Here is a 42,824-nt window from a genome sequence, read left to right as displayed (position 1 = left end):
TCACACCGATCGAAACAGCCACAACTTCGTCTGCTTTGCCGGCTTCCTTGAGACGGATGGCCTCTTCGACGGCAATCTCGTCAAATGGGTTCATCGACATTTTGACATTGGCGAGATCAACTCCGCTGCCGTCCGCTTTCACACGCACTTTCACGTTATAGTCAATCACGCGCTTGACAGGTACCAAGACCTTCATGGGCGTTCACTCCTCATAGTTTGTCAAAGCCACCTAGGCAGCTCATCCGAATGCTCTCTCCGGTTTGATATATATTTGAGAGCGCCGGAAACAGAGCAAAATCGTCACGTTGTCGCGCTGCGACGTCGCGTATCAGCAATTTCACGTGACGTTGCGGGCAGGATTCTTGCTGCGTCGCAGAAAACTTACGTAAGGTGAGTTTGCGTCAACCGCAGCTCTGGCAGCATCAGGTGCTGCCGCTGCGGGTTTGATTCGCGCACCACAGTCAGCGGTTTGCACCAGGCACCCAAAGCACGTCGTCTTTGCCGTTGTTGTTTGCAACACGAGACGCCACAAAGAACCAATCGCTGAGCCGGTTCAGATATGTCACCGCATCAGCATTCACGTCTTCATGTTGGGCCAGTTCCACGGTCAGCCGTTCTGCACGGCGGGCAACCGTGCGACAGACGTGAAGATGTGCAGCCAGTGCGGAGCCACCGGGCAACACAAAGCTGCGCAGAGGTTCAAGAGCCGCGTTCATCGCGTCGATTTCTTGTTCCAGGCGCTCTACCTGACTGGCGGCCATGCGCAGAGGCGGGTACTCGGCTTGGGCGTCTTTTGCCATGTCAGGGCGGCAGAGATCGGCGCCGAGATCAAAGAGATCATTCTGGATTCGCATCAAGGCGGCATCCATGTCGCCGCTGGCGTGCAACCGTGCCACGCCCAACGCTGCATTGAGTTCGTCAGATGTGCCATAGGCAGACACGCGGCCGTCATATTTGGCGACACGGTCGCCATTGCCAAGCGCTGTTGTGCCTTTGTCGCCTGTGCGGGTGTAGATTTTGTTGAGTACTACCATGTCGTCATCCCCCTTGACGCAGCCAAACAAATGCGAGGATCAGCAGCACCGCAACAAATTGGGCTCCGATGCGCAGGCGCATGATCTTGTTGGCGTATTTTTTGTTGAATTCACCGCCTTTTGCGAAGCCACCAACGCCCACCATCAAGACGATAAGAACGCCAAAACAAGCGATTGCTGCAACCCAGAATAGGGGATCATTGGCCATGACACTGCTCCTCGTTTGTCAGGTGGTTCTGTGTAGACGCTTTGCCTGCGAAAAAGAACCATAATTGCAAATACGCGGGATCAGCCTTTTGCGATCACCCAATCGAGCGCTTTTGTGGGGAGAAGACGGCGCAAGGCGTACATGAAATGGGCGGGTTTGGTCACACGGTAGCGCGCCTTTGGGCGCGGGGCCTCTAGTGCATGGATCAATTTGTCACAGACCGCCGAGGCAGGCAGCTCGAACCGATCCAGGCTCTGTTCCTTTTCAGTGAACCGTCGCACGAGGCCTTTGCGGTAGGCGGCGCTGTGAGGGGAATTCTCCCAGTCGATCCATTCAAAGAATTGCTTGGCACTGTTTGTTCGAATGCTGGAGGTGATGGGGCCTGGTTCTATTAAGATGACGTCGATCGGGGTGTCGCGCAATTCTATGCGGAGGCAGTCGCTCCAGCCTTCGAGAGCGAATTTTGACGCCACATAAGAGGCGCGATAGCGCAGGCCGACATATCCAAGCACGGACGAATTGTTGACGATGCGCCCGTACCCCTGCGCGCGCATGATGGGAAGAACCTGTCTGGTGAGTTCGTGCCAGCCAATCAGGTTGCTTTCCATGATTTTGCGGAAGCCAGCGGCTGGTAGATCTTCGACCGCGCCGGGCAGGCCGCGGGCGCCATTGTTAAACAGCGCATCCAAGGTGCCGCCGGTGGCGGCCAAAACTTCAGAAAGGCCTTTGGTGATGGATGCCTCATCACAATAGTCGATGCGTGGGCTTTCAAAGCCTTCTGCTGTGAGGCGATCGCAGTCCTCTTGTGTGCGGCAACTTGCAAAAACACGCCAGCCTTGGGCGCGCATGCGGTGTGCTGCGTCCAGGCCAATGCCGCTTGAACAGCCTGTGATCAAAAGGGATTTTTGGCTCATGGATCTGCCCCGCATGATGCGTTTACTCTGCGGGGCAAGGTAGGGTGTTTGACTGCACGCGCAAGGGCTGAGTGTGGCGCACAGGCGTTTAGTTGGCAGCGGTCACCATGCGGGCCGCCATCCAGCCAATTTGGCCTGTTTCGGTATCGCGCAGCTTCAACCAACCGCCAGTGTTCTGATCGAGCACTTCGACAGGGCGACCGCGATCCAGAACGGTGATCACACCAAAGGATGTGCCCGGACCTGCGCGCATGTTCACGCGCGTGGCACGCACCTCTCTCAGGTCGCGCGCCACAGTTGGCTGACCTTCAGCGGAAACCGGGGTTGCGGTGTCTTCAATGGGCGTCAGCGCCACGGCGGGGGTCAGATCAAACACAGGTGTTCCCGGGGTCGCAAATGATGTCAGCCCAGTGGCAAGCGAGGAGACGCTAACTTCAGGTTGTTCTGAAGCGGAGGAGCTCGCGCTCGATTCGAGCGCAGGTTTGGGGTCGAGATTCGCAGCTGACACCACCTGAGTCTCGGTCGAAAGTGATGCGGGTTGCGTGACCTTCACGATGGGCAGCTGTTCTGTAACTGTGGGGTGCGCGTCTTTCACGGCAAGCACCTCATCAACCTTAGAAACAGGGGTTTGCGCGACGCGTTTGGACTTGGGCACAAAATCTGCACCGCCGCTCAGCTCCCAAAAAGACCATGCCATGAGACCAAGGCTCACAACGACAAACTTATTCATAACGTTAACCTTCGAAAGAAAATGGCTGCGCTTTCTGCGCGGCTCAAATTGTTTTTTCAGAAATAAATCTGGGGATATCATAGCACGTCCTGCAAAAAACGGCGAGGGGCCCTGCGCATGTGCTTTACCGTGCGCACGCCAAAAGCTATCACCCATGCATGACTGATCTGATTGATGACGACGAGCTCCCCATCCAGAACGTGACCGAGCCGCTGCGGCGCGCGATTGGCGACCGCTATCTGACCTATGCGCTGAGCACGATTATGCACCGCGCCCTGCCAGATGCGCGCGATGGGTTGAAGCCGGTACACCGCCGAATCCTTTATGCGATGCGTGAGCTGAAGCTGTCTGCGACGGGTGGTTTCCGTAAGTCTGCGAAAATTTCCGGCGACGTGATGGGCAACTATCACCCGCATGGCGATGCGGCGATTTATGATGCGATGGCGCGTCTGGCGCAGGATTTCAACGTGCGCTATCCGCTGGTGGACGGGCAGGGCAACTTTGGCAACATCGACGGGGATAACCCGGCGGCGAGCCGTTACACAGAGGCGCGGATGACCTCTGTGGCGGAAGCGCTGCTGGAGGGCCTGAACGAGGACGCCGTTGATTTCAGGGAAAATTATGACGGGACCCTGCGCGAGCCCGTTGTGTTGCCTGCGACCTTCCCGAACCTTTTGGCCAATGGGGCCAGCGGCATTGCAGTGGGGATGGCGACCAACATTCCGCCCCATAACATCAGCGAGCTGTGTGACGCCTGCCTGCATATGATCAAAACGCCGGATGTGCGTGATGACACCTTGCTGAATTACGTGCCGGGGCCGGATTTCCCGACTGGTGGCGTGATTGTGGAGCCAGCGGAAAACATTGCGCAGGCCTATCGCACCGGGCGTGGTTCATTCCGGTTGCGCTGTAAATGGGAGAAGGAAGATCTGGGTCGTGGGCAGTGGCAGATCGTGGTCACCGAGATCCCCTATCAGGTGCAAAAATCCAAGCTGATCGAAAAGCTCGCAGAGCTGATCCAGACCAAGAAAGTGCCTATTCTTGCGGATGTCCGCGATGAATCGGCTGATGACATTCGGTTGGTTCTGGAGCCGCGCAGCAAGAATGTAGAGCCCGATGTTCTGATGAACATGCTCTATCGCAGCAGCGATCTGGAGATCAAATTCTCTTTGAATATGAACGTCTTGATTGATGGTGTGACCCCGAAGGTTTGCTCCATGAAAGAGGTTCTGCGCGCGTTTCTGGATTTCCGCCGTGAGGTGTTGATCCGCCGTTCGACGCACCGGATGGAGAAAATCGACCATCGTCTGGAAGTGTTGGAAGGCTTCATCATTGCGTTCCTCAATCTGGACCGGGTGATTGACATCATTCGCTATGACGATGCGCCCAAACAGGCGTTGATGGCGGAGAACTGGGATCTGGAGCATGCCCGCGCTACCAGCGAGAAGGACTATAAATCACCGCTGCCTGGCAGTGGCGTGAGCCAGCTGACAGAGGTGCAGGCAGAGGCGATTCTGAACATGCGCCTGCGCAGTTTGCGCCGTTTGGAAGAGCTGGAGCTGATCCGCGAACGTGATGCGCTGCAAGAAGAACGTGCTGGCATCGTTGCGCTTTTGGGCAGTGAAGACTTGCAGTGGGATCGCATTTCAGAGCAACTCAAAGAGGCCAAGAAAACCTTTGGCAAAGGCTATGAGGGTGGCGCGCGGCGCACCGTTTTCGCCGAAGCCGCTGAGGTCGAGGAAGTGCCAATCGAGGCGATGATTGATCGTGAGCCGGTCACCATTGTGTGCTCTCAGATGGGCTGGATCCGGGCGATGTCGGGCCATATTGATCTGACCCGTGAGCTGAAATTCAAAGATGGCGACGGGCCGCGGTTTATCTTCCATGCGGAAACCACAGATCGGCTTTTGATGTTTGGCAGCAACGGGCGGTTTTACACCCTGAGTGCGGCCAATTTGCCCGGCGGGCGCGGTATGGGCGAACCTGTGCGCCTGATGGTGGACCTGCCCAATGAGGCTGAAATCGTTGACATTTTTGTCCATGCACCGGAGCGCAAACTGTTGGTGGCATCCACCGCAGGTGACGGCTTTGTGGTGCCGGAGAAGGATGTGATTGCTCAGACTCGGACTGGCAAACAGGTGTTGAATGTCAAAGACGACGTGAAGGCGATGATTTGCAAACCTGTGGATGGGGATCACGTGGCTGTTGTGTCAAAGAACTCACGCTTCCTTGTGTTCCCGGTGGATGAGCTGCCCGAGCTTGGCCGGGGCAAAGGTGTGCGTCTGCAGAAATACAACATGGCGCGTGGGCGTCAGGGCACATTGGAGCTGGATGGCGGCTTGTCCGACATCACCACATTTAAGTGGGAAGACGGTCTGACATGGTCGATGGGCAACAGTGGCAAAACGCGTCATGAGCCGGATTTGACCGAATGGCTGGCCAAGCGCGCTGGGGTTGGCAAAAAGCCGCCTTATGGGTTCCCGAAAGACAACAAGTTCAAATAGATGCGGGGGCCTTTGGCCCCCGTTTTCGATTTCTTCAGTGCGCTTAGGCCAGACGTGCGTGGTCCATTTGATCCAGGTGGTCTGACACAGCCTGTGCCGGGGTTCTCTCGGCGAGCGCCCGGAGCAGGAACGCCGCTTGCGTTTCCGGGGCCATACCGCCGACCGGTGGATCGCGGTCCAGATTGGTTGGGAATGCGTAGCCTTCGGCAGTTGCAGCTATTGTGGCGGCAAGTTCTGCGTCGGTCAGGGTGTTTGTGGCCTGGGCTTGGAGCAGGTGAGGGTATAGCAATTTGCACATTTTCAGCCTGTCCACGCTTTCCATTGCGCGCCCAAAAGCCGAGGAGACTTGCAATAGGTTTGCGAAACGATGGATGGACTCGGTGGTGTTCTCTCCTGCGGCGTGAAACAGCGCGGGGTTGAAGAACATGGCATCTCCTTTTGACAGGGGCAATTGCACATAGCGCTCTTCAAACAGGGCTCGGAAGTCGGGTCGACGCCAGGCGGTGTATCCAGGTTTGTAGGCTTGCGAGAACGGCAGCAGTTTTGTTGGGCCGCTTTCCAAAGGCATGTCGCAATGGGCGATCGCGCCCTGCAACGTCAAGATTGGGGAAACCTCGTGAACATGCGCTGGATAAGCGGCGCAGACCTCTGCGGATTGAAATCCGAGGTGATAGTCGCGGTGCGCTTGTTGAGCGGCGCCACCGGGGTGCACCAGATTGACCTGCGCCGTCATCTGATAGTTCGGCCCCAGCCATGCCTCACACACCGCCGCAATCGCCGTGTTGCAGAAGTAATTCAGATAAACGGAGGGGGCGGCCTCACATAGTTTTTGCAATGCGTTCCAAACGCGGTCATTGGCCCCGGAGGCGGCAAAGTGATCACCCCGTCCGCCAGCGCTTTGTTTTTCGTTGGCTATGATTTCCTCGTAGACAGTTGTTGCCTGATCGAGCGCTGACGTGTCTGCGTACGCGTGTTGTAGCGCCACGACACCGGCGCCGTTGCGTATGACGTGCGCCCATTCGGATTTCAGAGCGCGACATGCCTCTGGATTTGCGAGGTGTGTTCGCAAGACGCGCATGTCGTAGATTGGAATATTCTTTTCTACCGATGAGGCATGCGGCACGTCGTCTGGATGTGTCGTCTGTGCAATCAAGGCTGTAAATTCAGATAATTTGCAGGCGTCAGTGTCGTAGTAGGCGTCTGTTTGGGTGCTGCTTGGCATTTTTGTTTCCTCCCGTGTTGCAGCCAAGGTAGGCGGCGCTGCACTTGTGTTGTGGGCGAAAACACATCAAAAACGCATCAATGACACATCGTTTTCCCATAAAAGAAATCGCCCGGCAGGCGGGTCTTGGTCCGGCCACCATTGATCGGGTTTTGAACAATCGTGCGCATGTGAGCCCACAGACCCGTCTGCGTGTGAAAGCCGCGATTGAAGAGCTAGAAGCGCAGGAGGCGCAGCTTACGGCGCGCGGGCGACGCTTGTTTTTTGATTTTGTTGTTGAGGCCCCCGCCCGTTTCAGTCGGGAAGTCAAAGCTGCCACAGAGTCTGTGCTGCCAGAGATAGGGGGGGCCGTGTGTCGGCCTCGTTTTACGTTGCAGGAGATGATGGAGCCGCAGGATGTTGTTGCCATTTTGCGGCGTATTGCCAAGCGGGGCAGTGACGGGGTGGTTCTGAAGGTGCGCGACACGCCAAATATCAGAGAGGCTCTGGCTTTGTTGCGCACTGCTGAAATCCCCGTTGTCACACTGGTAACAGACATCACTGGAGGGGATCGGCAGGCCTATGTTGGGGTAGATAATGCCGGGGCTGGGCGCACCGCAGCTTTTCTGATGGCACATGTGATTCAGAGCGGCACAGGCACAATTCTGGCAACGCGTAGTCATGAAGGTTTTTCAGGAGAAGAAGCGCGAGAAGAGGCGTTTCAGGCGGCCCTCGCGGCGCGGCGCCCTGAACTGAAGATCGTGTCGCTTCAGGGGGGCAGCGGCGTGGATGTTGGCACAAGCAGGCTGTTGGCTGATCGGCTGAGCGAGCTTGGCGCGTTGCGTGGCGTTTACTCCATGGGTGGGGGCAATCGCGCCATTCTGAGCGTGTTGGGGGCGCAGGGGCTGCATCCGGAAATTTATGTTGCGCATGATCTGGATCGTGAAAATCGCGACTTACTGTGCGAACGCAGGCTCAGCTTTGTGTTGCACCATGATCTGAGGTCAGACATCAGAAATGCGTTCAAAGTATTTCTGTCGCATCATCGGCTGAGCGTAAATTTTGTGGCCCCTGCTGTTTCGACGGTTCAGGTGCTCACACCGGAAAATGTTCCGGAACTCCCCACGCTGTGACGCGATGCGTCAGATCCAGCGCGCATGGCGCTGTGACAGATGGCGCACGCGCGCCCGGACAGTTTCAGAGAGCGCGCCGCGACTGGGCGGATCTTGCAACGTTTGCAGCCAAGATACGGGGGGATTTTTCCCACGTGAATTGCCTCGAAATTCCAGAGATCTGAGGATCTGTTCGGCGTCTGGAGGGAGCCGCGCTGGAATGTCCTGACCTGTGAGGATCCCCCAAAGCCCTGTCCACAGGCGGCCAACAGTCCAGGGATTGTAGCCGCCCCCTCCGAGAACCAAAAGCCTTGGTGCGATGCCGATTAGCGTTGTCAGGATTTGCCAATGCGCATTGTTTGAAAGGCAGAGGTGTGAGAGCGGATCATCACGGACACCGTCGGCGCCGCATTGCAACACGATTGCCTCAGGGCGAAATGCCGTGACTTGCGGCAACAGAAGGGAGTCTCGCACCAAAGCCATGTCATCATCGTGAAACCCGCGTGGCACAGGTAGATTGATGGCATTTCCGCCGGCGTCATCATCAAGCGTGCCGGTCTTGGGCCATAAGTTTTCTTCATGCACTGAGATCATGAGACAGTCCGGATCGTGGGAAAACCCAACCGCGACCCCGTCGGGATGGTGCGCGTCGATGTCTATGTAGGCGATCCTCTGCACACCATTGGCGCGCAGGCTTTTCATGGCGAGCACAGGGTCATTCAAATAGCAAAACCCGTTTGCCTGTCCTGGCATGCCGTGATGCGTTCCGCCGCCGGGATTAAAGACCACGCCAGATTGCGCCAGCAAGTGGCCTGCCAGAATAGATCCACCTGCAGAGGTGGCTGGCCGACGAAACATCTCTGAGAAAACGGGATTGGAAACGGTGCCCAGATTAAATCGGGCGCGTGCCTCTGCTGAGACATGCTGTTGGTTTTCGGCGGCTTGCAATGCGGCGATATACTCAGGCGTGTGCCATGCTGTAAGAGCTTGCTGCTTGGCGCGGGGGGACGTGATGTATTGCTCGCGCGGGAGCCAGCCAAGGGCTCTTGAAAGATCCATGACTGTTGAAACACGTGGAATTCTCAGCGGGTGCCATTTTCCGTAAGACGACCCCCGGTATATTTCAGAGCCAATGAAACGGGGGGAGCGTGGCGAATTGTGTATGTGATCCATTCCTTGATGCTGCGTCCGGTTGGGCCTGCTGGGCAGGATATACGGGATTGTGTGGCGCTGAAACCGGTGAAGATCGTGGGCGAGCGTTTGGTGCGCCCTGACCGATGGTAGGCGACACGCGCTTAATAGAGCGCAGTATATACTTTCGATTTTTCCGAACAGAACTGCATCTCGTTACACAGAAGGCGAGAGGAGTGTCTGATGGATCGTTCTGTACGTGTATGCCTTCGCGCAGTCACAGCAATTTTCGCAGCAAGTGCAGCGCTTGCTGCCGACAATGAGCTTTATGACGCGCCGCCGCCAGATGACGCTGCATTCATTCGATGGATTGAGCCGGATCATGCGCCAGAGGTCTTAGGTGTGCGGTCGCTTGGGGCGGCGGGGGATGTGTTCCATCCTGTCTCGGCAGCAAAGACAGACGGTGCACAGGCGGGTGTGTATTACACGGTGGCGCGTGATGCGCTGGGACAGGTCGTGGTCATTGAAGAGCCAAAGCGTGTGGACCGATCAAAGGTGCTGTTGACGCTTGTAAATTTGTCAGAGTCTCCCGTGCGCCTGATCGTGCCGGATCAACATGTTGAGGTGGTTGGAAGCACGCCGCCCAACACGGCTGGGGGCCGTGCCGTCAATCCCGTCACTGCGTCGGTTGCCGTGTGGTCTGAGCGGAGCGGGGTGCTGGGCCGCTTTGAGCTGCAATTGCGGCGTGGGCAGAACGTGACGCTGGTGGCGCGACCTGAGAGCGCGGAGTTGATCGAAAACCAGTTTGGCGCAAATCTCGGCGGCTGATTGTATGGTTTTTTCCGCCCCTATTTTTGTCTTTGGTTTTCTGCCGCTCTTTCTTGCTGTCTACTATGTGGTGCCGAGATCCGCCAGAAACTGGCTGATCCTTTTGGCGTCCACGGTCTTTTACGCCTGGTGGCGTGCGGATGCGTTGCTCGTCCTCTATGCGATTGCAGGCGGCAGCTATTTCGCAGGTCGTGTGGCAGCGAAAGCCCAAAACGCGCGTCAAAAGATCTGGGCTGTCCGTCTTGGGGTGGCGTTTAATCTCGCGATTTTGGGCTGGTTTAAATACACGACATTTTTGTTGGGCAATCTGAACACCGCCTTGGGGGGCGATGCGCTGATTGTGCCAGAGATCCTTTTGCCCATCGGGTTGTCGTTTCTGACCTTTCAATCAATCAGCTATATCGTTGACGTGTCGCGAGGTGATACGCCGCCAGCCAGAAAGCTATCCGATTTTCTGGCGTTTTCTTCTTTGTTCCCGCAGCTGATTGCGGGGCCGGTGCTGCGTTACAAGGACCTTGCACACCAGTTTGAGCAGCGGCGCCATTCGCGGGCGCTGTTTTTGCGTGGAGTGAGGCGTTTTGTGCATGGACTGGCCATGAAAGTGCTGGTGGCAGACAGTGTGGCGCCTTTGGCGGACAGGCTGTTCGCATTGCCCGACCCGACGCTGGCAGAGGCCTGGCTGGGAGCGGTGGCCTATTCCGTGCAGCTCTTGTTTGATTTTGCGGGTTACTCTGCGATGGCGATTGGGCTTGGCCTGATGATTGGCTTTCATTTTCCAGAGAATTTCAATGCGCCTTATGTCAGCCGTTCGGTGACGGAGTTTTGGCGGCGCTGGCATATCAGCCTGTCGACTTGGTTGCGTGACTATCTTTATGTGCCGCTGGGCGGTAATCGCTGTGGCCCGCTGAAAACCTATCGAAATCTGCTTTTGACAATGCTGCTGGGCGGCATCTGGCATGGGGCGAACTGGACGTTTTTGATTTGGGGGGCGTGGCATGGTGGCTTGATGGCGATCGAGCGTGCCCTTGGCGCCAAGCAGCGTGAGAGCGTCTGGCCCAAGGCCATCGCATGGCCATTGACCATGGTGTTTGTGATTGTTGGTTGGGTGATCTTTCGCGCGGAAACACTGGCGCAGGCGCTTCAGATGTATGCTGGTATGCTGGGGGTGAACGGCGTTGCGATGCGGCCCGAACTGGTGACGCTCACAGCCCCGAGTGAAATGCTGTTTCTTGCTGTCGGGCTCTGCATTTCCATTGCGCCAGCGCTTTGCCTGCCACAATGGAAACCTATGCCAGCCCTGAAATCTGCGGTGCTGTCTATGCTGTGTTTTGTCGTTCTGCAGGCGCGTACGGACAGCCCCTTTCTTTACTTTCAGTTTTGAGGATCTTGGGCATGCAAGTGAAAGCAGACACAATTTGCACCATAGGCATTGCGACACTGATGCTGGTGCTCTCGGTGACGGCATTTTCCCGCACTGATATTGATGATCCAACTCAAGGGTGGGCAAATGGCAGCTATCAGCGCGGGTTTGAGACCCGGTTTGAGCGATCCATTCCTGCCCATGAAAACGCGATCGCACTTTGGGCTGCGGCCAAGTGGCTGATCTTTCGGGAACCTGCGGGTGGCGCCGTTGCCGGTGCGGAGGATTGGCTCTTTACCGCGGAGGAGTTTCAGGAGCCTGTTGAGACGCGCGACCTCGCGGCGGAGTTGGCGCGGGTCTCTGATGTTTTGGCCCGCGAAGGAATGGCGCTTGTTCCTGTTGTTGTGCCTGACAAAGCCCGAATGCAGACCTTTCGCTTGCGGCGAGGGCGGTCAGAAGGGTTTGATCAACGTTACGCGCGTGCGCTGACAACCATTTCGGCGTTGGGATTGCCTGTTGTGGATTTGCGCCCTGCGCTGAGTCCTGAAGACAGCTTTATGCGCACCGACACGCATTGGTCGCCCGCAGGTGCGCAACGCGCTGCTGAGGCGATTGCGGAGGCGCTGGGTGAACTGGACCTCCCTCAGGTGGATGTGCAGACCGTCGCATTGGGGGAGAGCCGTTTTGAGGGGGACTTGCTGTCGTTTGTGGCGACAGGCCGGTTGCGCGAGGTGGTTGGGCCGTCGCCAGAAATGATCGCGCGCTACGAGACCACTGTTGCCGTCTCGGGCGGCTTGTTTGGGGAGGCAAACATCCCGGTTGCGCTGGTGGGAACAAGTTTTTCAGCGAAATCAGACTTTCACTTTGAGGGGTTTCTCAAGCAAGCGCTGCAGTTGGACATTCTGAATGTGAGCCGTGTCGGGCAGGGACCCTTCGTTCCGATGGATGCGTTCCTTGAGAACCGCGCGACGTATTCCTCGCTCCCGTCCATCGTCGTTTGGGAGATCCCTGAGAGATTTTTGACAACCAGGAGAGATTTTCCATGAAACAGTTATGCTATTTGATGGCGTCATTCTTGGCAGCCGGTGCGGCGCAGGCGGCGCCCTACTGCGAAGCCTTGTTGGACAAAGATATGCTGCCAAAGAAAATCGCCAAAGTGGCTCCGGTTTATAGCGACGCAGACAGCGGGTGGATTTTCACACAGGATCAATTGAAGGACCGCTACGATATGAAATCGACGTCGCGCCAATTGGTGCAAGCGATTGTTGCGGAGTTTGGCAAGCGAGATGTACATTTGGCAATCTTGATGGCACCGCCGCGCCCTGTGATTGCAGGGCAGCAGGTGCTTGATGCTGCGATGGGTGGCCGTCAGTATGATGTGGCTGCGGCACAGGTTTCTTTTGATGCCTTGATCAGCGAGTTGGCCAATGCGGGTGCGATCGTGCCGAACTTATCGGAAGAAGCGCTTGCGCATACAAATCGGCAGAATCCGTTTTATTTTCGCAGGGATACGCATTGGACCACCACAGGGGCTGCAATCAGTGCGTTGGCTTTGGCTCAGGCGACCAACGCCGCCGTTCCAGATTTGTTCCCGAATGACGGGAAACTGGCGGAGCAAGATTTGGTGATCGCAGGCCAGATTGAGGAAGAGGGATCCCTTGCTGACGTCGTCCGCACAACATGCGGCACGTCGGTGCAAGTAGAGACCGCTGCCGCCTTTGACTTGTCGCGCGCAGGCGGTTTGTTGGATACATCTCTGCAAGCGCCCTCCATTGCCTTGGTTGGGAGCAGTTTTTCCAATCGGTACAAACGGGACCACTATCGCGTCGCCGACGCGCTTGCGTTTGCGTTTGATCGTGATGTGGAGAATTTTTCCGTTTCCGGTGGCGGGCCGATCGGTGCGATCGAGGCCTATGTGTTGTCCGGCGCGTTAGACCAGAAGCAGCATGCGCTGGTGGTTTGGGAAATACCATATACTGAAAGTTTCAATTCCCCCTCGTTTCTCAGGCAACTGTTGGGCGCGTTGCGGCGGGACGAGGTGGATGAGAAGCCCGCTCAAGTCATGATTGGGGCCTCAAGCACGACTGTACGCCCGGCTGAGGGGGTGTCCATTTCAGGGATAGAAGTGGTCGCCGAAGATATTGGCAAGCAGAGCTTCTATATGGAGGTGCGGTTTGACAATGGATCAAAATCCAAGGTCTATCTGGGGCGCAGGAGCGCTGTGCCCGTTGATATGCGGGCGTCCAATTTGTTGAGCAATTTTTCGTTTTTTGGAGACCGTCAACCTGTGGAGATTGTGGTCACACCTGCAAAGGGCGCGCGCATTGCGCAGATCTCGGTGTATTGACTGGTGGTGGAACAGTATGGCCAGAAAAACGTTCCCGGCCATACGATATACCGTTGTGCGATTAGAGAGAAATCGCTTTGCCTGTGCGCACGGATTCAAGTGCAGCATCCGCCAGGCGCAGTGCGTCGAGCCCGTCTTGCCCGTTTGGCGAGATTGCCGCGCCATCATTGAGTGCCGCCATGAAGGCATTCAACTCTGCCGCGTAGGCATCAATGTAGCGGGTCATGAAGAAGTCATGCAGGGTGGGCCGGGTGTAGCCGTCAGCGGTGGCAACCTCGATGCTGACAGGGCGTTGGTTTTCGGCCTGAACCATTCCGTTTGAACCGTGCACTTCGATACGTTGATCATAGCCATAGGTGGCACGGCGCGAGTTTAGGATGGTCGCCTGCTTGCCGGATGCGGTTGTGAGCACGACGGTTGCGGTGTCGTAATCGTCCAGCTCCCGAATGCTGGGATCCACGAGTGCCGCTGCGGTGGCATAGACTTGAACGACCTCTTCACCCAGCAAAAAACGCGCCATGTCAAAATCATGGATTGTCATATCGCGGAAGATGCCGCCTGAGACGCCGATGTATTCATGCGGTGGCAGACCCGGATCGCGAGATGTGATGGTTATCTGTTCGACCGTGCCAATGTCACCAGCGTCGATCGTTGCTTTCAGAGCACCGAAATGTGGATCAAAGCGACGGTTGAAGCCAATCATCAGTTTTGCGTCTTGTTCGGTCACCGTTTGGAGGCATGCCCGCACACGTTCAGCGCTCAGATCCACCGGTTTTTCGCAGAAAATGGCTTTCCCAGCTTTGGCAAACCGCTCAATAAGATCGGCGTGTGTGTCTGTGGGGGTGCAGATGATCACCGCATCGATATCGGTCGCAGTCTCAATCGTTTCGATGTCGCGAATGTCTGCGCCGTAGGTGTCTGCCAGTTTTTTTGCAGCTTCTTCAAAGACATCCATCACGGCGATAAGTTGTGCCTTTGGATTTGCGCCAACCGCACGTGCGTGGACTTGGCCAATCCGCCCGGCTCCCAAAATTGCAATACGTAGTGTCATGGTCACTTATCCTCCGATGGTGACGCGCGTGCCTGTGCGCGCGCTTTGTGCGATGGCGTGGATCACCTTTTCAAATTCCAGTGCTGCGGTGAAATCTGGATAGGCGGCGCGGTTTTCGGAAATCGCGCTCAGAAGTTCCGCAGCTTCGATCACTTTCAAATCATTGAAGCCAAGTTGGTGACCGGCGGCTGGGCAAAAGCTGCCGTAGGGGGCGTGCTCTGGCCCGGCGAGTATGGTTTTGAAGCCTTGCTGCGCTTTGGGGCCGCTGTTTTCATAAAGCTGAAGCTCATTCATGCGCTCCTGATCGAAACAGATCATACCCTTTGTGCCGTGCACTTCAAAAGCAAGCCTGTTTTTGCGTCCCCAGGCGGATCGCGAGGTGGAAATGGACCCCTGCACCCCACTGGCAAAACGCACCAGAGCGCTTGCGGTGTCTTCGTTTTCCACGTCCCCATGCCCGGAGCCATCGGGCATCGGACGTGTCGCGTGCACGGTTTGCATATCACCGATGAGGCTTTCAATGGGGCCCATAAGACCATAGGCCATTGAGACAAGATGACAGCCCAGATCGCCCAAGGTGCCAAGGCCAGCATCTTTGAGACGCGCGCGCCATGTCCAGGGCAAGTTGGGGTCGGCTTGATAATCTTCGTCGACCCAGCCACGGAAATGCACCGGTGCGCCAATGGCGCCATCGGCTATAAGATCCTGCGCCAGTTTGAAAATGGGGTTCTTTACATAATTGTAGCCGGTCAGGGTGCGCACGCCAGCCGCGCGTGCTGCGGCTTCCATTTCGGTGGCATCTTCGAGTGTGAGCGCCATAGGTTTTTCGCACCAGACATGTTTGCCCGCTGCAATCAGCTCCAGTGCCATTTCTTTGTGCAGCTGATTTGGTGTGGTGACGGACACAATGTGGATGTCTGGATCGGTGAGCAGGCTCCGCCAGTCGTCGCTGCCTTGCTCAAACCCGAATTGGCTGGCCATCTCTTCGGCCTTTGTGCGCGGGGTGTCGCATAGTGTCTTCAGGCGGATGCTGGGGAGGCCCCCCATCACGGCCTGAACGTTGCGGTACGCCAGAGCATGTGTTTTGCCCATGTACCCTGTGCCAATCAGGCCGATGCCAAGTTGCTCGCTCATGCGTGATTCCTCCCAATTGTATGGAATAAAAATTCTATATGCGCTATCGTCGGATGGAGCCATTCTGTCAAGATCTACTGGAGCCAATATGCAAAACCCCGCTGCGCCGCAAAATGTCGACATGTTTCATCAACGTTTGCGTGATGTGTCGGAGAACTTGCCGAAGCGGATGCGACAGTGTGCGGAATATCTGGCGGAGCATTCTGACCGCATTGCTTTTTGCACCGTTGCGGAGTTGGCGACAGCTGCACAGGTGCAACCGTCGGCGATGATGCGGTTTTGCCAAATCATGGGGTTTCGCGGCTATTCAGAGATGCAAAAGCTTTTCAAGGAGTCTGTTTCAACCGGGTTTCCTGACTATGAAAGCCGATTGACTGCTTTGCGTGAAAGTGGTGCGGGAAGCCCATCGGCGCTGCTCGCGGAATTTGTGGATGCTGGGCGGATGTCCCTTGAAAACCTTACAAACTCTGTTGATCCTCGCAGCCTGGACACTGCAGTGGCCCAACTGAGCAAGGCCAATATGATACATGTTGTTGGGCTGCGCCGCGCCTATCCTGTTGCGTCCTATCTGGTATATGCGTTTGAGAAAATGCAGATCCCGGCCATGCTGCATGACGGCACCGGGAATCTGAGTCAGCGGCATTCTGTGCGAAAAGGTGATGCGTTGATTGCCATTACATTTGCGCCTTACTCCGAAGATACGGTTGCGCTGGCGTCGCATTGTGCCGGGCAGGGCATCCCCGTTGTTGCGATCACAGATACACTGATCAGCCCGATCCAGCTCAAGGGGGTTTTGCCGTTGTGTGTTTCAGAGGTGGACTTTGGCGCCTTCAGATCGTTGTCGGCGACGCTGAGCCTTGCCATCACGCTGGCGGTTTCGATTGGTGCGGAGAAAAACGCCTGATCTAGAATTAAATATTGAAATCCCAATCAAATGGAATGTATGTTCCATTTTGTGGCGCCAGAGACCTTGAGTCGCGCTGCGTTTACTACATGGGCCCAACGGCCCGTGAATGTCATTGGGAGGACATCATGAAAAAACTTTTGACCACCGTTGCGGCTGCAGCTGTTTGCACGCTTGGCGCACTTGCGCCTGCAGCAGCGGAAGGCGAGAAATACGTTCTTGTCAGCCACGCACCTGACAGCGACAGCTGGTGGAACACCATCAAAAACGGTCTGGCGCTTGCGGGCGAGCAGATGGACGTTGAGGTGGAATACCGCAACCCGCCAACCGGTGATCTCGCAGATATGGCACGTATCATCGAGCAAGCTGCGGCGTCTGCACCGAATGGCATCATCACAACACTTGCTGACTATGATGTCCTGTCTGGCCCGATTCAGGCGGCGATTGATTCCGGTGTGGATGTGATCATCATGAACTCCGGCTCCCCTGATCAGGCGCGCGAGCTGGGTGCGTTGATGTATGTTGGTCAGCCAGAATATGATGCCGGTTATGCGGCTGGTCTGCGTGCCAAGGGCGACGGCATTGGGTCTTTCCTTTGCGTGAACCACTACATCTCCAACCCTGCGTCCACTGAGCGTTGCCAAGGCTTTGCTGATGGTCTGGGTGTTGAGCTTGGCAACCAGATGATCGACTCTGGGCAAGACCCATCTGAAATCAAAAACAAAGTTCAGGCCTACCTGTCTGCAAACCCAGAAACAGATGCCATTCTGACGCTGGGCCCAACGTCTGCTGATCCAACATTGCTGGCGCTGGAAGAAGACGGTCTGAGCGGTGAGATCTACTTTGGCACGTTTGACCTTGGCGAAGATATCGTCAAAGGCATCAAGTCTGGCGCCATCAAGTGGGGCATTGACCAGCAGCCATTCCTGCAGGCGTACCTGCCGGTTGTTGTCATGACCAACTACCACCGCTTTGGCGTTCTGCCCGGCAACAACATCAACTCTGGCCCCGGCTTCGTAACTGCGGATGGCCTGGAAATGGTTGAAAAATTCGCTGGCGAATATCGCTAACAGTTTCCTCCCACGGGGTGGCCGGAGCAATTTGGCCACCCTTTTTCTGTCTAAAATCCTGACGAACCTCGAAAAGGACCCGTGAGGCACCCCATGTCCAATGCACCAACACAACCCGCGACGGATGAACGGATCAAATCCCGTTCTAAGTTTCGCGAAGCGCTGATCCGCCCAGAGCTGGGTGGGATCGTCGGAACAGTCGCTGTTTTTGTCTTCTTTGCGCTGTTTGCTTTTGACAGCGGAATGTTCACCTCGAAAGGGGTGCTGAACTGGAGTCAGGTTTCCGCCCAGTTCATGATCATTGCTGTCGGCGCCTGCCTGCTGATGATCGCGGGCGAATTTGACCTTTCGGTTGGCTCAATGATCGGCTTTGCCGGAATGATGATTGCAATTCTTGCAGTGACATTGGGGTGGCCGGTCTGGATGGCCATCATCACGACATTCATTGTCTGTGTGGCCCTCGGGGCGCTCAACGGGTTCATCGTGATCAGAACCGGGTTGCCCAGTTTTATTGTGACGCTGGCATTTCTGTTCATCCTGCGCGGTTTCACAATCTATTTCCCTCAAACGATCGAGCGCAAGACCATCATCGGTGGCATCAAAGATGCTGCGGAAGGTGACTGGCTTGCAGCCTTGTTTGGCGGCAAAATTCTGACTGGCTTCTTCTCCTGGCTCGGAGACATGGGGCTGATTGAGACCTTCTCTCGTGGGTCACGCGAAGGCCAGCCTGTTGTGGACGGTGTGCCAATGCTGATCGTCTGGGCGCTGGTGCTTGTGGTGTTTGGCCATGTGCTGCTGACCAAAACAAAGTTTGGCAACTGGATCTTTGCCGCTGGTGGCGATGCGGAAGCTGCGCGCAACTCAGGTGTGCCGGTGAACCGGGTCAAAATTTCGATGTTCATGTTCACAGCTTTCTGCGCGACGGTTTTTGCCACCTGTCAGGTGATGGAATTCGGCTCTGCGGGGTCTGACCGCGGATTGTTGAAAGAATTTGAAGCGATCATTGCAGTTGTTATCGGTGGCGCCTTGCTGACCGGTGGCTATGGCTCCGTTCTGGGAGCGGCGCTGGGTGCTTTGATTTTTGGTGTGGTGCAGCAGGGCCTGTTTTTTGCAGGTGTAGAAAGCTCACTGTTCCGGGTGTTCCTTGGAGTGATCCTGCTGGCTGCAGTGATTTTGAACACCTACATCCGTCGTATGATCACTGGCGAACGCTAAGGGGGAATTGAGATGACTGAAGATACCACATTCCACCACGGTGATCCGGCACCAAGCAAGCCGCTCATCGAGATGAAAGGCATCCAGAAACACTTTGGGTCAGTGATTGCGCTGGCGGGTGTGTCTGTGAATGTTTACCCGGGCGAATGCCATTGCCTGTTGGGGGACAACGGCGCCGGCAAATCGACCTTCATCAAAACGATGTCTGGGGTGCACAAGCCCACCTCTGGGGAGATCCTGTTTGAAGGGCGCCCGATGAGTTTTGAAGATCCGCGTGATGCGATTGCAGCAGGCATTGCTACGGTGCACCAGCATCTGGCCATGATCCCGCTTATGTCAGTCAGTCGGAACTTTTTCATGGGCAATGAGCCGGTGAAGAAAGTTGCGGGCATTCCGTTCTTTGATCACGACTATGCCAATAAAATTACGATGGAAGAGATGCGCAAGATGGGCATCAACCTGCGTGGCCCCGATCAGGCGGTTGGGACATTGTCAGGTGGTGAACGTCAGACCGTGGCGATTGCGCGCGCTGTGCATTTTGGTGCGAAGGTGCTGATCCTGGACGAACCTACTTCGGCCCTTGGTGTGCGCCAGACTGCCAATGTTCTGGCCACCATTGATAAGGTGCGCAAGCAAGGGATCGGCGTTGTGTTCATCACCCACAATGTGCGTCACGCCATGGCAGTTGGCGACCGGTTCACAGTATTGAACCGTGGCCAGACACTTGGCACCGCCAAGCGTGGCGAGATCACCCAAGAAGAGCTGCAAGATTTGATGGCCGGTGGCCAGGAACTTGCAACACTTGAAGGCAGCCTCGGCGGTACCGTCTAAGGACATGAAAATGCAGAAATCTCTCGATATCATCACCATTGGTCGCGCGGGTGTGGATCTTTACGGCAGCCAGATCGGTGGCCGTTTGGAAGACATGGGATCCTTTGAAAAATACATTGGCGGATCCCCGACCAACATTGCCGCAGGCACTGCGCGTCTTGGCTTGAAATCCGGTTTGATCAGCCGGGTTGGGGATGAGCACATGGGGCGCTTCATTCGTGAAGAGCTGATCCGTGAAGGTGTGGATGTGCGCGGTGTTGCCACGGATCCAGAGCGGCTTACGGCGCTTGTGATCCTTGGCATCCGCGACGAAGAACAGTTCCCGCTTATCTTCTATCGAGAGAACTGTGCCGATATGGCGCTGTCTGAAAGTGACATTGACGAAGCGCTGATCGCGGACAGTCGTGCTGTGGTGGCGACGGGCACGCACCTGTCGCACACCAATACAGAGGCGGCGGTGCTCAAGGCATTGACGCTGGCCAAAAAACATGGCGGCCGCACGGCGCTGGACATTGACTACCGTCCTAACCTTTGGGGCGTCGCCGGGCATGGCGATGGCGAAAGCCGCTTTGTCGAAAGCGCAGCTGTCACGGCCAAGTTGCAAGCCACGCTGCATCATTTTGACCTGATTGTCGGCACTGAGGAAGAATTCCACATCGCTGGCGGGTCCACAGACACGATTGAGGCCCTGCGGGCTGTGCGTTCTGTTTCGGACGCGACATTGGTGTGCAAGCGCGGGCCAATGGGGGCTGTCGCCTTTGAAGGCGATATTCCTGACAGCCTTGATCATGGTCAGACCGGCCCAGGCTTTCCTATCGAAGTCTACAACGTTCTGGGCGCAGGCGATGGGTTTATGTCCGGCCTGTTGAAAGGTTGGATGGAAGAGGCCGATTGGCCGACTGCACTGACCTATGCCAATGCCTGTGGCGCGCTGGCGGTCAGTCGCCATGGTTGCACACCTGCATATCCTTCCGAAGAAGAACTGGCGTTCTTCCTGAAACGTGGTGTCGTTCAGCCCGATCTGCGCAACGACAAAGCCCTTGAGCAGATCCATTGGTCGACCAATCGCAAGGGTGACTGGTCAACCATGCGGGTGTTTGCCTTTGATCATCGCATCCAACTTGAAGAGATGCCTGGGTACACGCTGGAGAAGGGGGGCAAGTTCAAAGAACTGTGCCTTGAGGCGGCGCAGAACGTGCAAAACGGGCAATCTGGTTACGGCATTTTGTGTGACAATCGGATTGGTAAAGCCGCGCTTCACAAAGCGAGCGGGTCTGGATTGTGGATTGGTCGCCCAACAGAATGGCCTGGGTCTCGCCCGCTAACGTTGGAGCCTGAGCTGGGCAGCGACTATGGCGGACTGAAAGCCTGGGCACGTGAGAATGTGGTGAAAGTTCTGTGTTTCTGCCACCCGGATGACGACGCGGACACTTGGGCCAAGCAGGACGCAACCGTTGTGCGCCTGTATGAAGCGGCGCGTCGCAACAACCTGGAGTTTCTACTGGAAGTTATCCCCTCCAAAGTGGGCTCGGTTGACGAGGACACAACTGCCACTGTGATCCAGCATTTCTATGACCTTGGTGTGTTCCCGGATTGGTGGAAGCTGGAGCCGCTGACATCTGATGCCGCCTGGGGCAAAGCTGTTGCTGCAATCACCCGAAATGATGCCCACACGCGTGGCATCGTGGTTCTGGGGCTAGACGCCCCTGAGACAGAGTTGGCGGCCAGTTTCCGGCTTGCAGCCAGCTATGATCTGGTCAAAGGCTTTGCTGTGGGCAGAACCATTTTTGGGGACGCTGCGCGTGCATGGATGCGTGGAGACATGACTGACGCAGATGCGGTTTCTGATATGACGACCAAGTTCCGCCGTTTGGCTGGCGTATGGGATCAGGCACGCGCAGAGGCGATTGGAGAGGCAGAATGACACAGACAGTTCGACTAACAGCCGCGCAAGCCATGGTGAAATGGCTCTCGGTGCAGATGACGCCTGAGGGCGAGCGTTTTGTTGAAGGCGCCTGGGGTATTTTTGGACATGGAAACGTTGCTGGGCTGGGGGAAGCGCTGCATGCTGCTGGCGAGGACTTCCCAACCTGGCGCGGCCAAAACGAGCAAACCATGGCGCATACGGCCATCGCCTACGCCAAGGCGCACAAACGCCGCCGTGTGCAGGCCGTTACCAGTTCGATCGGCCCGGGCGCAACCAACATGGTCACAGCTGCCGCTTTGGCGCATGTCAACCGGTTGCCCGTGCTGTTTATTCCCGGAGATGTGTTTGCCAATCGGCGCCCGGATCCTGTGTTGCAGCAGATTGAGGATTTTGATGACGGAACGGTGTCTGCCAACGACTGTTTCCGCCCTGTCAGCCGATACTTTGATCGGATTACGCGCCCAGAACAGCTGTTGACGGCCCTGCCACGTGCGTTGCGCACGATGACGGATCCGGCAAATTGTGGGCCTGTTACCCTGTCGTTCTGTCAGGATGTGCAGGCGGAAGCCTATGACTATCCTGTCGCGTTCTTTGAGCCGCGCACCTGGCACATTCGCCGTCCGGAACCGGATGCACGTGAGTTGCAAGAGGTGACCGATCTGATCAAAGCCGCCAAAAACCCAGTTCTTCTGTGTGGCGGCGGTGTGATTTATTCTGGGGCCGAGGAAACGCTCGCGGCGTTTGCCACCAAGCATGGCATCCCAGTGATTGAAACACAGGCCGGCAAATCTGCGCTGGCGCAGTCACATGAAATGAATTTCGGCGCCTCCGGTGTTGATGGATCGGCCGCAGCAAACGCGCTGTCGGTTGACGCAGATCTGGTGATTGGCGTTGGCACGCGTTTTCAGGATTTCACCACCGGGAGCTGGGCCTTGTTCCAGAATCCCGCGCGCAAATTGGTCTCTGTGAACGTGCATGGCTATGACGCCGACAAACATGGTGCCGTTGCGGTTGTTGGCGATGCCAAAGTCGTGCTTACGGCTCTTTCTGAGAAGCTTGCGGATCATCGGGCGGATGCTTTTGATGCGCAGTCTCGCTTGGACTGGTTGGCCGCTGTTGATCGCCACTGTGCCGATCGCAATGGTGGGGCAGGGTATCGCCCGCTGGATGCGGAAGTCATTGGAGCGGTGCAGCGTACCTCTGATACCAGCACAGTTGCCATGTGTGCCGCAGGCACAATGCCGGGTGCGTTGAAACTGCTTTGGCAACCCTCTCAGGGTGGCTATCACATGGAATATGGTTTCAGCTGCATGGGCTATGAAATTGCCGGTGCGATGGGCCTGAAGCTGGCGCAGCCTGAGCGGGATGTGGTGTGCTTTGTGGGGGATGGCTCCTACATGATGGCGAACTCTGAATTGGCCACCGCCGTGATGCGGCGTGTCCCATTCACCGTTGTACTGACAGACAACCGTGGCTACGGCTGTATCAATCGCCTGCAGATGCATACTGGCAATGAGCGTTTCAACAACCTTTATGCGGACTGCAATATCGAAGTGCAGCCTGAAATTGACTATGTCGCACACGCGGCGTCCATGGGGGCGCATGCTGTCAAAGCGGAGAGCATCGCCGATCTGGAAGCCAAGATTGTTGAGGCAAAATCTCGTGACATCCCAACGGTGATCGTGATTGACACCGACCCGATGCAAGGCCCCGGCGAAGCTGGAGGTGGTTTCTGGTGGGATGTGGCTGTGCCCGAGGTGGCGCAAAGCGAGAAATTGCAACAGGCGCGCGCCGCGTATGAAGCGGCGATGGCAGACCAAAACCTTGTGAATTGAGGCAAGACATATGATCCTTTTTGGCACCAACCCTATCGCTTGGGCAAATGACGACGACCAGACCCTAGGCGCGCATATCCCCACCGAACAAATCCTGCGTGAAGCGGGTGAAATTGGATTTGACGGGATTGAAAACGGCCATCGTTGGCCACAGGATGATCCGGAAGCGCTCAAACAGCTGCTTGGCGGCCACGGCTTGAAGTTTGTGTCCGGCTGGCACTCTCTCAACCTCCTGGTGCAGTCGGTTGAGGATGAAAAGGCGGCGATCCAGCCACATCTCGACAAGCTGAAGCACAACGGCTGCAAGGTTGCGATTGTTTGCGAAACCTCCAACTCTGTTCAAGGGCTGGATGTCCCGGTCAACACCGCGCCGGTGTTGAGTGCCGAGGAGATGAAAGCCTTTGGCGCCAAGGTGGAAGAGATTGCCCAATACTGCGCCGACCAAGGCATTGATCTGGTGTATCACCACCATATGGGGACCGTGGTTGAAACGCCTGATGAGATTGACGCGTTCATGGACGCGACCGGTCCAGCGACCAAGCTGCTGTTTGATGCCGGGCATGCCTATTTTGGCAGCAACGGACAGGACCCAGCGCCAATTCTGGCAAAACATGCCAGTCGGATGCGCCACTTCCACGCCAAAAACGTGCGCCCCGATGTGATGAAAGAGGTGCGGGAAAAAGACCTGTCTTTCATGGATGGTGTGCGCGCAGGCGTCTTTACGGTGCCGGGCGACAGCGAGGGCGGCATTGACTTTGCTCAGCTGCTGAGCACCTTGAAAAGAGAAGCATACGAAGGCTGGATTGTGATCGAAGCAGAACAAGATCCAGAAGTACGTGTGCCGTTTGAATATCAGTCACTGGGTCTTAAGACTCTGAAAGACATTTCTGCGCAGGTGGGCCTGACATGACAAATCTTCAACGTAAGCCGTTTGGCGAGCACGGCAAAGTTCACGACATCACGCCCGCCAGCGCAGGGTGGCGGTATGTTGGGTTTGGGCTCTATAAATTGCGCTCTGGCGAAACGGCTGAAGAACTCACCGGTGATCGTGAGGTCATTCTGGTGATGGTGGAAGGCAAAGCGGCGATTCATGCGGCGGGGCAGGACTGGGGTGTTCTGGGCGACCGGATGAGTGTTTTCGAAAAGACACCGCCGCATTGTCTTTATGTTCCAAATGATTCCGACTGGAAGGCTGTCGCGGAAACCGACTGTACCATTGCCGTTTGCACCGCACCGGGGAAATCCGGCCATGAGGCACGCCGCATTGGTCCTGACGGCATTCAGCTGACCGAGCGAGGCAAGGGGACCAATACGCGGTATATCAATAATATCGCGATGGAGGCGGAAGACTACGCCGACAGTCTGTTGGTGACGGAGGTTTTCACGCCCGCAGGTCATTGGTCGTCGTTCCCAAGTCATCGTCATGATGAAGACGACTATCCGCGGATCACTTACCTGGAAGAAACATACTATCATCGCTTGAACCCAGCGGATGGGTTTGGGATCCAGCGTGTGTATACCGATGACGGGCAGCTGGATGAAACAATGGCAGTCAGTGATGGGGATGTGGTTTTGGTGCCGCGTGGCCATCATCCTTGCGGCGCACCGTATGGGTTTGAAATGTACTACCTTAACGTGATGGCAGGCCCGTTGCGCAAGTGGCGCTTTGTTGCGGCACCTGAGGTTGAGTGGATCATGGAACGCGACGCGTGAGGTTTGAGAGCGGGCTCAGAATTGCGTCTGCTCGACCCTTTGGGGCTTGATACCCGGCAAAGCCATGCGGCTGACACATCCTAAGATGTCGTGGCCAGCATGGCTTTGCTTTTTTTTGGTGGGGGCATGCCGCATACGTGCGGCGCATGTCAAAGCCTTCATTTGCGGGCACGGAAAGGGGTTTAACTTACCGTGAATTGCCCCATCATTCCGCAATCCTCGTGTTCGAGAATGTGACAATGATACATATAAGGCGCATCTTCAGGCGCCGCATGGTCAAAACTCACCAAAACCTCTGACCAACCTTCTTCGACATGCACCATGTCTTTCCAACCCTCTGCATATGCAGGCGGAGGGGTGCCGTTTTGGCGGAGAATGCGGAATGAGCAGCCGTGAATATGGAAAGGATGCAGTTGATCATCAACAGAAATGCGCCAGATTTCGGGGACACCTTTGGCGACTTTTTCATCGATCCGATCCATTTTCATGGGCTGTCCATTGATGCCCATTGCCCCTGCATCGCCACAAAAATTGTCCCACGCGATCGCCAGTGCGGCCAAGTCTTCGCCCATGTCCATGTTCAGCTGGAAGTCGCGCGTCCGCTTCACATCTGAGGCGCGAGGGGGTTCCAGATTGGCGAGATGGGTTGGCATCGCGCCAGAAAACCCCTCTGTGGCTGTGGTTGAAAACTCAATCAATGATGTGGTTTTGTCGCGCCCTAAGAGATCGGCGAAAAATCCCTCTGCCTCAGATGTCACGTTAAGTGTGTTTGTCGCAGCGACCCTGGTATCCAGAAGTACTTCGTACCGCTCCCCTGGCGACATGAGAATGCTGCTGACCTCAACGGGAGAAGCCAGGAAACCACCATCTGAGGCGATGACTGTCATAGCGCCCGTTTGCATGGACAGCTCGAGGAAGCGGGCGTTACATGCGTTGAGAATACGCAACCGCACGAGCCCTCTTGGCAGGCCTTGTGTGAGCGGAGCAATTGCCCCGTTTACGACAAATGTGTCTCCGAGGAATCCGTCTTCAAACACCTCTTCGGAGAGATTGTAGGCCATCTGTCCTTTTGAGTTGAAACTTTTGTCTTGAAGCACAAGCGTGAAATCATCAACGCCATATGTTTTGGGCAAGTCTGCATCTAGGCTGGCTTCATCTTCGACGAGTAAGACACCTGCGAGACCCTTGTGGGTTTGCTGCGCGGTCTTGCCGTGGGTGTGTGAATGGAACCAATTCATCGACGCGCGTTGCCGGATGGGTACGTCCGGAGACCAGACTTCACCATGGGCAATTTCTTGGTGTGGGCCGCCGTCCACGGCTCCGGGGATATGTAGCCCATGCCAATGGAGGGTGGTGATATCCCCAATATTGTTGCTGATATCGAATGGCAGAGTTTGGCCCTGTTTGACGCGCAAAACAGGGCCAAGGTAGCTGTTGTTGATGCCGTAGGTTTGGCTTGAAACACCTGTGCCAAAGTCATGTGCAGCGTTTTGCAGATTGAGAGACAGTCGCCGACTGATGCCATTTGTGAGGTCCGTGAGTGGGATGATCGGCAGAGCGCGTTTGGGGCTTTGAGCCATTGCAAGGTTTGTTAGCCCGAGACTTGCTGCGGAACCGGCCAAGAATGTGCGTCTATTGATGAGCATGCAAGTCTTCCTTATGCGCTGTCGCGGGATGTGGAAAACGAAAACCGGTTTTCTTGTGTACGCAGGTGATCATAAGCCAATCGCAAAAGACCGGTGTTGACACATACGAGGGCTGCAACCGCGAAAATACCTAGAATGGTAAATCCGATTGTTGCAAACAAGCCAATGGCCGCACAGGTCAGAAGGATCCCAAATGCCGAACATAGGATTGATTTGATGCGTGTCATGAGGTGTTCTCCTGCGGTGGCTATCGTTTGTATTGAGATGGGGCGCGCGTTTGGCAGGTGCCTGTCGGAAACTTTACAAAACTGTATGTTTGACGCGCCCGCAGATCCGGTTAGCTCATTGCTCTGATCCGCTTTTGCTTGTTGAGTGAAAACAGGGCGGCAAGCCAGGTCAGACAGCGCTTCGCAAGTTGGCGGAAGCGCGAGGTGCGTTTTACAGCGAGTTCCGCCACAAGGATGCCCGTTGCCGCGCCAGCAAAGGTGGCGGAGATAGTGTGCGCATCGAGCATCACGCGGGCGTACATTGTGGATAGCAATACAGGGATGACGATCATACCCAGCCAGAAGGAGTAACGTCGCATTGTGAACCATGCACCCGCTGCTGCCGTTGAAGAATGGCCGGAGGGCATGTTGTGGTCTCGCCCGTTGGCCAAGGGCCTCTGGCCTAGCCGTGTGCCTCCGATAACGACGTCATTTAGCAGCCGTTTTTGACCATGCGTTGCGATAGCCGTACCAACAGCGGTAACGCCAATCTGGCCTAAGCCGCGCCAGTCGCGGGTCACGATTGCCACGGCCAGAGGTAGTGCGACGTTGATATGCCGGCCAACATCTTCGGTATGCTGAACAAACGGTATTTTATGCCCGTTGCGTGACGTGCTGTAGTGTTCCTGCAAATTGCTTGGGTACAGTGTTGCGCACACCAGCGTCGCCGCAGCGACATATGCTACAGCCTTTCCTTGTAATTTTGACGACATCAAATCTCACGCATCCTTCATCCTTGTGAACAAGGAACAGTCTGCAGCGATGAGTTAGATTCAGACTGTGCGTGGGATTACAAATTTGTCAGCTTTGGGAATTTGATGGAAATGCTAAGCCCGACGCCGTTGGGACCATCAGACATTGACAGTTGGGCGTCGTGTAATTCGACGATCGCTTGTACCAATGGCAACCCAAGACCGAAGCCTTCGTTCTGGCGATGCGCTTCGAGCTGATACAATGGATCGAAGACCTTTTGCCGCTTGTCTGCAGGAATGCCGGGGCCTTGATCGGCGATAGTGATGCGGGTGCCATCCACAGTAAGCGCAATGGTTTGTCCTGTTTTCCCGTAGCGAAGCGCGTTTTGTAGCAGGTTGGCGATCAGCTGAAGCAGCAGTTCCTCGTCCCCAAAAATCTCCGTGGGGTGCGTGATGCTGACATTTAGACTTTGCCCGCTTTCAGACACCACAGGTTCGAAGATTTCTTCAAAGGAGCGAACCAGGCTTTGCAAATTGACGGGGGCGAATGAGGCGCGGCGGGCCCCGCTTTCGATACGTGCGATGCGCAGCAAAGCGTCAAATGTGGCAACGATGCGGTCCACCTGTGCCAGCGCGTCTTCGAGTGCTTCTGGTGTGACAGGTGTGGCGCCGTTTAAGAGGGCTTCGTGGTGATGTTCTATAACAGCGCGCAGCCGTGCCAGAGGCGTGCGCAAATCATGGGCGATATTGGCGGATTGAACGCGGATCTGTTCCATCGATCTTTGTAGGCGCGCTGTTGTGGTGTCTGTCCAGTTGGCCATGAGGCTGAGATCATCGTGGCGATCCGGCAGATTAATTCTCGTGGTCAAATCACCCTGCGCGACCTTGGTCAGCCCGTCACTGATTGCATCAAGACGGATCTGATTGCGCCGTGCAATCAATAGACCGGTTAAGATTACAGCGCTCAGAGAACTGAGCAACGCAATCCTCAGCCCCGTTGCAAGCACGTCAAAGAGTTCGTCTTGCCTTTCGATGTTTTCAGCAACAATCAAGCGCCCGACTGGGGTATCTTTTACTAGAAACCTGTAGTCGGGTTCTGTCGGATCGCCGAAATCATACTCAAAATAGCCTTCGATTGCATTTGCAGTGTCAAAGGTGAACGGTATGTTGCCTGCGCTGATCTGTCCGTCTTTCAAAAGGGCGATGGACTGCCCAAAACCGGGTGAAGGCAGAGGCGCTCCGTTTTCGATGGCATCGACAACGGATTGTGTTTGCGTTTGCAGTCGTGCATCGACCAGCCGCTCGATTTCATTTCGAACCATCCAATAGGTCACGCTCCAGGTGAGCGTTGAAACCACTCCAAAAACGGTGAGCAAAGCCGCGGCTTGCCGTATCGAGGACTGCCCTAGAAACCGTTTAAACCGGTTCGAAGACATAGCCAGATCCACGAATTGTTCGAATGAGAGTGTCGCCAAACGGTTTTTCAATTTTGGCTCTCAAGCGGCTGATATGGGTTTCTACAACGCTGGTTGTGGGGTCAAAGTTCAGGTTCCATACGCGTTCCAGCAACATGGTGCGCGTTTGTACGCGTCCTTTTGACCTGATAAACACCTCAAGCAATAGAAATTCTTTAGGGTTCAGCTCAATCGCATGGCCTTGTCGGGTGCAGAGCCTTTTGTGAAGGTCAATTGAGATATCGCCAGCGGAAAGCACAGAGGCTTCTGCTTCTGGCGGCTGCTGTCTTCTTGTGATGGCTTCCAAGCGCGCGCTCAATTCGCTGAAGGCAAACGGCTTGACCAAATAGTCATCGCTGCCTGCTTCCAGGCCCTCTACCCGATCTTCAACTTCGCCCAGCGCGGTTAAGAAGATTGCCGGTGCCAAAATCTTGGCTTGTCGGAGTGCTTTTAGAACGGAGAGGCCGTCCAGTTCCGGTACCATTCGATCAAGAATAAGCGCGTCATAAGGCTGCGTCGTGGCTGCGATCAAGGCGAGCTTTCCATCAGGGAAAAGGTCTACAACATGTCCCAGTTCGCGCAGCCCTTGCTGGATCCAAGGGCCAAGGGTTTTATCATCCTCAAGGACCAATAAGCGCATGAGTTTTCCCTTTTTGTGTTTGGCCGGGCAACGTGGGTTACGCGAGGCAGGTCTTTGTAACCCTACAATCAATTTACGTTTTATTTCTTAGTCAGTTTTGAAGTCTGTGTCAGTCGCGAACTTTCAAGCCGCATCGCGCGTAAGCCGCAGGCACGACATCACTTCTTCGCTGATTTTATGACCCCGTTCTGCTACCACGAGAATGCGCCCGTCGGTTTCGTAGTCTGCTGTTGCTGCTTCAAAGACTGGGGTGCCAATCCTAGAGTAGCCCAATATCTCAAACGTCGTGTTTTCCTTGATCTGTTTTGCCAGCATGTCACGTGATTTGTCGACATAGGGGTCAATATCATGCAGCAAGACGGGGAGGTGGCGATAGTATTTGATGGCCAGCTCGTCGTCTCTGCTTATTGCGCCGACTGACAGCCCTGATGCGAGATCCCACCACCGGATGTGTTCGCGAGACTTGAGGTTTCCGGGGAGCTGAAATGCGCTGTCTGCGGCTGTGCCGCGCCAAAAGAGTTCTGAGACGGGGGGCGTGCTTTGGAGGAGCAGGGCAGCAAATCGGAGAAGTCCAATGCTGTTGTTGGAAAACGTGAGGTTTTGATGCCAATTGAGCGCCGTCATAAGGTCAGAGCCCGCACCGTTTGACAGCAGCACCACATTGATGGGTTGCGGGAGATGCAGATCTGTCGCGCCAGGGTAAGCGAGCAATGCGTTATCGGCTTTGGTACAGATGGCGTGCGCTGGTAGCTGTGCGTTGGGGGTGCGGGTGTGCGTATCAAGTACGAAGAAATATATGAGATTTATGGAGAGAAACACCAAAACGGCCGCGGTCATGGATTTGCAGACCCTGAGAGAAAAAGAGCCCTTTGATTGGAAAAAGACGGTCACTGCGAGCACAGTCAGCAGTGTAAGAAGCCCGATGGACCATGCATGGTCGGTCAGGAACGGATAAATTTTGTTAGAGACGTGAAATCCAAAGGCCCCCAACAAGACAAATTGCCCAGCGCCTAAGAACACGCCGACAGCAGCTGCCGCTGCAAATCGGTTGGGGCGCATGCCAATCGTGCCCGCAAGCATTGGGGTTATCCAAGCGATTGGGCCTAAAAACCGTGCTGCGATCACATAAACCGCGCCTCTTTTTACAAGTGCGGATTGGACTTTTCGCCAGTTGCGCCGTTGTTTCAGACTGTGGAGATATCGGCGACTGAGTTTGCTGCCGTAGTGCCGACCGATCCAGAAGCTGGTGAGATCCCCGGCCCATGCGGATGCCATCACTGCTACGATGGGACCAATGTGCCCGTTTGCCGCGAACATCGCACCCGCAGATACAAATGCCACTTCGCCAAAGACAAAAAAACCGACACCAACCAATGTGTCACAATAAGCGATGAGAGCCAGAAATAGGTAGCTTATGGGCCCGATCGGAAAGGCGAAGAGTTCCGTCATGGGGGTCAACCGTAGTGTCCGAAGCGGTACGGGATCTCTTGGTTTTGCAGTTCCCCGATGAAGAAACGGCGCAGATTTGCCCGGAAATAGGTAAACCCTGTGCGTAAAAATCCGTCCTGCTTAAGCCGCCTTGGATCGAAGCGAAATTTGGACTTTATCACGCCGGTTTTGTGGGATTTACTGTGATGGGCTTTGAGCACGTAGTTGCAATCCTCACACAGGCTAATTTTCTCATCAAAACCTCCGATGGCGTGATGCAGCTCTGGTGTTGAAAAGAGGCATGCCCCCACCGCGGTCGGAAACCAGAAAGACATGGCGCAAATTCCTGCATTGAACAGCGCGAAGCCGACGCGATAGGCGATTCCGAGGCCTTCTGCCGACATGCAAACGATACCAGCGTCGAGATGGCGGTCTTGGAGTTCCGTCATCGCATTTTCAAGAAAGTCGCGTGCCAGCCTAGTGTCTGAGTCCAAAAACAACAGGCGCTCACCGCGCGCATGCAGTGCGCCGGTATTGCGGCCCAAACTCACCCCGCGTCGTTGCATCGTGACAATTCGATAGTCTTTGAATTTGACACGCGCGGTTTCAGAGACGTGCAGTGTGTTGTCGTCACTGTTGCTATCAACATGGATGATTTCGAAATCTGTCCAGCTTTGCGTTGCGAGATCCCCAAGCAGCAGCGGCAGAGATTTTTCCTCATTCAGGCTGATAATGACGATAGTGAGCTTTGGGGATTTCACGGCATGCTCCTGAGACTGAGCCTCATGAGGTCCGAAGAGGGCAGGGGACTGAGGCGACCTCTGACAATAGAAGACTTGCCAATTGAAAGGGCCTGTCCGCGTGCTTACAAATTTGTATAAATTGCGCCCTAGGCAGGTGAATTTGAGAAATTTTTTGCGGTATTGCGCATCAGCTTGTGCTCAGTCCCTCAGTTGCGCTGAGTGAGATTAACGTGATGCGCGCCGGAGCTTTCACGGAAAAGCGGTTAGGTGTCGGGCGTTCGATCCTGCGATCGCAGGATAAGCGGCCCGACACCTAAGGGCTAATCGTTGAGCAGGTGTTTCGGTTATGTATTTTGATCCTGCGCCGACAGAACTTTGCGCGCGACCCGAAAACATTCCAATGCCTGTGGCACACCGCAATAGATCCCAATCACGTGAATAATGGCGCGGATCTCATCTTGGCTGACGCCGTTTTTTAAGGCTCCGTGCAGGTGGATTTCCCATTCGGTCATTTTTCCCAGCGCACCGATCATCGACAGGTTCATCATCGACCGTGTTTTTGCATCTATGGTCTCGTCGCCCCAGCCAAAGCCCCAGCACCAACTTGTCATGGCCTCTTGAAACGGCCGGGTGAAGTCGTCTGCGGCGGCGAGGTTCTTTTCGACATATTCGGCCCCGAGGGTTGCCTTGCGCTGTTCCAGTCCTTTTAGGAATAGCTCTTCGTCAAATATGCTCATTTTGGTCACTTCCCCAATTTGATAGCTATGTTTCTTGGTTTGTAGGTCTTTCAAAAGCGCCTCGCGACCTTCTCAAGCCACATTCATGGTTTGCAAAACCTGTCCGGTACAGGCTTCGTGCGCGATGCAATCAAACCATGCGCTGTTGATAGGGTTTTGCCAATCGCGTTTAATTTGGACCATCAATTGCATCTTTCATCCAATTTTGCAGATGCATCACTGGGTGTTCCGAATTGACTCCCCCGTTTGGGTCAACCACCAGAGGACCCGGAACATAACCGCGTGAGTGTAGGCCGCGCTGAACCGACTCCACCAGATGGATATCTTCTTCGACAGTCGTGGCACGATCTTGTTGCGCCAGTTGGCGGATCTTTTGATCTTCTTCGCCGTTCAACGTATACCATCCGCGCCAAACCACCACGTGATCCGCATCAATGGCGCGCCAATGATACGTGTTCAGTACGTTGCCTGGGTAGACCTGAAAGGAAAACAGCGGCCAGAGAAACCAGCTGGAGTATTCGTGTTGATGCGCGAAACCTGAATGGATGTCATAGGTCATTGCATCCAAGCTTTGGCATTCAGTTGTGTGGCGCAGACACTTGCCTTGTGGTTGGATGTCGTAGGTCTCTGGCTTGATGACCCCGTTCGCAAATGTCGGATGGTTCAGCGTGCAGTGATAACATTCAGAGTAGTTTTCGACTGAGACTTTCCAGTTGCAACGCTCTGGGATTTCGACCCATTCCAACGGAGCTAGTCTTTGCCAGTTTGGGACCCAGTCCTCGAGTTCTATACGCACGTTGGGAAACCACGCGTCCATCGGATCTGCATTTGGGTCGAGATTGACAAAAACAAACCCAAGAAACTCTTCTGCTCTGACTTCTGTCAGACATATGGAGCTGCGGTCAAAGCCTTCCACGGCTTTAATGTTTGGCCCGGCGCGCAGTTCGCCGGTGAGTTCGTAGCTCCAGGCGTGATAGGGACAAACCACGACGCGGGTTGAGCCTGTGCCAGTCACCAACTGGTGCGCGCGGTGTTGGCAGACGTTGTAAAACACCCGAATTCTCCCGTCCTGACCGCGTATCGCAAACAGGCTTTCTCCGGCAATTTCAAACGTCGCGTAGTCGCCGACTTTGGGTACATCTGATATGTGACATCCAAATTGCCACGTTCTCGCCAACAGCCCTTCGGTTTCTGCACGGAAAACCTGCGGATCTGTGTAGTACCGGGCGGCCAGAGAGCGTCGCGGGGCGGTCATCAGGGCTCCTCGTAATACATGCCAAGTTGGTGGCGGCGCTGGTGGAAAGTTTCCACCCGATTGACGATTTCTTCTGAGGATTCAGCGATCACAAAGGAAAGAAGTGTTTCCAGGACTGCGATGATGCTGGTGGAGGACGGGAAGAACTGCGGCGTGTCCACAGAGACCACAAAGCCATGGTGTGCTTCGCGCAATATTGGGCTTGCAGGGCTGTCGGAAAGGCACACAAGTTTCATGTTCTGGGCGCGGGCTATTTTGACAGCCTCGACAACTTCAGTGCGATAAGGTTTGCAGGTGATCGCGATCAAGACGTCGCGCTCGTCAGCCCATGCCAAATCATCCACCGGTGTTGATCCGGGTTTGGGGATGGCTTGAATTTGTACCATGCCGGTTGAGGCCAGATAGGTAAAGTTGCGCGCATTTGAGTTGTGCACGCCCACGCCAAGCACGAAGACATTGCGCGAGTTCCAGATTGCGGCGGCCGCCTCTTTCAATTGCTCGGCAGAGATGCCAGCAAACGTCTCTTCCAGATTGCGCAGTGTATCGCGGACCATCTCAGCGTAGAGACCGCCGAGGTCGTTTGATTTCCGCACGTCTTGTAGCCAGCGTGCGCGGTCTGGGAAGTCAGCCGCGCCATTTCGGATCGCATCGCGGAAGGGCGCGCGAAAATCCTCGTATCCACTAAAGCCAAACTGGCGCGCCATGCGCACCACCGTGTTTGGCTTAACTTGCGCAGCTTCGGCGATTTCACGGACTGTGGAGACACCAACATCTAGCGGGTTTTCCAGCACGTAGGTGGCGACCTTGCGCGCCTCCGGTGTGAGGTCAGGCAGATCGGAGGCAAGCCGATCCAAAATCAAATTAGACATGTTTGTACCATTCATAATTGACGATGGTACAAATGATTGCTTACGCTGTCGATAGGAAAAGCGACTCGAGAGGACATACAGTGGCATCCGATTTTCCAACTTCTGCACGTGTGGTCATCGTGGGCGGCGGTGTCATGGGGGTGGGGCTTGCCTACCACCTTGGACACGAGGGCTGGGGCGCAGACACCGTTCTCTTGGAAAAGGCCGAGTTGACTTCTGGCTCAACCTGGCACGCGGCTGGTCAGATCACACATTCCACGTCCAGTTTTGGACTGGGCAAATGTGTGGACTACAATATCGGGCTCTATTCAGGCGCATTGGAAGCGGAAACCGGACAACCGGTGACATGGCACGGGTGCGGGTCGTTTCGTTTGGCTTACACAGAAGACGAGATGGATTGGCTGCGGCACACGTTATCTGTGGGGCGGGCGCTTGGCTTCAACATAGAGCTCGTGGCGCCAAGACGCGTTGCCGAACTGCACCCTTTCTACAATTTGGATGGGGTCTTGGGAGCGTTGCATACACCAGATGACGGTCATGTTGATCCGACCAATGTCACCATGGCGATGGCCGCTGGTGCGCGGCAGAGAGGCGTGCGCATTTTCCGCCGTTGTCAGGCCTCCAACATCACACAGAGACGCAACGGTGAATGGGTGGTTGAGACCAGCCAAGGCACCATTACCTGCGAGCATGTGGTGAACGCCGGTGGCACCTATGCGCGACAAATGGGCGAGTGGTCTGGGCTGCAACTGCCGATGACCTCGATGACGCACCACTATTTTGTGACGGAACCGGTGCCGGAGTTTCAGGATTTGGACAGAGAGCTGCCAGTGATCCGGGATGACAAGAAAGTCTCTGGCTACATCCGCATGGAGCAAAAGCGCGGTTTGATTGGGATTTATGAGAAGACCAATCCGAACTCAGTGTGGCATGACCATTGCCCTTGGGAGTACGAAAACTGGCTGTTTGATGCAGATTATGATCGGGTCATGCCGTGGCTTGAGGAAAGCCTGAACCGGATGCCGATTTTTGCCGAACTGGGTTTGCAAAGAGATGTCCATGGCGCCATCAGTCATCCACCAGATGGCAACCCGTTGATTGGCCCGGCGCCCGGTGTGCAAAATTACTGGTGCTGTTGTGGGACTCAGATTGGTATTGGCTGGGGGCCGGGGCTGACCCGTGAATTGGCACGTTGGATGGTGCACGGCGCGGCAGATATTTCAATGCGCGAATATGACCCGCGCCGCTTTGGCCGCTATGCCACCAAGGATTGGCAAGTCGTCAAAGCTGAAGAGGACTACTGCCTGCGCCACGAAATTCCCTTTCCCCATTTCAATCGGTTGGCCGGGCGCCCGATCAAACCCTCTCCGCTTTATGAAACTCTGAAAGAGCAAGGTGCGGTTTATGAGGAGGTCTATGGTTTTGAGCGCCCCCGTTGGTTTGCACAAGGTGGCGTCGCGCAAAAAGACCATTATTCCTTCAATCGTACAGTGGTGGATGATCTTGTCGCCGCAGAGGTCCAAGCGGTGCGTGAAGCCGTTGGCATCATGGATGTCACAGCTTTCACCAAAGTGCTGGTACAGGGGCCTGATGCCTATGAGTTGTTAGACCGGCTGACTGCCAACCGGATGCCGCAGAAAGTGGGCGCAATCACCCTAACACATATGCTCAATCGCCTTGGACGTGTCGAGCTGGAAACCACAATCGTCAGGATGGGGCCGGATCAATTCTATCTTGTTTGCGCGGCTTTCTTTGAACAGCGTTTGCTAGATCATTTGTCCCTGAACGGGGGCGACGCCGACGTCACAGTGACGGCTTTGTCTGAAAGCTGGTCAGCATTGGCGCTGAACGGTCCTCGGTCGCGTGAGGTCCTGATGGGCTGCACTCGAACAGATCTTTCTAATGCGGGTTTTCGTTGGCTCTCTGCACAGAAAATCGAAATTGCGGGGCATACAGTCTGGGCGCTGCGCATGTCTTATGCAGGCGAGCTGGGCTGGGAATTGCACATGCCAAATGCGGCGTGCTTGGAGGTTTACAACGCGCTTTGGGGAGCTGGTGTCGCACATGGTATCACCAATTATGGCAGCTTCGCGATGAACGCCATGCGCATGGAAAAGGGTTTCAAAGGCGCAAGTGAACTGACAAATGAGGTCACCTTGGCAGAGGCGGATGTGTTGCGCTTTGCGCGCCAAGATAAAGAGTATTTGGGTAAGGAGCAGTCGCTCAACAGCGATTTGCCCTGGGCGTGCACCTATCTGGAAATAGAACCGGATGGCAAGTCAGATGGCCATGGTGGCGAAGCGGTCTATCTTGGAGGAGAGGTCGTCGGTGCCACTGCTTCTGTTGCTTATGGGCCAACCGTCGGAAAAGTTCTGTCTTTTGCTTATCTGAAGCCTGAGGCTGCACAACCCGGCACAGAGTTGACGGTGCTGATCCATGGCGTGTCGCGCGCCGCTAAAGTTCTGGGGCAACCGGCTTATGATCCTGAAAGTCTGAAGCCGCGACAGGATGTGTTGGTGTCTGCATGAAGATCACAGGCCTGTCACTTTGGGCTGTTGCGTTGACCAGCCATGAAACCTACCACATGGCGGAGGGAAAAACCTGCGACACGGTGATTTCGCACGTTGTCCGGTTGGAAACAGACACAGGTTTGCACGGCTGGGGTGAGGTTTGTCCAATCCCGCATTATCTGCCAGCTTATGCAGGTGGTGTGCCAAGTGCTGTGCAGGAGTTGGCGCCGAAGCTTATGGGAGTCTCACCTTTGGGTGTGGATGCGGTGATGCGAGACTTAGACGCGCATTTGATCGGGCACCGCTATGCCAAATCAGCCATCGATATTGCGCTTTGGGATCTCTATGGGAAGGCCGCTGACCTGCCGCTTTGCACATTGCTGGGAGGGCGTGTGCGACAAGAGATGCCGCTTTATCATTCGATCACATGTGTGGCGCCGGAAGAGATGGTGCGGATTGCCAAGGACGCTTACGCCACAGGCATTCGGCAGTTTCAGGTTAAGCTTGGTGTGGATCAGAATTGGGAAGCCGATGTTGAGCGATTGACAAAAGTGCGCGAAGCCGTTGGCGGCGGGCCGCTTGTGTATGGTGATTGGAATTGCGGCGCCAGCAAGTTGCACGCCACGCGTGTCGGGCGCGCGGTATCGCACTTGGACATTATGCTCGAACAGCCCTGCAAGACGCTTGAGGATTGTGCCGCTGTGCGCCAGGCGACAGGGTTACCCATGAAAATCGACGAAGCCGCTCACGATATTGCCAGTCTCTGGCGCGCGCACGAACTGGGCGTTTTAGATGCAGTGGCGTTGAAACTCTCAAAGTTTGGCGGGCTTTCAGCGATGCGGCGCGCGCGTGATGTCACGGTGAATTTGGGGGCAGAAATTTGCGCTGAATGTACGTGGGGCTCTGATATCGTGACGGCTGCTGCGCTGCATTTTGCGGCGTCCACCCCGCGTGGATCACTTCTGAACACCTGTGATCTTTCAAGCTATGTCGCGCCGCGCCTTTGCCCCTGTGCGCCGCAGCGCGCAAATGGGCGCATTGCGCCACCGGAGGGGGCTGGCCTTGGTGTGCCGCCGGATCGTGACATCCTTGGAACTCCCATATTGGAAGTGAGCTGAACCATGCAGAAAATCCGCACTCAAGACGATTGGATCGCGCGCGCTAGAGAGGTTCTGCCAGCAGGAGGCTTTGGAAATTTTGATCCGGGCATCATAATTGCACGCGGAGAAGGGAGCCGTGTGTGGGATGAAGATGGCAATGAATATGTTGACTATTTGATTGGGTCTGGGCCGATGCTGCTTGGGCATGGACATCCAGAGGTGATGGAAGCCGTGTTGGAGCAATTGCCGAAAGGCATGACCTTTTTTGCCAACAATGCGAAAGGCATTGAGTTGGCTGAAGCCATTGTTGATGCGGTGGCTTGTGCAGAACAGGTGCGTTTTGTGACTTCAGGCGGCGAAGCGGACATGTACGCGATGCGTCTGGCGCGGGCCTACACCGGGCGCGACAAAATTCTGAAATTTGAGGGAGGCTATCACGGTATGAGCGCTGAGGCCCAGATGAGTCTCGCGCCGGGAAAACATGTGAACTTCCCGCAGGCCGTTCCAGATAGCGCAGGCATTCCGCAGAGCGTCGCCGACCAGATGTTGATAGCTCCTTTCAACGATTTGGCGGCGGTGGAAGCGCTGTTGTTGGAGCACAAGGATGTCGCTGCGATTATTGTCGAGCCACTGCAACGCATCATACCGGCTGCGCCAGGTTTCCTGCAAGGTCTGCGTGATCTATGCGATCGCTTCAATTTGTTGCTTATTTTTGATGAGATCGTGACGGGTTTTCGTCTCGCCTACGGGGGCGCGCAAGAGCGCTATGGTGTTGTCCCAGATATTTGTACTCTGGGTAAGATTATTGGAGGGGGATTTCCGCTCGCAGCCCTTGCGGCCAGCCATGACATTATGCGGCACTTTGACAAGCGTCAGGTTGGTGATGAGGGATGGCTGATGCAATTGGGGACGCTCTCTGGCAATCCAATGGCTGCAACGGCAGGTCTTAAGACCATGGAGGTGCTGAAGCGCGCGGGGACATATGAGCGGCTTCGCGAGCTCGGATCAGAGTTGCAGCGCATGCAATCTGAGGCGCTGGCAAAAGCGGGTGTTGCTCATCAGATTTGTGGCGACGAAACCTTGTTTGACATCTATTTTACAGAAACTTCTTGCACCGATTACCGCTCCGCCGTGCATACAAATCAGACGCATTGCGCACGCTGGAATGCGGCATTGAGAGCCAACGGCGTTTTTAAAAGTCTGGGCAAGATGTATCCATCCCTGGCCCTTACATGCGATGACCTTTCATTGACGCAAAGGGCGGTAGATGCAGCCACCAAGTGTTGATTGTCACTGAGAACTGACCCGGTATGCCCATAAATTGTCACTGAGAATTGACCCATGTGAACACACTGCCCCGACGGTTTTGGTTGGGGAGATTTGGAGTGATCGACATGGGATTTTTAAGTGTCATCAGACGTTGGGCATTGCGTGATAAGATGCCAATTCGCGAGATCGCCCGGCGGACGGGTCTGTCTCGGAACACCATAAAGAAGTATCTGCGCGAAGACGCGGTGGAACCGAAGTTCAAGACCCCTAAGCGTCCAAGTAAGCTGGACCCATATGCGGATCGTTTGTCTGCGTGGCTTTTGATCCAGACGCGCAAGTCGCGCAAAGATCGGCGTACGGTCAAGCAAATGCACGCTGATCTTGTGAAGCTGGGATATGACGGCTCCTATGAACGCGTTGCCGCTTTTGCTCGGGCTTGGCGTGAGGATCGGCATCGTGCCGAGCAGACAACGGGGCGCGGCACTTTCGTGCCTCTAATCTTCCAGCCTGGCGAGGCGTTCCAGTTCGACTGGAGCGAAGACTGGGCCAATGTTTGCGGTGAGCGGGTCAAGCTTCAGGTCGCGCACATCAAGCTGTCACACAGTCGGGCGTTCTTGGTGCGTGCTTATCCGCTGCAGTTCGCACAGGTCCACCGAAGGTGGCGAACAGTCCGGGGGACTGTTTGAGGTAAGAACGGGCGGAGCCCCATGAGATGTTGTTCGCTGCCCATTGGCATGCATTCCGCGTGTTCGGCGGCGTACCCGGTCGCGGGATCTACGATAATATGAAGACAGCTGTGGACCGCGTCGGCAAAGGCAAGCAGCGAGATATCAACGCACGTTTCAAGGCGATGGCCAGCCACTATGTCTTTGAGCCTGAGTTTTGCAATCCAGCTGCAGGCTGGGAACGAGCCTTTGTCCGCCATTGGTCCGAGGACAATGGCGAGTGGTCAGGTTGAGAAGAACGTGCAAGACGCGCGCAATCGCATGTGGCAGGTCATGCCGGTTTTTGCCGATCTGGCAGAGCTGAACAACTGGCTGGAAGATCGCTGCATTGCCCTGTGGGCGGAGACACCGCACAAGGCCTTACCTGGTTCCATAGCCGATGTATGGGAGGCCGAGAGCCCCTTGCTGATGGCGCTGCCGCCAGCGTTTGACGGCTTTATCGAACACAGCAAACGCGTATCGCCAACATGCCTGATCACCTTCGAGCGAAATCGCTACAGTGTGCCTGCCAGCTTTGCGAACCGCCGGATCAGCCTGCATGTCTACCCTGATCGGCTGGTCGTGGTCGCTGAAGGGCAAACAGTCTGCGAACATGCGAGGATCATTGACCGGTCTCACCGCAAACCCGGCAAGGTCATTTATGACTGGCGTCACTATCTCGCGCTCGCCATTGTCCTCGGACCAATGGCGGACAAGGGCTCGCTCCAATGCAAACCAGGCGCCCTACGCAATGGTGCGCCATTTACCGAGATGCCGGATGCCTTCCGTCAGTTGCAGGATCACATGCTTTGCAAGGACGGTGGTGACCGAGAAATGGTCGACATCCTGTCATTGGTTCTTCAGCACAACGAGGCAGACGTCCTGTGCGCGGTAGACCTGGCTTTAGAAGCGGGCGTGCCCACCAAGACGCATATCCTAAACCTGCTGCACCGATTGATTGATCGCAAACCAATAGACCATCCCGAGGTCGACCCTCCGGACGCACTGGCATTGCAAACGACGCCAGAGGCCAATGTGGATCGCTATGATGGGTTGAGACAAGCTGGGGAGAAGCGCCATGCGTCATGATCCAGCAGGAGCCTCCGTCGTCATAAGGCTGCGCAGTCTCAAGCTCTATGGCATGGCAAACGCAGTCGAAGACCTGGTTGCCCAAGGGGCGCCAGCATTCGAGGCGGCTACACCAATGCTGTCACAGCTGCTCAAGGCCGAGATCGCGGAACGGGAGGTGCGCTCAATCGCCTATCACACAAAGGTCGCCCGCTTCCCAGCATACAAGGATCTGACGGGCTTCGACTTTGCATCGAGTGAGATCAACGAAGCGACAGTGCGGCAGTTGCACCGCTGCGAGTTTATCGAAGCGGCTGAGAATGTCGTGCTGATAGGTGGACCTGGAACGGGCAAAAGTCATACAGCGACAGCAATTGGGGTGCAGGCCATCGAGCATCACCGGCGTAAGGTGCGTTTCTTCTCGACCGTGGAATTGGTCAACGCGCTGGAGCAGGAGAAGGCGCTTGGCAAGGCAGGGAAACTGGCTGAGATGCTGACGAAGGTCGACTTGGTCATCCTGGACGAACTCGGCTACCTGCCGTTCAGTTCATCTGGCGGGGCGTTGCTCTTCCATCTGCTCAGCAAGCTCTACGAGCGCACCAGCGTCATCATCACCACAAACCTCAGCTTCTCAGAATGGGCGCAGGTCTTCGGCGACGCAAAAATGACCACCGCACTCCTCGATCGGCTCACGCACCGCTGCCACATCCTCGAAACCGGAAACGACAGCTACCGCTTCAAGGCCAGCGCTGAGGCTGCAAAGAAAACAGGGAAGGAGACCAAAACATTGACCGCGCCATAGACCATGGCGCATAACTGAGGGTGGGTCAAATCTCGGTGAAAATACCGGGTCAGTTCTCAGTGACAATCAACAGCCAGCCTCAAATCGGCGCTTCTGGCGCGCCGGGAAGGCATTGGCAGCCTTGGGGCCGCAGTGGCTCAGGCATCGCCCCTTACCCTCCACAATCGGCGGATTGGCACATACGCCACCTTTTCGAGTGCGGGCACCGCACATCGGAGCCAGTGGCCCGCCGCGCTGAAACATCTTAGCTGTCTTTCGGAATTCTTCGCTCTGAATTGGAGTTGTTATGTTCGTGCCCTCTCTATAGCCAAGCCGCCGCTCATGGGTTTTTTTACATGCCGTCGAACTCGTAACCTAACTGACTATGCGAACATGATCCCGTGTTTTTTCTAGTTGTAGGACCTCTAAACTGATCGCTGCGTTAATGGCTGCTTTAACCCAAAGCAGAAATGGTCGATCTGCCGTAGGGCGTATTTTGTTGAAAAACTCATCCTTGATCGGTGCATGAACTGCTGATTCAATTCTTCCAATGAGTGGGAGGATAGAGCGATGTTGGGACCGAGGCAGGAAGCGCAGGCGTCGCTATTCTATG

The 42,824-nt window shown here is 55.6% G+C and carries 36 protein-coding genes and 2 pseudogenes; 19 read left to right on the top strand and 19 right to left on the bottom strand.

The genetic code is table 11. From position 1 onward, the window contains the following. The 5 genes and pseudogenes from J7413_RS19645 to J7413_RS19625 form a co-directional block, all read right to left on the bottom strand. Nucleotides 1-196 (bottom strand): annotated as a pseudogene (locus tag J7413_RS19645) (electron transfer flavoprotein subunit beta/FixA family protein); the annotation flags it as partial. Between the two features lie 265 nt (nucleotides 197-461). Beyond that, nucleotides 462-1,034, bottom strand: a complete 573-nt coding sequence (locus J7413_RS19640) for a cob(I)yrinic acid a,c-diamide adenosyltransferase (protein WP_209101488.1) — start codon at nucleotides 1,032-1,034, stop codon at nucleotides 462-464. A gap of 4 nt (nucleotides 1,035-1,038) precedes the next feature. Next, on the bottom strand, nucleotides 1,039-1,242 hold the full coding sequence (locus J7413_RS19635) for a twin transmembrane helix small protein (RefSeq protein WP_209101479.1): 204 nt from the start codon (nucleotides 1,240-1,242) through the stop codon (nucleotides 1,039-1,041). A gap of 80 nt (nucleotides 1,243-1,322) precedes the next feature. Further along, nucleotides 1,323-2,156: an SDR family NAD(P)-dependent oxidoreductase gene (locus J7413_RS19630; RefSeq protein WP_209101477.1), complete on the bottom strand. Its 834-nt coding sequence runs from the start codon at nucleotides 2,154-2,156 to the stop codon at nucleotides 1,323-1,325. An 88-nt stretch (nucleotides 2,157-2,244) separates the two neighbouring features. After that, entirely contained in the window at nucleotides 2,245-2,886 is a 642-nt protein-coding gene (locus tag J7413_RS19625) for an SH3 domain-containing protein (protein ID WP_209101474.1), read from the bottom strand. A 158-nt stretch (nucleotides 2,887-3,044) separates the two neighbouring features. On the opposite strand from J7413_RS19625, the gene J7413_RS19620 reads away from it, so the two are divergent. After that, nucleotides 3,045-5,390 carry a DNA topoisomerase IV subunit A gene (locus tag J7413_RS19620; RefSeq protein ID WP_209101471.1) on the top strand — a complete coding sequence of 782 codons (2,346 nt, stop codon included), beginning with the start codon at nucleotides 3,045-3,047 and terminating at the stop codon, nucleotides 5,388-5,390. A 43-nt stretch (nucleotides 5,391-5,433) separates the two neighbouring features. Here J7413_RS19620 and J7413_RS19615 read toward each other — a convergent pair whose 3' ends face one another. After that, nucleotides 5,434-6,612 carry a phytanoyl-CoA dioxygenase family protein gene (locus J7413_RS19615; protein WP_209101469.1) on the bottom strand — a complete coding sequence of 393 codons (1,179 nt, stop codon included), beginning with the start codon at nucleotides 6,610-6,612 and terminating at the stop codon, nucleotides 5,434-5,436. A gap of 80 nt (nucleotides 6,613-6,692) precedes the next feature. Between J7413_RS19615 and J7413_RS19610 the strand changes: the two genes are divergently transcribed. Further along, nucleotides 6,693-7,724, top strand: coding sequence for a LacI family DNA-binding transcriptional regulator (locus tag J7413_RS19610; RefSeq protein ID WP_209101467.1), 1,032 nt, complete (start codon nucleotides 6,693-6,695; stop codon nucleotides 7,722-7,724). A gap of 9 nt (nucleotides 7,725-7,733) precedes the next feature. On the opposite strand, the gene J7413_RS19605 is transcribed toward J7413_RS19610, so the two are convergent. Continuing rightward, nucleotides 7,734-8,876: an acetoin utilization protein AcuC gene (locus tag J7413_RS19605; RefSeq protein WP_209101465.1), complete on the bottom strand. Its 1,143-nt coding sequence runs from the start codon at nucleotides 8,874-8,876 to the stop codon at nucleotides 7,734-7,736. Nucleotides 8,877-9,077: 201 nt separating this feature from the next. Between J7413_RS19605 and J7413_RS19600 the strand changes: the two genes are divergently transcribed. The 4 genes from J7413_RS19600 to J7413_RS19585 are packed head-to-tail and all read left to right on the top strand — an operon-like array spanning nucleotide 9,078 to nucleotide 13,369. Then, nucleotides 9,078-9,662: an alginate O-acetyltransferase AlgF gene (locus J7413_RS19600; protein ID WP_209101463.1), complete on the top strand. Its 585-nt coding sequence runs from the start codon at nucleotides 9,078-9,080 to the stop codon at nucleotides 9,660-9,662. 4 nt (nucleotides 9,663-9,666) lie between these two features. Then, entirely contained in the window at nucleotides 9,667-11,043 is a 1,377-nt protein-coding gene (locus J7413_RS19595; protein ID WP_209101461.1) for an MBOAT family protein, read from the top strand. 11 nt (nucleotides 11,044-11,054) lie between these two features. Further along, nucleotides 11,055-12,068 carry a hypothetical protein gene (locus tag J7413_RS19590; protein ID WP_209101459.1) on the top strand — a complete coding sequence of 338 codons (1,014 nt, stop codon included), beginning with the start codon at nucleotides 11,055-11,057 and terminating at the stop codon, nucleotides 12,066-12,068. After that, on the top strand, nucleotides 12,065-13,369 hold the full coding sequence (locus J7413_RS19585; RefSeq protein ID WP_209101456.1) for a hypothetical protein: 1,305 nt from the start codon (nucleotides 12,065-12,067) through the stop codon (nucleotides 13,367-13,369). The genes J7413_RS19590 and J7413_RS19585 overlap by 4 nt, the downstream gene beginning before the upstream one ends. A gap of 61 nt (nucleotides 13,370-13,430) precedes the next feature. Here the strand turns inward: J7413_RS19585 and iolG are convergent, their stop codons facing one another. Together iolG and J7413_RS19575 are read right to left on the bottom strand one after the other, a co-directional pair. After that, nucleotides 13,431-14,420 carry an inositol 2-dehydrogenase gene (gene iolG / locus J7413_RS19580; RefSeq protein ID WP_209101453.1) on the bottom strand — a complete coding sequence of 330 codons (990 nt, stop codon included), beginning with the start codon at nucleotides 14,418-14,420 and terminating at the stop codon, nucleotides 13,431-13,433. Between the two features lie 6 nt (nucleotides 14,421-14,426). Then, nucleotides 14,427-15,554, bottom strand: a complete 1,128-nt coding sequence (locus tag J7413_RS19575; RefSeq protein WP_209101450.1) for a Gfo/Idh/MocA family oxidoreductase — start codon at nucleotides 15,552-15,554, stop codon at nucleotides 14,427-14,429. An 88-nt stretch (nucleotides 15,555-15,642) separates the two neighbouring features. Between J7413_RS19575 and J7413_RS19570 the strand changes: the two genes are divergently transcribed. The 8 genes from J7413_RS19570 to iolB all read left to right on the top strand — a co-directional run bounded on the left by J7413_RS19570 (nucleotide 15,643) and on the right by iolB (nucleotide 25,049). After that, nucleotides 15,643-16,458: a MurR/RpiR family transcriptional regulator gene (locus J7413_RS19570; protein WP_209101447.1), complete on the top strand. Its 816-nt coding sequence runs from the start codon at nucleotides 15,643-15,645 to the stop codon at nucleotides 16,456-16,458. A gap of 128 nt (nucleotides 16,459-16,586) precedes the next feature. Further along, nucleotides 16,587-17,528: a sugar ABC transporter substrate-binding protein gene (locus J7413_RS19565; RefSeq protein ID WP_209101444.1), complete on the top strand. Its 942-nt coding sequence runs from the start codon at nucleotides 16,587-16,589 to the stop codon at nucleotides 17,526-17,528. Nucleotides 17,529-17,621: 93 nt separating this feature from the next. Next, complete coding sequence (locus tag J7413_RS19560) at nucleotides 17,622-18,743, top strand: ABC transporter permease (RefSeq protein ID WP_209101442.1); 1,122 nt, start codon at nucleotides 17,622-17,624, stop codon at nucleotides 18,741-18,743. A 12-nt stretch (nucleotides 18,744-18,755) separates the two neighbouring features. Beyond that, nucleotides 18,756-19,574 carry an ATP-binding cassette domain-containing protein gene (locus tag J7413_RS19555; protein WP_209101439.1) on the top strand — a complete coding sequence of 273 codons (819 nt, stop codon included), beginning with the start codon at nucleotides 18,756-18,758 and terminating at the stop codon, nucleotides 19,572-19,574. A 10-nt stretch (nucleotides 19,575-19,584) separates the two neighbouring features. Continuing rightward, nucleotides 19,585-21,498: a 5-dehydro-2-deoxygluconokinase gene (gene iolC / locus J7413_RS19550; protein ID WP_209101437.1), complete on the top strand. Its 1,914-nt coding sequence runs from the start codon at nucleotides 19,585-19,587 to the stop codon at nucleotides 21,496-21,498. Then, the gene (gene iolD, locus J7413_RS19545) at nucleotides 21,495-23,336 is read left to right on the top strand and encodes a 3D-(3,5/4)-trihydroxycyclohexane-1,2-dione acylhydrolase (decyclizing) (RefSeq protein WP_209101434.1); all 1,842 of its coding nucleotides are present in this window, start codon (nucleotides 21,495-21,497) and stop codon (nucleotides 23,334-23,336) included. The genes iolC and iolD overlap by 4 nt, the downstream gene beginning before the upstream one ends. 10 nt (nucleotides 23,337-23,346) lie before the next feature. Next, nucleotides 23,347-24,246: a myo-inosose-2 dehydratase gene (gene iolE, locus J7413_RS19540; protein WP_209101431.1), complete on the top strand. Its 900-nt coding sequence runs from the start codon at nucleotides 23,347-23,349 to the stop codon at nucleotides 24,244-24,246. Further along, nucleotides 24,243-25,049, top strand: a complete 807-nt coding sequence (gene iolB, locus J7413_RS19535) for a 5-deoxy-glucuronate isomerase (protein ID WP_209101429.1) — start codon at nucleotides 24,243-24,245, stop codon at nucleotides 25,047-25,049. The genes iolE and iolB overlap by 4 nt, the downstream gene beginning before the upstream one ends. A gap of 182 nt (nucleotides 25,050-25,231) precedes the next feature. Here iolB and J7413_RS19530 read toward each other — a convergent pair whose 3' ends face one another. The 10 genes from J7413_RS19530 to J7413_RS19485 all read right to left on the bottom strand — a co-directional run bounded on the left by J7413_RS19530 (nucleotide 25,232) and on the right by J7413_RS19485 (nucleotide 34,794). Next, entirely contained in the window at nucleotides 25,232-26,695 is a 1,464-nt protein-coding gene (locus tag J7413_RS19530) for a multicopper oxidase domain-containing protein (protein WP_209101426.1), read from the bottom strand. Nucleotides 26,696-26,706: 11 nt separating this feature from the next. After that, nucleotides 26,707-26,922, bottom strand: a complete 216-nt coding sequence (locus tag J7413_RS19525) for a hypothetical protein (protein ID WP_209101423.1) — start codon at nucleotides 26,920-26,922, stop codon at nucleotides 26,707-26,709. 110 nt (nucleotides 26,923-27,032) lie between these two features. Further along, on the bottom strand, nucleotides 27,033-27,674 hold the full coding sequence (locus J7413_RS19520; protein WP_209101420.1) for a phosphatase PAP2 family protein: 642 nt from the start codon (nucleotides 27,672-27,674) through the stop codon (nucleotides 27,033-27,035). 77 nt (nucleotides 27,675-27,751) lie between these two features. Continuing rightward, nucleotides 27,752-29,089, bottom strand: coding sequence for a HAMP domain-containing sensor histidine kinase (locus tag J7413_RS19515; protein WP_209101418.1), 1,338 nt, complete (start codon nucleotides 29,087-29,089; stop codon nucleotides 27,752-27,754). Continuing rightward, entirely contained in the window at nucleotides 29,070-29,747 is a 678-nt protein-coding gene (locus J7413_RS19510) for a response regulator transcription factor (protein ID WP_209101415.1), read from the bottom strand. The genes J7413_RS19515 and J7413_RS19510 overlap by 20 nt, the downstream gene beginning before the upstream one ends. Before the next feature lie 123 nt (nucleotides 29,748-29,870). Then, entirely contained in the window at nucleotides 29,871-31,196 is a 1,326-nt protein-coding gene (locus J7413_RS19505) for an LssY C-terminal domain-containing protein (protein ID WP_209101412.1), read from the bottom strand. A gap of 5 nt (nucleotides 31,197-31,201) precedes the next feature. Beyond that, nucleotides 31,202-31,936 carry a glycosyltransferase gene (locus J7413_RS19500; protein ID WP_209101410.1) on the bottom strand — a complete coding sequence of 245 codons (735 nt, stop codon included), beginning with the start codon at nucleotides 31,934-31,936 and terminating at the stop codon, nucleotides 31,202-31,204. Nucleotides 31,937-32,262: 326 nt separating this feature from the next. Next, nucleotides 32,263-32,655 carry a carboxymuconolactone decarboxylase family protein gene (locus J7413_RS19495; protein WP_209101408.1) on the bottom strand — a complete coding sequence of 131 codons (393 nt, stop codon included), beginning with the start codon at nucleotides 32,653-32,655 and terminating at the stop codon, nucleotides 32,263-32,265. A 169-nt stretch (nucleotides 32,656-32,824) separates the two neighbouring features. Beyond that, complete coding sequence (locus J7413_RS19490) at nucleotides 32,825-33,910, bottom strand: aromatic ring-hydroxylating dioxygenase subunit alpha (RefSeq protein WP_209101405.1); 1,086 nt, start codon at nucleotides 33,908-33,910, stop codon at nucleotides 32,825-32,827. Continuing rightward, a complete protein-coding gene (locus J7413_RS19485; protein ID WP_209101403.1) occupies nucleotides 33,910-34,794 on the bottom strand; it encodes a MurR/RpiR family transcriptional regulator in 885 nt (294 codons plus the stop codon). Before J7413_RS19485 ends, J7413_RS19490 begins: the two co-directional genes overlap by 1 nt. A gap of 65 nt (nucleotides 34,795-34,859) precedes the next feature. On the opposite strand from J7413_RS19485, the gene J7413_RS19480 reads away from it, so the two are divergent. From J7413_RS19480 to istB, 5 genes and pseudogenes are all read left to right on the top strand, one after another. Next, a complete protein-coding gene (locus tag J7413_RS19480; RefSeq protein WP_348538786.1) occupies nucleotides 34,860-37,307 on the top strand; it encodes an FAD-dependent oxidoreductase in 2,448 nt (815 codons plus the stop codon). Continuing rightward, the gene (locus J7413_RS19475; protein ID WP_209101400.1) at nucleotides 37,304-38,407 is read left to right on the top strand and encodes an enolase C-terminal domain-like protein; all 1,104 of its coding nucleotides are present in this window, start codon (nucleotides 37,304-37,306) and stop codon (nucleotides 38,405-38,407) included. Before J7413_RS19480 ends, J7413_RS19475 begins: the two co-directional genes overlap by 4 nt. 3 nt (nucleotides 38,408-38,410) lie before the next feature. Beyond that, nucleotides 38,411-39,676 carry an aminotransferase class III-fold pyridoxal phosphate-dependent enzyme gene (locus J7413_RS19470; protein WP_209101397.1) on the top strand — a complete coding sequence of 422 codons (1,266 nt, stop codon included), beginning with the start codon at nucleotides 38,411-38,413 and terminating at the stop codon, nucleotides 39,674-39,676. A 107-nt stretch (nucleotides 39,677-39,783) separates the two neighbouring features. Next, nucleotides 39,784-41,451 (top strand): annotated as a pseudogene (locus J7413_RS19465) (IS21 family transposase). Next, nucleotides 41,441-42,232 (top strand): IS21-like element helper ATPase IstB, encoded by a 792-nt coding sequence (istB, locus tag J7413_RS19460; RefSeq protein WP_209101395.1) that lies wholly within the window; start codon nucleotides 41,441-41,443, stop codon nucleotides 42,230-42,232. Before J7413_RS19465 ends, istB begins: the two are co-directional and overlap by 11 nt. The last annotated feature ends 592 nt before the right edge of the window (nucleotides 42,233-42,824 follow it).

It is taken from the genome of Shimia sp. R10_1 (assembly GCF_017744095.1).
Taxonomy (GTDB): Bacteria; Pseudomonadota; Alphaproteobacteria; order Rhodobacterales; family Rhodobacteraceae; genus Shimia.
This window is presented reverse-complemented; position numbering and strand designations above follow the sequence as displayed.

Bases quoted from the DNA above. Each gene is read 5' to 3' on its own strand.
- J7413_RS19640 (WP_209101488.1), bottom strand. From the start codon at position 1,034: ATGGTAGTACTCAACAAAATCTACACCCGCACAGGCGACAAAGGCACA.
- J7413_RS19635 (WP_209101479.1), bottom strand. From the start codon at position 1,242: ATGGCCAATGATCCCCTATTCTGGGTTGCAGCAATCGCTTGTTTTGGC.
- J7413_RS19630 (WP_209101477.1), bottom strand. From the start codon at position 2,156: ATGAGCCAAAAATCCCTTTTGATCACAGGCTGTTCAAGCGGCATTGGC.
- J7413_RS19625 (WP_209101474.1), bottom strand. From the start codon at position 2,886: ATGAATAAGTTTGTCGTTGTGAGCCTTGGTCTCATGGCATGGTCTTTT.
- J7413_RS19620 (WP_209101471.1), top strand. From the start codon at position 3,045: ATGACTGATCTGATTGATGACGACGAGCTCCCCATCCAGAACGTGACC.
- J7413_RS19615 (WP_209101469.1), bottom strand. From the start codon at position 6,612: ATGCCAAGCAGCACCCAAACAGACGCCTACTACGACACTGACGCCTGC.
- J7413_RS19610 (WP_209101467.1), top strand. From the start codon at position 6,693: ATGACACATCGTTTTCCCATAAAAGAAATCGCCCGGCAGGCGGGTCTT.
- J7413_RS19605 (WP_209101465.1), bottom strand. From the start codon at position 8,876: ATGGATCACATACACAATTCGCCACGCTCCCCCCGTTTCATTGGCTCT.
- J7413_RS19600 (WP_209101463.1), top strand. From the start codon at position 9,078: ATGGATCGTTCTGTACGTGTATGCCTTCGCGCAGTCACAGCAATTTTC.
- J7413_RS19595 (WP_209101461.1), top strand. From the start codon at position 9,667: ATGGTTTTTTCCGCCCCTATTTTTGTCTTTGGTTTTCTGCCGCTCTTT.
- J7413_RS19590 (WP_209101459.1), top strand. From the start codon at position 11,055: ATGCAAGTGAAAGCAGACACAATTTGCACCATAGGCATTGCGACACTG.
- J7413_RS19585 (WP_209101456.1), top strand. From the start codon at position 12,065: ATGAAACAGTTATGCTATTTGATGGCGTCATTCTTGGCAGCCGGTGCG.
- iolG (WP_209101453.1), bottom strand. From the start codon at position 14,420: ATGACACTACGTATTGCAATTTTGGGAGCCGGGCGGATTGGCCAAGTC.
- J7413_RS19575 (WP_209101450.1), bottom strand. From the start codon at position 15,554: ATGAGCGAGCAACTTGGCATCGGCCTGATTGGCACAGGGTACATGGGC.
- J7413_RS19570 (WP_209101447.1), top strand. From the start codon at position 15,643: ATGCAAAACCCCGCTGCGCCGCAAAATGTCGACATGTTTCATCAACGT.
- J7413_RS19565 (WP_209101444.1), top strand. From the start codon at position 16,587: ATGAAAAAACTTTTGACCACCGTTGCGGCTGCAGCTGTTTGCACGCTT.
- J7413_RS19560 (WP_209101442.1), top strand. From the start codon at position 17,622: ATGTCCAATGCACCAACACAACCCGCGACGGATGAACGGATCAAATCC.
- J7413_RS19555 (WP_209101439.1), top strand. From the start codon at position 18,756: ATGACTGAAGATACCACATTCCACCACGGTGATCCGGCACCAAGCAAG.
- iolC (WP_209101437.1), top strand. From the start codon at position 19,585: ATGCAGAAATCTCTCGATATCATCACCATTGGTCGCGCGGGTGTGGAT.
- iolD (WP_209101434.1), top strand. From the start codon at position 21,495: ATGACACAGACAGTTCGACTAACAGCCGCGCAAGCCATGGTGAAATGG.
- iolE (WP_209101431.1), top strand. From the start codon at position 23,347: ATGATCCTTTTTGGCACCAACCCTATCGCTTGGGCAAATGACGACGAC.
- iolB (WP_209101429.1), top strand. From the start codon at position 24,243: ATGACAAATCTTCAACGTAAGCCGTTTGGCGAGCACGGCAAAGTTCAC.
- J7413_RS19530 (WP_209101426.1), bottom strand. From the start codon at position 26,695: ATGCTCATCAATAGACGCACATTCTTGGCCGGTTCCGCAGCAAGTCTC.
- J7413_RS19525 (WP_209101423.1), bottom strand. From the start codon at position 26,922: ATGACACGCATCAAATCAATCCTATGTTCGGCATTTGGGATCCTTCTG.
- J7413_RS19520 (WP_209101420.1), bottom strand. From the start codon at position 27,674: ATGTCGTCAAAATTACAAGGAAAGGCTGTAGCATATGTCGCTGCGGCG.
- J7413_RS19515 (WP_209101418.1), bottom strand. From the start codon at position 29,089: ATGTCTTCGAACCGGTTTAAACGGTTTCTAGGGCAGTCCTCGATACGG.
- J7413_RS19510 (WP_209101415.1), bottom strand. From the start codon at position 29,747: ATGCGCTTATTGGTCCTTGAGGATGATAAAACCCTTGGCCCTTGGATC.
- J7413_RS19505 (WP_209101412.1), bottom strand. From the start codon at position 31,196: ATGACGGAACTCTTCGCCTTTCCGATCGGGCCCATAAGCTACCTATTT.
- J7413_RS19495 (WP_209101408.1), bottom strand. From the start codon at position 32,655: ATGAGCATATTTGACGAAGAGCTATTCCTAAAAGGACTGGAACAGCGC.
- J7413_RS19490 (WP_209101405.1), bottom strand. From the start codon at position 33,910: ATGACCGCCCCGCGACGCTCTCTGGCCGCCCGGTACTACACAGATCCG.
- J7413_RS19485 (WP_209101403.1), bottom strand. From the start codon at position 34,794: ATGAATGGTACAAACATGTCTAATTTGATTTTGGATCGGCTTGCCTCC.
- J7413_RS19475 (WP_209101400.1), top strand. From the start codon at position 37,304: ATGAAGATCACAGGCCTGTCACTTTGGGCTGTTGCGTTGACCAGCCAT.
- J7413_RS19470 (WP_209101397.1), top strand. From the start codon at position 38,411: ATGCAGAAAATCCGCACTCAAGACGATTGGATCGCGCGCGCTAGAGAG.
- istB (WP_209101395.1), top strand. From the start codon at position 41,441: ATGCGTCATGATCCAGCAGGAGCCTCCGTCGTCATAAGGCTGCGCAGT.